The organism is Trinickia dinghuensis (assembly GCF_003367175.1).
Taxonomy (GTDB): domain Bacteria; phylum Pseudomonadota; class Gammaproteobacteria; order Burkholderiales; family Burkholderiaceae; genus Trinickia; species Trinickia dinghuensis.
Window position 1 is genome coordinate 171,060 of record NZ_QRGA01000007.1, and the last position, 57,671, is coordinate 228,730.

The 57,671-nt window shown below is 60.8% G+C and carries 52 protein-coding genes, 1 tRNA gene and 1 pseudogene (1 of these 54 only partly in view); 22 read left to right on the forward strand and 32 right to left on the reverse strand.

Translation table 11 applies throughout. The features are described from left to right. A pseudogene (locus tag DWV00_RS13230) lies at positions 1-451 on the forward strand (cell wall anchor protein); the annotation flags it as partial. Between the two features lie 78 nt (positions 452-529). After that, entirely contained in the window at positions 530-1,138 is a 609-nt protein-coding gene (locus DWV00_RS13235) for a hypothetical protein (protein ID WP_115534039.1), read from the forward strand. A gap of 605 nt (positions 1,139-1,743) precedes the next feature. On the opposite strand, the gene DWV00_RS13240 is transcribed toward DWV00_RS13235, so the two are convergent. Further along, on the reverse strand, positions 1,744-2,946 hold the full coding sequence (locus DWV00_RS13240; RefSeq protein ID WP_147297889.1) for a hypothetical protein: 1,203 nt from the start codon (positions 2,944-2,946) through the stop codon (positions 1,744-1,746). 556 nt (positions 2,947-3,502) lie between these two features. On the opposite strand from DWV00_RS13240, the gene DWV00_RS13245 reads away from it, so the two are divergent. The 4 genes from DWV00_RS13245 to DWV00_RS13260 all read left to right on the forward strand — a co-directional run bounded on the left by DWV00_RS13245 (position 3,503) and on the right by DWV00_RS13260 (position 8,320). Continuing rightward, the gene (locus DWV00_RS13245) at positions 3,503-3,907 is read left to right on the forward strand and encodes a hypothetical protein (RefSeq protein WP_115534041.1); all 405 of its coding nucleotides are present in this window, start codon (positions 3,503-3,505) and stop codon (positions 3,905-3,907) included. Then, the gene (locus tag DWV00_RS13250) at positions 3,904-6,678 is read left to right on the forward strand and encodes a phosphoribosyltransferase-like protein (protein WP_115534042.1); all 2,775 of its coding nucleotides are present in this window, start codon (positions 3,904-3,906) and stop codon (positions 6,676-6,678) included. The genes DWV00_RS13245 and DWV00_RS13250 overlap by 4 nt, the downstream gene beginning before the upstream one ends. Before the next feature lie 131 nt (positions 6,679-6,809). Continuing rightward, positions 6,810-7,487 carry a DNA adenine methylase gene (locus DWV00_RS13255; protein WP_115534043.1) on the forward strand — a complete coding sequence of 226 codons (678 nt, stop codon included), beginning with the start codon at positions 6,810-6,812 and terminating at the stop codon, positions 7,485-7,487. Further along, on the forward strand, positions 7,484-8,320 hold the full coding sequence (locus DWV00_RS13260) for an 8-oxoguanine DNA glycosylase (RefSeq protein ID WP_115534044.1): 837 nt from the start codon (positions 7,484-7,486) through the stop codon (positions 8,318-8,320). The genes DWV00_RS13255 and DWV00_RS13260 overlap by 4 nt, the downstream gene beginning before the upstream one ends. Here the strand turns inward: DWV00_RS13260 and DWV00_RS33660 are convergent. The 12 genes from DWV00_RS33660 to DWV00_RS33665 form a co-directional block, all read right to left on the reverse strand. Next, positions 8,261-8,992: a nitroreductase family protein gene (locus DWV00_RS33660; protein WP_147297890.1), complete on the reverse strand. Its 732-nt coding sequence runs from the start codon at positions 8,990-8,992 to the stop codon at positions 8,261-8,263. The genes DWV00_RS13260 and DWV00_RS33660 overlap by 60 nt on opposite strands. Next, a complete protein-coding gene (locus DWV00_RS13265; protein ID WP_115534045.1) occupies positions 8,952-9,575 on the reverse strand; it encodes a 7-cyano-7-deazaguanine synthase in 624 nt (207 codons plus the stop codon). Before DWV00_RS13265 ends, DWV00_RS33660 begins: the two co-directional genes overlap by 41 nt. Next, complete coding sequence (locus DWV00_RS13270) at positions 9,572-10,798, reverse strand: PfkB family carbohydrate kinase (RefSeq protein WP_220274692.1); 1,227 nt, start codon at positions 10,796-10,798, stop codon at positions 9,572-9,574. The genes DWV00_RS13265 and DWV00_RS13270 overlap by 4 nt, the downstream gene beginning before the upstream one ends. Beyond that, entirely contained in the window at positions 10,795-11,118 is a 324-nt protein-coding gene (locus tag DWV00_RS13275) for a hypothetical protein (protein WP_115534047.1), read from the reverse strand. The genes DWV00_RS13270 and DWV00_RS13275 overlap by 4 nt, the downstream gene beginning before the upstream one ends. 246 nt (positions 11,119-11,364) lie before the next feature. Continuing rightward, positions 11,365-11,874, reverse strand: coding sequence for a hypothetical protein (locus DWV00_RS13280; protein WP_115534048.1), 510 nt, complete (start codon positions 11,872-11,874; stop codon positions 11,365-11,367). A 321-nt stretch (positions 11,875-12,195) separates the two neighbouring features. Then, positions 12,196-12,729: a tetratricopeptide repeat protein gene (locus DWV00_RS13285; RefSeq protein ID WP_147297891.1), complete on the reverse strand. Its 534-nt coding sequence runs from the start codon at positions 12,727-12,729 to the stop codon at positions 12,196-12,198. 233 nt (positions 12,730-12,962) lie between these two features. After that, on the reverse strand, positions 12,963-14,138 hold the full coding sequence (locus DWV00_RS13290) for an inovirus-type Gp2 protein (RefSeq protein WP_115534050.1): 1,176 nt from the start codon (positions 14,136-14,138) through the stop codon (positions 12,963-12,965). 828 nt (positions 14,139-14,966) lie between these two features. Next, on the reverse strand, positions 14,967-15,938 hold the full coding sequence (locus DWV00_RS13295) for a hypothetical protein (protein WP_147297892.1): 972 nt from the start codon (positions 15,936-15,938) through the stop codon (positions 14,967-14,969). Between the two features lie 379 nt (positions 15,939-16,317). After that, a complete protein-coding gene (locus DWV00_RS13300) occupies positions 16,318-17,967 on the reverse strand; it encodes a DUF3987 domain-containing protein (RefSeq protein WP_115534052.1) in 1,650 nt (549 codons plus the stop codon). Further along, a complete protein-coding gene (locus tag DWV00_RS13305; protein ID WP_115534053.1) occupies positions 17,964-18,311 on the reverse strand; it encodes a hypothetical protein in 348 nt (115 codons plus the stop codon). Before DWV00_RS13305 ends, DWV00_RS13300 begins: the two co-directional genes overlap by 4 nt. Positions 18,312-18,320: 9 nt before the next feature. Beyond that, positions 18,321-18,740, reverse strand: a complete 420-nt coding sequence (locus DWV00_RS13310; RefSeq protein ID WP_115534054.1) for a hypothetical protein — start codon at positions 18,738-18,740, stop codon at positions 18,321-18,323. Continuing rightward, complete coding sequence (locus tag DWV00_RS33665) at positions 18,737-19,030, reverse strand: hypothetical protein (protein ID WP_147297893.1); 294 nt, start codon at positions 19,028-19,030, stop codon at positions 18,737-18,739. The genes DWV00_RS13310 and DWV00_RS33665 overlap by 4 nt, the downstream gene beginning before the upstream one ends. 185 nt (positions 19,031-19,215) lie before the next feature. Between DWV00_RS33665 and DWV00_RS13315 the strand changes: the two genes are divergently transcribed. Further along, positions 19,216-20,799 (forward strand): hypothetical protein, encoded by a 1,584-nt coding sequence (locus DWV00_RS13315; RefSeq protein WP_115534055.1) that lies wholly within the window; start codon positions 19,216-19,218, stop codon positions 20,797-20,799. A 1,258-nt stretch (positions 20,800-22,057) separates the two neighbouring features. Here the strand turns inward: DWV00_RS13315 and DWV00_RS13320 are convergent. The 5 genes from DWV00_RS13320 to DWV00_RS13340 form a co-directional block, all read right to left on the reverse strand. Next, a tRNA-Ala gene (locus tag DWV00_RS13320) sits at positions 22,058-22,133 on the reverse strand. 74 nt (positions 22,134-22,207) lie between these two features. Continuing rightward, the gene (locus DWV00_RS13325) at positions 22,208-22,573 is read right to left on the reverse strand and encodes a c-type cytochrome (RefSeq protein ID WP_181885447.1); all 366 of its coding nucleotides are present in this window, start codon (positions 22,571-22,573) and stop codon (positions 22,208-22,210) included. Continuing rightward, entirely contained in the window at positions 22,573-23,373 is an 801-nt protein-coding gene (locus DWV00_RS13330; protein WP_115534056.1) for a BON domain-containing protein, read from the reverse strand. Before DWV00_RS13330 ends, DWV00_RS13325 begins: the two co-directional genes overlap by 1 nt. A gap of 25 nt (positions 23,374-23,398) precedes the next feature. Next, on the reverse strand, positions 23,399-23,986 hold the full coding sequence (locus tag DWV00_RS13335; RefSeq protein ID WP_115534057.1) for an SIS domain-containing protein: 588 nt from the start codon (positions 23,984-23,986) through the stop codon (positions 23,399-23,401). A gap of 93 nt (positions 23,987-24,079) precedes the next feature. Next, positions 24,080-24,514: a YraN family protein gene (locus tag DWV00_RS13340; protein ID WP_245964865.1), complete on the reverse strand. Its 435-nt coding sequence runs from the start codon at positions 24,512-24,514 to the stop codon at positions 24,080-24,082. Between the two features lie 55 nt (positions 24,515-24,569). Here DWV00_RS13340 and rsmI point away from each other — a divergent pair, with 55 nt between their 5' ends. Continuing rightward, positions 24,570-25,451 (forward strand): 16S rRNA (cytidine(1402)-2'-O)-methyltransferase, encoded by an 882-nt coding sequence (gene rsmI / locus DWV00_RS13345; protein ID WP_115534059.1) that lies wholly within the window; start codon positions 24,570-24,572, stop codon positions 25,449-25,451. A 42-nt stretch (positions 25,452-25,493) separates the two neighbouring features. On the opposite strand, the gene tssF is transcribed toward rsmI, so the two are convergent. The 6 genes from tssF to DWV00_RS13375 all read right to left on the reverse strand — a co-directional run bounded on the left by tssF (position 25,494) and on the right by DWV00_RS13375 (position 35,283). Beyond that, positions 25,494-27,344 (reverse strand): type VI secretion system baseplate subunit TssF, encoded by a 1,851-nt coding sequence (tssF, locus tag DWV00_RS13350; RefSeq protein WP_115534060.1) that lies wholly within the window; start codon positions 27,342-27,344, stop codon positions 25,494-25,496. Next, a complete protein-coding gene (locus tag DWV00_RS13355) occupies positions 27,341-27,604 on the reverse strand; it encodes a PAAR domain-containing protein (protein WP_115534061.1) in 264 nt (87 codons plus the stop codon). The genes tssF and DWV00_RS13355 overlap by 4 nt, the downstream gene beginning before the upstream one ends. A 15-nt stretch (positions 27,605-27,619) precedes the next feature. Further along, positions 27,620-29,104: a virulence factor gene (locus tag DWV00_RS13360; protein ID WP_115534062.1), complete on the reverse strand. Its 1,485-nt coding sequence runs from the start codon at positions 29,102-29,104 to the stop codon at positions 27,620-27,622. Beyond that, positions 29,101-31,437, reverse strand: a complete 2,337-nt coding sequence (locus tag DWV00_RS13365) for a T6SS effector phospholipase Tle3 domain-containing protein (protein WP_245964866.1) — start codon at positions 31,435-31,437, stop codon at positions 29,101-29,103. The genes DWV00_RS13360 and DWV00_RS13365 overlap by 4 nt, the downstream gene beginning before the upstream one ends. 24 nt (positions 31,438-31,461) lie before the next feature. Further along, entirely contained in the window at positions 31,462-34,236 is a 2,775-nt protein-coding gene (locus tag DWV00_RS13370) for a type VI secretion system Vgr family protein (RefSeq protein ID WP_115534063.1), read from the reverse strand. A gap of 468 nt (positions 34,237-34,704) precedes the next feature. Beyond that, positions 34,705-35,283 carry a septal ring lytic transglycosylase RlpA family protein gene (locus tag DWV00_RS13375; protein ID WP_115534064.1) on the reverse strand — a complete coding sequence of 193 codons (579 nt, stop codon included), beginning with the start codon at positions 35,281-35,283 and terminating at the stop codon, positions 34,705-34,707. A gap of 648 nt (positions 35,284-35,931) precedes the next feature. Between DWV00_RS13375 and DWV00_RS13380 the strand changes: the two genes are divergently transcribed. From DWV00_RS13380 to DWV00_RS13390, 3 genes are all read left to right on the forward strand, one after another. Continuing rightward, the gene (locus DWV00_RS13380) at positions 35,932-36,576 is read left to right on the forward strand and encodes an MBL fold metallo-hydrolase (RefSeq protein WP_115534065.1); all 645 of its coding nucleotides are present in this window, start codon (positions 35,932-35,934) and stop codon (positions 36,574-36,576) included. Continuing rightward, positions 36,573-37,226, forward strand: coding sequence for a 3'-5' exonuclease family protein (locus DWV00_RS13385; protein ID WP_115534066.1), 654 nt, complete (start codon positions 36,573-36,575; stop codon positions 37,224-37,226). The genes DWV00_RS13380 and DWV00_RS13385 overlap by 4 nt, the downstream gene beginning before the upstream one ends. A 90-nt stretch (positions 37,227-37,316) precedes the next feature. Then, entirely contained in the window at positions 37,317-37,775 is a 459-nt protein-coding gene (locus DWV00_RS13390; RefSeq protein ID WP_115534067.1) for an Lrp/AsnC family transcriptional regulator, read from the forward strand. An 84-nt stretch (positions 37,776-37,859) separates the two neighbouring features. On the opposite strand, the gene DWV00_RS13395 is transcribed toward DWV00_RS13390, so the two are convergent. The 3 genes from DWV00_RS13395 to DWV00_RS13405 all read right to left on the reverse strand — a co-directional run bounded on the left by DWV00_RS13395 (position 37,860) and on the right by DWV00_RS13405 (position 40,740). Then, positions 37,860-39,062, reverse strand: coding sequence for a cation diffusion facilitator family transporter (locus DWV00_RS13395; protein WP_115534068.1), 1,203 nt, complete (start codon positions 39,060-39,062; stop codon positions 37,860-37,862). A 307-nt stretch (positions 39,063-39,369) separates the two neighbouring features. After that, a complete protein-coding gene (locus tag DWV00_RS13400; protein ID WP_115534069.1) occupies positions 39,370-39,669 on the reverse strand; it encodes an H-NS histone family protein in 300 nt (99 codons plus the stop codon). A gap of 405 nt (positions 39,670-40,074) precedes the next feature. Next, the gene (locus DWV00_RS13405; RefSeq protein WP_115534070.1) at positions 40,075-40,740 is read right to left on the reverse strand and encodes a HugZ family pyridoxamine 5'-phosphate oxidase; all 666 of its coding nucleotides are present in this window, start codon (positions 40,738-40,740) and stop codon (positions 40,075-40,077) included. Positions 40,741-40,985: 245 nt separating this feature from the next. Between DWV00_RS13405 and DWV00_RS13410 the strand changes: the two genes are divergently transcribed. Next, a complete protein-coding gene (locus DWV00_RS13410; protein ID WP_115534314.1) occupies positions 40,986-42,104 on the forward strand; it encodes an MFS transporter in 1,119 nt (372 codons plus the stop codon). A 188-nt stretch (positions 42,105-42,292) separates the two neighbouring features. Here the strand turns inward: DWV00_RS13410 and DWV00_RS13415 are convergent, their stop codons facing one another. Beyond that, positions 42,293-43,441: a branched-chain amino acid ABC transporter substrate-binding protein gene (locus DWV00_RS13415; RefSeq protein ID WP_115534071.1), complete on the reverse strand. Its 1,149-nt coding sequence runs from the start codon at positions 43,439-43,441 to the stop codon at positions 42,293-42,295. A gap of 454 nt (positions 43,442-43,895) precedes the next feature. Next, positions 43,896-45,011: an NAD(P)H-dependent flavin oxidoreductase gene (locus tag DWV00_RS13420; protein WP_115534072.1), complete on the reverse strand. Its 1,116-nt coding sequence runs from the start codon at positions 45,009-45,011 to the stop codon at positions 43,896-43,898. A gap of 299 nt (positions 45,012-45,310) precedes the next feature. On the opposite strand from DWV00_RS13420, the gene DWV00_RS13425 reads away from it, so the two are divergent. After that, positions 45,311-46,006: a dienelactone hydrolase family protein gene (locus tag DWV00_RS13425; protein ID WP_181885457.1), complete on the forward strand. Its 696-nt coding sequence runs from the start codon at positions 45,311-45,313 to the stop codon at positions 46,004-46,006. Positions 46,007-46,090: 84 nt separating this feature from the next. Here the strand turns inward: DWV00_RS13425 and DWV00_RS13430 are convergent, their stop codons facing one another. The 3 genes from DWV00_RS13430 to DWV00_RS13440 form a co-directional block, all read right to left on the reverse strand. Further along, positions 46,091-46,405, reverse strand: a complete 315-nt coding sequence (locus DWV00_RS13430; RefSeq protein WP_115534074.1) for a high-potential iron-sulfur protein — start codon at positions 46,403-46,405, stop codon at positions 46,091-46,093. A 221-nt stretch (positions 46,406-46,626) separates the two neighbouring features. Then, on the reverse strand, positions 46,627-47,733 hold the full coding sequence (locus tag DWV00_RS13435) for an NAD(P)/FAD-dependent oxidoreductase (RefSeq protein WP_115534075.1): 1,107 nt from the start codon (positions 47,731-47,733) through the stop codon (positions 46,627-46,629). A gap of 246 nt (positions 47,734-47,979) precedes the next feature. Further along, positions 47,980-48,957, reverse strand: coding sequence for an AAA family ATPase (locus tag DWV00_RS13440; protein ID WP_115534315.1), 978 nt, complete (start codon positions 48,955-48,957; stop codon positions 47,980-47,982). A gap of 276 nt (positions 48,958-49,233) precedes the next feature. On the opposite strand from DWV00_RS13440, the gene DWV00_RS13445 reads away from it, so the two are divergent. The 9 genes from DWV00_RS13445 to DWV00_RS13485 form a co-directional block, all read left to right on the forward strand. Then, positions 49,234-49,830 carry a hypothetical protein gene (locus tag DWV00_RS13445; protein ID WP_342766981.1) on the forward strand — a complete coding sequence of 199 codons (597 nt, stop codon included), beginning with the start codon at positions 49,234-49,236 and terminating at the stop codon, positions 49,828-49,830. 94 nt (positions 49,831-49,924) lie between these two features. After that, entirely contained in the window at positions 49,925-50,734 is an 810-nt protein-coding gene (locus DWV00_RS13450) for an endonuclease/exonuclease/phosphatase family protein (protein WP_115534076.1), read from the forward strand. Positions 50,735-50,868: 134 nt separating this feature from the next. Further along, positions 50,869-51,513: a LysE family translocator gene (locus DWV00_RS13455; protein ID WP_115534077.1), complete on the forward strand. Its 645-nt coding sequence runs from the start codon at positions 50,869-50,871 to the stop codon at positions 51,511-51,513. Between the two features lie 300 nt (positions 51,514-51,813). Then, a complete protein-coding gene (locus DWV00_RS13460) occupies positions 51,814-52,584 on the forward strand; it encodes a ferredoxin--NADP reductase (protein WP_115534078.1) in 771 nt (256 codons plus the stop codon). Between the two features lie 474 nt (positions 52,585-53,058). Beyond that, positions 53,059-54,003 carry a sensor histidine kinase gene (locus DWV00_RS13465; protein ID WP_245964868.1) on the forward strand — a complete coding sequence of 315 codons (945 nt, stop codon included), beginning with the start codon at positions 53,059-53,061 and terminating at the stop codon, positions 54,001-54,003. Between the two features lie 4 nt (positions 54,004-54,007). Beyond that, positions 54,008-54,664: a response regulator transcription factor RqpR gene (rqpR, locus tag DWV00_RS13470; RefSeq protein ID WP_115534080.1), complete on the forward strand. Its 657-nt coding sequence runs from the start codon at positions 54,008-54,010 to the stop codon at positions 54,662-54,664. Between the two features lie 163 nt (positions 54,665-54,827). Continuing rightward, positions 54,828-56,255, forward strand: a complete 1,428-nt coding sequence (gene bcaP / locus DWV00_RS13475) for a branched-chain amino acid transporter BcaP (protein ID WP_115534081.1) — start codon at positions 54,828-54,830, stop codon at positions 56,253-56,255. A gap of 287 nt (positions 56,256-56,542) precedes the next feature. Continuing rightward, positions 56,543-57,115 (forward strand): SRPBCC family protein, encoded by a 573-nt coding sequence (locus DWV00_RS13480; RefSeq protein ID WP_115534082.1) that lies wholly within the window; start codon positions 56,543-56,545, stop codon positions 57,113-57,115. Continuing rightward, positions 57,088-57,671, forward strand: the 5' portion of a protein-coding gene (locus tag DWV00_RS13485) for an XdhC family protein (protein WP_115534083.1). It continues 460 nt past the right edge of the window; the window shows 584 of its 1,044 coding nt (coding positions 1-584); its start codon is at positions 57,088-57,090; its stop codon lies beyond the right edge, outside the window. The genes DWV00_RS13480 and DWV00_RS13485 overlap by 28 nt, the downstream gene beginning before the upstream one ends.

Below are 57,671 nucleotides of genomic sequence, written 5' to 3' on the forward strand. Positions count from 1 at the left end.
CACCCAATTCGGCGCGCCGTTGACCGTACTGAACACCGCGCCGATCGCAGCCGCGGCATCCGGCACAAACGTTCCATGGCAGACGCTTGGCAGCGACATCATTGCGGATTTTCTGACGTCGGGTGGGCTGGACACTGCGGTGACGAGTCTCGTAACGGCGAAGGTTGATTGGACGGTGCCGCAAGCCGCCAGCTACCCGAATCCGTCGCTCGCACTTCGTACGTTGTCTGCGGAACAGTTCGCGAGCGGTGTCGAGAGCTATCGCGCTCAACCCAATTCGGCTGTCAGCACAGCCGCGCCGTCCGTAAGCGGGACGAACTACACGGAAACGCTGTCGGGCATTGTCGACGAAATCTCCCGTGGTACGAATCCCGATTCGACTGCTTACGTTCAGCTTGGATGGCAAACCGCTGCCGGGTATTACACCAACACCTGGCAGTTCCAGCACTAATTAGCACGCGGGGGTCGTAACTCGGCCTCCGCATACGTCTCTTCCCCACGCCTCACGGCATCAATTCAGGAAATCAACATGAACTACCTCGTGACGCGAGCCACGCGGCTTACGCTGTGCTCGTCCATCATCATTGCGTTGGCCGCTTGCGGTCACTCCACCCCGAGCGAATCCGATGCAAAGCAAGCCGTAAAGGCGAGTCTTGGAGACTGCAAGTACGTGTCAATGTCGGACTTCGAAAAGGTGAACGGCCAGCAAGGCGACGACGAAAACCACTATGAAGTGCAGATCAAATACAAACTGACGCTAGAAGCCGACAGCGATCAGCGAGACAAACTCGAGACGCATCTTGACCGCATGAAGGAGCGCAACAAGCTCATTAAGGAGGAGGAACAGATCCGCGTAAGCTTCATGAACCAGGGGCGCGGCAGCGATGCCAACAATGACGCGACGTGGAAGGATCTCGATCAGAAACAACAAACGCTGTATCGGCAGTTGACGACGACCTATGGGCCAGCAACATTCGTTCAGGAACTCGGCCATGCATGTCCGAACTTCTCTTCGTCAGTTCTGGGCGATCTCGTCAGCAAAACGGATGACGTGGCGTTCGACGGCAAGAACACCGTCGACTACAGCGGGACCATCGCCATGGTTAAGACGGACAACGGCTGGCAGGCCGATCGTTGATGAGACGTGCGGCAGAAGCATGCTCGCACGTTCAACCTCTGCGCGGAGTCGCGTTTCTCGCGACTCCTCTTTTTTTGTGTCCCAAGCTTTGTGTCCCAAGCAGCGTAATGGCGTTGCCAGTCCGAGCCTTCATCCCTTGCGCTTTGGCGCAGGCCGACAAGCCCCAGCGTAAGTCGATCGACGTGGAAATTGCTCGACGCACCAGATACTGGGCGATCGATACGCGTTGTCATAGCGGAACTCCCCCGTGGTCTGCAAACTGCGCCTATCCTTCGCGTGCACAAATTCGATCTGGAGGGCATATGGTTGCTAGAAACCGCCTTGTCGTCGGTAAGTACTATTGGGTTGTTCCCGAGCCGGCGCCTACGGCATATAACGCCTGGGAAGATGGACTCCAGCCGGCTCGATTTGTCGGCAGGGATGCCAACGGTGCACCTGTATGGAACTGCGTTGGAATCGACGGCGCCACGAACTGGCCAATGAAATGGATTGGAAACCAACTATCGGCACCCAAAGCTGGCGAACGGTCATTTTCGTTATGTCTTTCTGTAGGCGCACCGGGTGGCCAGCATAGGTCATGAGCCGACAGGCGCGTGCTCCCCACATCATCTTGTACTGAGTTCCACGGTGTCCTGCTTCACGGTAACCGTCGACTGTTTGATCACGCCAGCGGCCGCTAGAAGAGATTGGCTTTCACCATCGTCTGAACCGTCCAACCCATTGCCTGCCGCACTAAGTGCGTCGGCAGCATGCTGGCTCGCCATCACAAGGTCACCTGACTTGAGTGAGGCAAGGGCTGACTGAGCCTCCGTAATCGCGTCATCGATCGTCGAGGTGCCACCCGTGCTTCCCTGTCCCGCGACAAGGGAGACAGCGGCCACGGCCTGCAGAGCCGCCTCCCCAAAGCGCCCCATTGCTGCGCTGGCAGTTGAATCTCGCGCGAGTGTTATCGCAGCTTTAGCCGGCTCGACATACTCAGCAGCTGTGTCATCGACAATAGCCCTCACATTCCGGGCTTTGGCATCGGCGACAATTTCCTTCGCGTAGGGAGCCTGAAGCCGCAGAGCATCACCCGCCCGTGAGACTGCCGTGCCCACGTACTCCTCTCCGGGCACCGCCGAAATGAGGTTACCTGAGTGCTTCAGTCCATCTGCCATTGCGAGCGCCGCCGCCTCTAGCCGGCCGCCCCGAAAGCTCTGTACTGCGGACAGCGAATCACCCAACGCTTCACGGGCGTCCGCAATCAATTGACTGGAATCCTGAACGTCATCGGGAGATGCGACTGCACAGGCGCTGACAACGGTATTTTCTGCGTCCTTTATCGCCTGTCCAAAATTTCCGTTACGAACATCCAACAGCGTCTGAGAAGCGGAAGATCTCGCAGATTCGGCCGCCGCAGTCAGCGTTTTACCCTCAATATCGAGCCCCAACAATGATTTGCGTGCAACCGCGACCGCGACCTTTGCCACATCTTTTCCCGCGACCGAGGTCACCTTGACCCCGTCCACAACCACGTCCTTGCCGACAACCGCGACGCGTTTGCCCGTGGTCACGACTGTCTCGTCGGGAACAGTAACTACACCCTTCAGGGTTTGATCTATAGCGTGATCCTCTTTAACGATCGCATGAACGATGCTTTTCGGGTCCGGAATTCTAACCGGCGGATGAAGCGGAAGCCGAACACGTAGATGCACATGCAGGGCGAACGCGGCTTCGCTCAACGCCATTCCCAAACAAAATAGCGCAATTGCTGCCCACACGTTGCATTTCTGGAATCGGCTTCGTGACCACGTATCCACGTTCAGCATGACGCCTCCCTGCAAACCGGCTTCCCAACCTATTGTTGAAAGCGACTTGCCTATGCATCCCGACCTTGGCAGACGTCTGTTTCTGGTTGCACGGGGAATGCCAACCTGTATCGTTGAGGGTAGGATGTGTGAGCAGGAATGCAGGGGCGCAACGTGCTCTACCGAACAAATTTTCCAAGGCGACGTAGCGTTCGACGGTGAAGACGCCCCGGCCTCCGGCGGGACCATTACCATGGCAAAAATGAGCAACGTGTGGCAAGAAGATCGGGGAGGCGCGCGCACCCCAAACACATCCGCCCGTTGAACCTCTGCGGGAAGTTGCGAAGGGCGCCCCCTTCTTTTTTTGTCGTCAATAGCTTCAGGACTCCCCGGAGCGGGGCTTCCGCCTGCATTTCAGCGGGGTCGGGAAGGCGGCCCGAAACGGCAAATCCCCCCAATGATGCCTTCCTCGTTCTGGCGTCGACGCGCGTAGAAGGTATAATCGAGCAGACTTACCTTCGTTTTCAGATAGTGCTTCAGTGCTCGCCGACGGCCATATCGACAGACCGCCTCATACATGCCAAATATCCTGACTGCTGACCAGCTTCTCATCGGCATCCTGGCACTGCTGAAAGTCCATGGCGTCACAAAGGTGATGGAGGACGGCTCTCTCGATCAGCGCTTCGAGCGTATTTATGAGCTGCTGGTGGCGCGCGAAAAGGAGCTGGGTGTCAGGCCGAATTTTACGTTCTACCGCAATCCCCTCCATGGTAATTCCACGAGGCTGCGCAACGCGCTTTTGGCGGCGAGGGAAAACGGGCTGGTCACCGCGACCCCCGGCCCAGCGCCAGGTTATGAGCTCACGATGAGTGATAAACGAGCCCATGCCTACCTGGAGAACTCCCCCCTGAATCGGGCCACCCTTGATGATCTGATCCGGGACAATTTCAAACTACCCTCTGACGTTGCAACAGCTCGGTGAGCGCTGAAATCAGTCCCGATGAAATCGGAAAGATCGCGGAAGCACTTGCCTCGCGATATCTGGAGCCCTACCTGGCGGTAGTAGAGGAACGACAGTTCAGTCGCAAGGAAGTGAACGATTCGCTGTGGGGCACGATCGTCCTCACGCCCATTGAGGTAGCCGTACTCGATTCGCCGCTCCTTCAGCGACTGCGATCGATCCGGCAGCTTGGGGTGGTGCACTGGGTCTACCCGGGCGCTGTCCACACCCGTTTTGAACACGGCCTCGGGATGCTGTTTCAGGTACAGCAGCTCATTACTGCACTTAATACGGCATGGAAGCTGCAGCAGACCGAGGGGACGCAAGTATCTCCGCTCATCGACGGTCGATCAGCGCAACTACTGCGCCTCTGTGCACTTCTGCGAGACGTTGGACAGGTTGCATTCTCCCAGGCATCGGAAGGCGCGCTTGAGAATCTTGCCGGCTTTACGACGCTCTCGAGCGATTTCACAAAAGAGTTGCTCGACGATGAACACGGAGAAGACCGACAATTTTCGGAAATCTTCGCCTATCACATCGTGCGATCGTCGGCGATGCGAAGCCTTTTCGGTACACTCCTGCGCCGTTTCGCGCCTGAAGTGCGCTTTAATCGCGATGATGATGACGCGGCCAATGCCAGTGAGGTACTCAAGAGAATCGCCCGCACCTTTATTGGCCGCAAGATTGACGATCACCTACCACTTCTGCACGAGCTCGTCTCGGGGCCTTATAGCGCGGAGCGGCTCGACCAGTTGGTTCGCGACGCCCGATTCGCCGGGACACCTTCGCTGCTGGACATTCCACGACTGATTCAGAAGCTATCGGTGCGCTGCATGCGCGCGGACGAGCTGCCTCAGGATATTGCCGGGCAGATCTCTGTTTCCCCGGGGGAGGACACATGGCTTTTTGGTGTCAAACGGTCTGGCGCTTCGGTACTCGATGAGTTGCAGCTTGCCCAGGTTCTGGCCTATACGAAGATCTATCGTCACCCCAAGGTCGTTGCGATTGAACAGATGGTGCGAAGCTTCATCGAGGCTGCCTCGAAACTGGTAACCCCGCGTCAACTGCTAATGTTTCTGTATTCGGAGGCTGATGATGCGATCGTTAGTTTCAGCCGTGCTGCGCTTGCCGAGGCGCTAGGCCTCGGCGCCATCCAGCTGAGAAGTGATCAAGAGGAGCAGCTCCGGCGTGCAGAAGCCATCTTGCGTGCCATCCGTGAGCGGTCGCTCTGGGTACAAGCATTCCAGTATCCGGGCTCCTATCTCGCAAGAGACGACGAGGATCCGAGAGCGAGAAACCTTGACCAATTCCTGGAACTGCTCATGCACCCCGAGAAACGCGAGCACTTCGCGCAGCGTTTACGCGACGAAGTCCGCACCATGACCGTGCTGCTCGGAAACAAGAGTGCGTTCACGGATGCCGCGTTTGACTCGATGGTGATGATTCACGTACCCGGCCAGATCGCGGGTGAAACCCAAACAGGACGCGCCTTTCTCATTCAGAAATCGGGTGAACCTGTACCGCTTTCGCAAAGCATGGCAACCCGCGGCAATTGGGCAGAGCAGTACATGTCGGAGCAGCCACGAGCGTATATTTTCTGTCCGCCGAAGATAGCCGACATGGTCTATGTCGCAGCCGAAAAGCTCGTTCGCGTCGAACTGGATGCAAAGCTGCCGGGTCTGTTTATCGAGGCGAGCAAGCGCGAAGGGAAGGTGGTGCGTGACCTTAAACGAGCGCTACAGCCCCTGGACTACTGGAAGGGGACGCCCTACGACATCCATCCAAAGCCGGAGCGCATGGATAGGCTCGACGCGAGCAGGACAATCGTCAAATTTGACGAACTGCGTCAGAGCTTCCAGGAGCCCGAAGCCGATCCGTCGCAAGATCAGGCTTCCGGACAGATTCCGAAAAACAGAAGAACGAGCGCGTGGTTGCGGCAGTTCGAAACATCGGACCACGTCGACTGCGCGTTGACTGTGCTTCGCAGCTTCAAGCTCCTCACGCGGGACGACACCGTTGCAGCGGTGCGCAGTTTCATCAGTATTTCAACTGAGTTCGAGGGCGCTTGCGTCATCCCGTTTGGTAGCATGAAAGACAGCAGCGTAATGGATGCGTATTTCGCGCCAGACGTGGGACGACCTTTCATCGACGGCGTCCACACAATCGAGGAGTACGCCGCTCTCGACACGAGCCGGCCGCTGATATTCCTCGACAACTTCATCGCATCCGGCAATCAGGCGACGGATGTCCTTGCTGCCTGGTTTGGCCGGGAAGATCTACGCAAGCAGGAGCTCCATGAGAAGCGCGAGGCACTTGCGCCGCAAACGATCGAACTTCTTCGTCGCACCAAGATTGCGTTCGTCTTCGTTGCCGGCTGGAACAACGGGATCGACGCCGTACGCAAGATCACAAAAGAGCTCGGGGTCGACGCTCAAGTGCACTGCTATCTGACAGAGAGCGATCTACCTTTCGCGAAAGAATGTCTGCTGAAAGCAAAGCACGACCCAGCTAAGGTTGACGGATTCCTCAAGCGCTGCCGCGAGATTGGGCGAGAGCTGGTGGCCTCGCAGGTGCGAACCAAACCGCTGGATGCCAAGACGGCCAGCGACCGCGAGCTCGGTTATGGCAACCGCGCCATGCTGCTGGCAACCCTCGTCAACGTGCCGACCCAGTCACTCACCGCAGTCTGGATGCCGGGAAAGGTCGACGGATCCGATTGGTCGCCCCTCATGCGACGCCGGAAAAAGATCTGAGCGCGCAAAAGCGCGGTGTGCGAGCTACGCCCCGACATTTTCGTGTTTCGATATTCCTATCGTGGCCTTTCAGGTCGTCGCCTGTTGCGCTCGCTCATTGACATCATCGTCATTTTTGGCGATGATTGCGCATGCGATACCCGGGCGGAAAAGGAAAATGCTACCAGCGGCTGATCAATCTCATGCCGCCACACCGCGTTTATATCGAGTCACATCTCGGCGGTGGCGCGGTGATGCGGCACAAGCGTCCTGCCGATCGATCAATTGGCATTGACATCGATGCGCGGGTGATCAACGATTGGCGTAAACAAGCCGTACCACATTGCGACCTGGTGCATTCGGACGCCGTGCGTTTTCTGGCCGACTATGACTACTGCGGTGACGAACTGATCTACTCGGACCCGCCGTACGTGGCGTCAACACGACGCCGGACGAGGGTGTATCGCCATGAGTATTCGACTGAAGACCATGTGCGGTTGCTGCAAACGCTGGGTCAGGTGCCGTGCAAGGTCCTGCTTTCGGGCTACGACAGCGAGCTCTACGCGCGTCTGCTGCCAGCGTGGCGCAAGGTCAGCTTTTCTGCGAAGACACACACCGGGATGCGCGAGGAATGTGTGTGGATGAATTTTGAGCCGCCAGCATACCTTCATGATGCAACGTATCTTGGCCGTACCTTTCGCGAACGCGAGACTATCAAACGACGCCACTCCCGTCTAATGGCGCGGTTCGAACAGATGGATCCGATAGAACGGAACGATCTGTTACGCATGCTCAACGATCAATTTGGTTTTGTGCCTTGCACGTTATGACGCAACACGCCGCGGTATTTCTCGATCGGACCGTCGTGCAGTTCGAGCTGCCCGCCGCATCCGATGAAGCACTTCCGGGTGTGCCATGGGGAGCAGTCGAAGCGTTTCCGACGCCTGCTTACTGGGCCTACCAAGTGCTTGCCCGGCGCGTGAGCGGCCAGAGCGTGCGGTACCGGCTTGGCGAAACATTCGCTGAAGAGGTGGCAGCGTGCCTGCTGGGTGGCCACGGTATTCCAGCGAACGTCGGCGTCGCCGCGTTCTACAGACTCAAGTCGGCGGGCCTCCTCACCGGAACACCCAGCGAGGAATTACTCAATAGCGAACTCTCAAAGCCGATGGATATCGACGGGCGGGCATGCCGGTACCGGTTTGCCCGGCAAAAATCCCGCTATCTTGCTGGCGCGCTCGCCAGGCTTGCGAACGGGGTTGCACCGACCAGCTCGGCCCGGGAATTACGCGACTGGCTGCTCGCATTGCCAGGCATTGGCCCAAAGACGGCATCATGGATTGTGCGTAACTGGCTGGATGCAGACGATGTTGCCATCCTCGACATTCACATCCTCCGTGCCGGCGCGATCGCCGGATTCTTCGGGCATGGGCTTACGGTTGAGCATGACTATCTGGAGCTCGAAGCGCAGTTCCTGCAATTCAGTCAGGCCATTGGCGTACGTGCGTCAGAACTTGACGCAGTCATGTGGCTCGAGATGATGTCTTCGCCCGCGGCTACGCGCAAATTGATGAAGCGCGAAGAGACGCAGCGATCGGGCGTGCGGCTACACACGCGCACCAACAAACGCAGCGCCAACCCCAACCAATCCCGGCTGATCGACTAGGCGCGCAGCCCACGGGTCGCCGGTTACCCCCAGTGGAACAAAGTTCAGGGAAAGGGCCTCCGCTGCGAGGGAGAAGTAGCCCTGAAGAACGCCCGCATCGCGCCACACTAGACTGCTTCCGGCTTCGTATTTGGCCATCGTCTTTGCTGGCTCCGCAACGAACATCAGCAACACCGCACCGAGAGCGCCAACGACATCATTCATTGCTCTGCGCAGTTGCTCCGGGTCGACTGAACAGGTGAGCGCGCGCAGGCCGTGTCCGTATGGATCATAGCGGTGCAGTTGCGCGTGTCCGGGCAGATGGACCACCACGTGGACGGGATGGATAGCACCGGCCGACGGGGCGGGCCGTTGCGATAACGCGAAGCCGAGTGTCGACGGGCCACACAGCGCGACCCGGCAGGTCAGCGAAAACAGCTCATCCAGAGCACCAAGACTGACTGACTGAAATCCGTAACGCGTACGGCGCGTGCCGATGAGCGTGTCAAAGGGCGGCTTTTCGTCGACTAGCCCGGCCTGCCGATGCTCTTGATCCTGCTGTCCGTCAGGGCGCGGTACAGGCGATCCACTGCCGGTCGAGAATGCGAGAAGAGGGCCTTCCTCCCATGAGACGGGCGTGTACTGCCGAGGCTCAGCGCGTAGTCTCGGATTGCCCAGGCTCGTCCAAGTCACCTTGCAACTCCTGAAGCGTCTGAAAGTACTTGTTACAGCCTCGGCAATCGCCGCAGGCCACGTTTGCCTTGTGGCAGCTGTGCGCCCAGGCGAGCAGTTCCGATGGGACCCCCGAAACTCGCGCGAGCTCGGCTGTACTCAGATGGATAGCTGGACACTCTACATGCATACCGCCTTCTTGCATCGAGAGTAGCAGGTCCAGCGCCGCGACAAATTCAGGCGTACCGTCCCGATGGCTGCCGTCTGAGCGCACTGTTCCCAGCATTAGATGTGTGACGCCCAGGCTGATCGCTTTCATCGCAGCAAGCGTAGCTAGCAGTTGGTTTCGATAAGGCCACCAGTCGCTTGCTGGTGCATTTGTATCGGCCCGGGTGCCTGCCATATCTCCTGAACCCAGTGCCCTGCAGTCGACGCGTACGATGTGATGGTCGATCTGGAGAGCCCTGCACACGGCCATCGACGCAACAATCTCCGCCTCAGCTGGCAGCTGACCATAGTCGATCGTGATCGCCACATCGGGGCGCTTCCACCATGCAATGCACAGCGAATCCATTCCACCGGATAGCAGCAGGGCTCTCTTCATACCGAGATCGCAGCCCAAAGCGTCTTATAGATGGCTGTCACGTAGTCAGCACACATAATGCAGCCGGAGCCCTCCATCATCTTCTGATTTTCGCGCGACTCGTTTTCACAATACACGATGGCGGGAATGTCGCGCGCTCTAGCATAGCCGATCTCGTAAATAGTACCAGGGTCAAGTCCGTCGCCGATGGCAAAGAGGATATCGCAGTCTCGGATCCCCTTTAGATCCAGCTCAACCACGTCGTCCGCGCTGCCATGACCGACATCGTGATAGGGAGAAAAAACGGAAAGACCAAAGCTCAGCAGGTTCGCTCTCACCTGTTCGATGAGCCATAGCTGCGCAAGGGTGAAAAATGGTCCGGCAAGATAGACCATGGGCCGGTGGCTTGTCAGGAAGCGCGCTGTGGGCACCACAGGCGAAGCGGCCAAGCGGTTGTAATTGCCTGGGGTGGGAAAGCCGCTGCTGTCGCAGAACTGGGACGTCGCGAGGGACGCCAGCATGGCGCTTTCCTGAGGAGATCGCCCCTCGTACATCCAGCGTAAGCTGAAGTGTGCGACGAAGATGTCTCCCGAGCCGATCTTCCAGACACTGTCGGATATATAGGCGGGAATACGCGCGACTCCCGACTCATCCAGCACAAGAGCCCCAAGCGGTCCGAGCTTGATGACCACGGTTTTCGCACCATTCAGTGTGCGCACCGCTTGCGCAAGCTCCTCAGGCCCAGCACCGGTGAGCCCAGTCATTGCAGCAGCTTCCCGGTCGTTGAGCACAACGGCAAGATGCCGGGCTGTTGAGCCGTTAGCCTGAAAAACCACCGGTGCGGCTGCACTCTGCGGATCGTAAACGGCTTGGTTCGCATGAACGATGGCATCACCCTCGAGCATGCCAAAACGCACAATGCTTTCGGCATGTATGACTATGGGGGCGTGCTTCATAAGTGGCGCGTCGATGCGGGGAGTAGCCAATCCATGGTAATAGGAAAAGCTACAAAATTGCGCGACGCGTGTCGAACAAAGAGTGGAGCCCTCGAACGAGCACCGCGCCGCGAGAATTTCTTCGGTCCAGGCGTTGGTGTAGCAATGGAGCGCAACGAGCCCAGGGCCGCCAAATGCAGCGATTGCGGAGGTCGCCCGACCGGCCGATCCGAACACCTCGTGCCATTGCGGCTTCAGGCACTGCTCTTCATAAGCACCGCCGACAACGTGGATGGCAGGCTCTTTCACAGCCGGATCGCAGATACACGAACGCGCACCAGCCCATCCTTCTTCGCGGTGACCCTGGCTGTGTACTGGGTGCCGTCTTCAATACACTGACGCAGACGCTGGAGCAGCGGAACAGCAAGCCCCCCGGCGATCTGCCCGTCCTTGGTGACGACTACGGTAATCGTCGGGCCAGCGGTCTCTATCCGCACGCCAAGAAGTTCGCCTACCTCGATAGTGGCCACAACGTCCGGTTTTGGCGAGCTCAACTGGGTATCGATTACCAGTGTTTCGCAGGTTCCTGTTGGTGCACCGAATCCGCCGCCGCCACCCGCTCCCGACATATCAAGCTCCTAGATCCATTCGAAAACGCCGCGAGCCCTGATAAAAAATGAGCCATCCCCTCGCAGCAGAATTAGCACCAGTCGCTCCTTCCTGGTGCCGGAAAGAAGCGGCCAGTCACTGCCACCCTGGTATCGTACACCGGGTCCCAAGTGCATAGGGTGTCAGAGTACATGTGGCGGTGTGATATAAGCATAAGCCCAAAGTCCCGCGCGGATGAATCGAAGTCCCTTCACACTTGAGTATGCTCAGCAGGCTCGCGACAATAGCTGCTGTACGCCGGGCAAGGCAAGCACGTCTGCATGCGTTATTGACACCTGTTGGACGCCGGGCGTGAAGCGACTAGCGAGAGCAGCTTGAAGTTCATCCAATGCGTCCTCGACTTCGTCGATCGTGTTCGACGAAAGAGTTCGCAATTCCGTATCCAACTCGGTGAGTTCTTGTTTTTGAATGCTGGTGCACGTTGACCCCGGATGCATCAAGTTTCGAAGCAAGGGAAGCAATTCACGGATCTTGGCGTGGTCACCGGCGGCATTGGTCTTCAAACTCTCTTCCAAACCTGAACTGTCGACGAAACCTTGCGTCGTGCACTGAGCGATCGCACCAGCGTAAAGCACAGCAATTCGGTCTTTAAGGTACTTTTTAACTTCTTCCACTCCCACCACCGGCCGGGCAGGCAATATTTCCGCGCCCCCCTGATGCGACCCGTCTAGCCCGACTTCTATAGAAATCCCGACTCCTGAAAATCCTAGTTTCATTGCGACCAAGTAGTGACCTGCTTCATGTCGACAAGCCATCTGAATGGAATTAATCACGGGTCGCGAACTTTGCATTAAATGTTGCCGCACAAGATCCCTTTAATGTTACACGAATTGTTGTTCATGTTTGGTGAAGACTGACCATCGCTTCAAATGCGGTAATTTCGGGGTGGCTACTGCAAGTATTTTAACCGGCGCTTTTCGCATGGAGAAGTAGGGCTGGCTGCACACCCGGGCCTCCATGGAGTAACCTGCGTAATGATGGGCTATGCAAGGCGGTGATGGTCGCGCATCGGTGCATCACCGCGTAGAATAATAAGGTTAATGTTGGCGAAAGACAATGTGCAGCGTTTCTAATGCTCCCGGAGCGCCTTGGCGAGCTGCTGCGAATAGCCAATGCGCCGCTTGCTCGGTCGATTTAAGGACGCCTTTGCCTTGCGCGTAGAAGCAACCGAGCTTGAACTGCGCGCCGCTGTGTCCTTGCCGCGCAGCTAAGCGATACCACGCGGCAGCGTCCTTGTCTGAGCGTTCGACGCCAAATGCTGCTTCGTAACATGTGGCCAGGTTGTGCTGAGCCGTCGCCAATCCCTGGTCAGCCGCCGCTTGAAACCAGTGCAATGCAATCGGCCAGGACTGCGCCACACCGAGTCCGTGCGCGTAGCACATACCCAAATTGCTCTGCGCCAAAGCATAGCCTTGCACAGCGGCCTTCTGATACCACATTGCTGCCTTTCTCCAAGACTTCGGCACTCCATCTCCCGCGCTATACCTTATCGCCAAATCGAACTGGGCATGCACTTCGCCGGACGCAGCATCCTCCGGCAAAAACGTCACTTCTTCTACATTGGGCGTCACCGTAATCCTCCTCAACGTTTCGCACAGAGCCGCGGCAGCACTGTCGCGCTCATGGCATTACGGCACACAGTAGAAAATTACGTCGGTCGCAGCCTCGGTACGCCAATCAACGTCATCACCCGACGAAGCCAATGCCCTTTTCGGGCATGGGGAGATATGCTCGCCCTCCCGAATGCCTCGCAGAGCGTTCTACCCTCCGCAAGGCACCACGACAGGAGCCAAGCCATCCACTCCTATACGACGCTATAGTCCCAAGGAATGTCATCGGAACTATTCGCGTTGACGTCGCCGATCCGTTGCTCGATCTCCACATCGATTTCTGCATGCTCGCTACGATCAATGCGAGGGCGTCCGTCCTTCAACCTTTCGGGCACTCGACCCATGTCGAACGTGCGCACGCGCTCTGCACCTTTGATCATGAGGTACTGCGATGCCTTCGCCAAATAGAGCAGATTCTTCCTCAATGACTCACGCTTCGCCGTATCTTTGCGGTCAATCTGCCCCGTCCCGACACCATGCCCACGCGATGCATGAAACGACTTCCTAGCGTTACTGTTCCAGTACGCACCCTTTCCTCCCGTCACCACGTTGGCCCAGTACTCACCAATCTGCTGAGCAAGCCATACGTCACGTTGATGCCTGGCCGAGCAATACAAGACCAGGTGCAAGTGGAACCCCGTCTTCTCGCCCTGCTCGATGGTCCAGATGTAGTTTTCCATACCGCCCAACAGCTTGTTGAACCTTCGAGCGGCGAAGAACCTGGCACGATGCTCCTGTAGCTCTTCAAGCGTGATCGATCGCCAGTACTGCTGCTTGTAGTTCAACGTCAGTACCAAGATCGTCCAGCGTGACCGTGCCTCATACATCTCGTCGTTCATCGCCAGCACGTTCTGTTCGTTACGCTCCGCGTTCTTCCTGCGCCAACGCTCTCGTTCCTTAAAGTCACGCGATTTGATGCGCTCGGAGACCCGCTTGATCAGCTCGTTGAACGAGTCCGCGTAACGCACGCCCTCGAAGGAATCGTACTCATCTGGCTTGCCGAATTCGAATCGTCGACCGATGAAACCCAGGTCTCGGCAGACATCGTAGAAGGCCGTGACTCTTTCAGAGTAACGAGGAATGTCGGAATACCGCCCAAGCCATGTGTTCAGCCTGCGGTAATACTCGTTTGCCAGGTGAAGGACACGTAACCGTCTTCGCCCTCCATAAAAGCTTGTTTCGTCCACGAATCCCCCTAGCCATCCTTTCTCGATTGTGTTCACGAACTTCTCGATCTCGAACAGATGTTTGTATCCGTGATGAAGAAGGACCTTCTTCTTACCGTCGATTTCGGCTTCTTCGATGTTGATACGATCGTCCAGACGATCGAACACCTCCCGCACATGCAGGATCTCGTCATTATTTTCCATGGTGAGGAATGCTATGTCGTCGCACTGTCGGCGACGTGGTTCATGATGTTCGGTCTCTGTGACGTCGAGTGATCTGACCTAGGTCATCTCACATGTCGCTGAGACCTCTTTTTTTTGTTTCTCGACCAACCCTTGACGCATGTCGACGAGGATGTGGATCACCCTCTCCGACATGCCCGTGCCGTCGCTTTCTCTCGTGCTTTCGTACATGAAATCCATGAATAACTTTGATCAACACTTCGTATTCCATAGGAAGCAAAAGTGACGACGTATGCAAGGCATAAGAACAATCCGGAAATCGATCGAAAACCTATCGAGAAACGAGCGAGTACCCCCGCTCCTCATATACATACATACGCCCGCAGTAATTTTTCGTCGGGTGCGTTGCAAAACAGCGATCGACACTGTGGCCAAGGGCACAGAAACGCTAGACAGAACGGAACAATGGCGGCCGGCCATTCCGCGAGGCACCGGGAAAAGTAACGATCACACCTCTGCACTGACGAATACCGGTACGAAGACCGTGCTCAGATTGCAGCAGTGCTGTGACAATTGCCGCGAGAATTTTGCGAGAAATGCGCAAGATTTTTCTGCAGAAGTTGAAGGGAACGCGCTACCAGAGTGCCAAGCTCCGCAACGAAATTTCGCGCGCAAGTTCACCGGAAGCTCACGGTAGCTGCTGCACCGCCCGGCGCGTCAGCGGACCGCCAGACGGCGCTTAGGCTCCGACAAGCCTCTGAACCCTCAAAATCAGCGGCCCAATATATTCAATGGGTTAGGCGTTTCGGATACTGATTTTTGCAGGCAGTCGCCATGCATCCGGGCACCCTACCCCACCTGGGCGCCGCCATAGCCTGACGCGCCTGAGCGTCGTGGCTTACGCCGCGACATGCCGAAATACTCTCCCGGCGGCTCATTTTTCAGCCGCAACAAAGCTCGCCTCATGGCCAGATAGCTGAGCGTTTCCTTGAGCTTTTCACGTCTCTCGGTGTCGTCATCGCAAACCTCGCCATGTACCCAATGCGAGCCGTAAAGCCAAGCATCGCTGTCGCCGCGAAGGTAGCTCCCCCGGCCGCCCGTCGCCACTTGCACCCAGCACGCGCCGACCTGGTCCGCATGGTCCTTGAGGCACACGTCGGCTTGCGCGGCTTCGACCTTTCGATCGTCGAGTACCTTCTGCAAAGCGGCGGTGTCGAATAGCAGTGTGAGGTGCAAATCGTACCGGCCGTCAAGCGAGGGCAAAATCGACCATATATACCTTGGCTGATCGGTGAACAATGCCGGCTTGCGTCGCATGCGATCGAAAAAGGTGGTCCGGGCCATCCGAAGTGCTTGGAGATCGCGAAGCTGGTCTTCGATCGGCGCAGGCAACGCGTCCGCCTGCTCGCGGGTATGCGACAGGCGCAAATGAAGTATGGTCAAGCTCTCGTGTTTGGCGAACAAGTCATCGAGGTAGATATGCAGGTTCGCCACATTTTCTTGGCTGCTCCATCCCCAGTTATGCAGTTCGCGCCGCAGCAGTTTCTTGGCGAACATGGCCGCGCGGAAATCGGCCACGAAATCGTTATAAACCTGAGCGCCTATGCGCCGGCTACCATCGTCGACTTCATCATCATGCCCGTCGCAAAGGCTGACCGAATGCTCGAAATAGAGGTCCATTAGGAGCGCCAGGTGCGGCGCTAAAGCCAATTGCCCTGCTGCGGGCGTGTTAGGGCCGAACGCATCTGAGATTCGGCGGATGCGACCGTAATGATCGGCGAGCTTCCCGGCGGCTCGGAACCGGGAGTTCGGTTCAGCCACTACAACATCCCTGCGCCTAGGTACGTTACGGGGCGAGCCGTACGAATCGATTTCCTGCGCCCACCCTGCACGTTTCGCGCGAACGGTATAAAAAGGCGGCATGTGGGTCTGAACCGACTGCCAAACAAAGTCATCAAGCTGAGTCAGAAGCGGAATTTCGAGACGCTCAAGGCCGCATAGCAAGGGAGAACCAGGGCCAGCCTGGTGAATGCGGAATGTCAAATTGCGCCCGAGAGCAAAAAGCCCCGCACGGTTCTGGAAGTGCGTAGTTGGCATCATCGGGTTCTTAGAGGTGTTGTGTACTAGCGCAGCGGGTCGTTAATGCGCAGCATACAAAGGGCCCCGCCCACCTGACGGCGGACGGGGCATGACGAAGTGATCAGACGAGCTGCGGCGGGTAAGTAGGCAACTCGACCATTTCGACCACGCGACCGTTGATCGCCGTCGGCACGAGGTGAAAATGGCCGGCGTTGTACAACACTCTTAGCGCCGATTTCGTGCGCGACGGCACCCACTTCATGTTCTTCGCCAGCGTAACGATTTCCGTTTCGCGGATACCGTTCACGCCGCGCCGACGCAGTTCCGCATGTACCAGCGGCAGCAGCACACCCGCGTCCTGCTCATCTTGGGGCGGATAGCCCGGATGACCCGACATGAATCCCGAGGGAGAAACGAGCAGCTCGAATTTGAGGACTCGCCGGCCGTTTTCGATGCGCGGCACGACTTGGGCGAAGCCCCGCCCACACACCCGAGTAATCGCCTTGGCCATTTCGGCCTTGCTCCACCCAAAGTTGGGCGCCAGCGCTTTGATATCAGATTCCCGGCAGCTTGGTGCATGCATCCCTGCGTGGCATGCGTGGCTATACAGGTAATCCAAGAGGCGCAGCCCACGCTGCTCAGCTTCCGGCACCGGCTTAGGCGGAAAGACCGCCGCGAGCCAGCGTTCACCAAAAAACTCCGCGATCGTCACGGCACGCGCCATCGTATCGGGCGACACAGCACCTTTATACCCCTCGAACACGTGCATGCAGCCCGCAATCCGGCGCGCGTTCGCCGCCAGGCGCACGGCAAACACGATCGTGTCACGCGCCGACAGCATTGCACTCGCCATGAACTTGAAGCGCTCCTGAGCTTGCCGCAGGACCTCCTCGGCATCCGGCTCAACCTTAATCTCCGGAAGACGGTTCGCCGGCGTATCCCTAAGCTTGATCTGGCCGCTCGCGATGAGTTCAGCAATGCGGTCGTCATAATCAAGCAGGGCGAACTCCGGTTGCTGCTCGCCGGCCCCCTCAATGGCAAGCTCGTCGCTCTCCATCATCAGAAGGCGAAACACGTAACCCGATTCGATTGCGATTTTTCCGTATTCGTCGAGCCACTCGCGATTCTTGTCATCGTGCACGTTCACGCACGTGACGAAAATCGCGCTGTCCGGGGCGTTCTCGACAAGATCCTCATCGTCATCATCCGCGCGATCGAACGGCGGCATATTACTGTCGTTCAGCTCGTTCAATTCGTCGAATGCACGGCTGAGAGGGTCCGCGAGATGGCCACGCCCTTCCGACATACTGAGCATTGACCACACCGCACCTGCGCGAATCTTGCGCAGCAACGTCGGTGGCCGCACGTTATTGAACAACCAGGGCTTCTTCCAGCCTTTCATCGCTTTGCGAATGGGAGCGATGAACCGGTCATGCGCTTCCGTCTTTCCGCTCAGACGGGCGCCAGCGAACCGAATATGCAGGCTGAGCGACGTCGATTTTCCGTTATGGCTGCGGATGCGGAAATTGCCCGAAACCGCGAACGAAACCTTGCCGAGCAGATTGGCTAGAGCCGCGCCGTAGCCAGCGCCGTAAATGGCGCGACATTCGTGTGCTGCACGGTACATGCGGGGCGTCAGTGCGCTGATCGCTTGCTGCAACGAAGGTGCGACATAACCAGGCTGCAGGTGGTTCGCGGGCTGCGACTGCAAGCCGAAATTGGGCGAGGGCATAAAGCCCCCGCCCGGTGGGTAGGCGGGGTAATTCATCATGTGCTCACCGTATCCTTCGCGTCGGCATGCGACGTGTTCGCGGGTTTATCGGAGGCCACGTTCCTCACGGCCGGGTCTGCGGCCACGCCGCGCATGCGCTGAATCTTCAGCAGCGCATACAATTCCTCCGCTTCCTTTTTCGTCACCGACGGACCGTCGTGCTTACGGATCAGTGTCACGATCGCGGACCACGACCAGTTTTCCGCAAGAGCTATGTCAACCACATCAACAAAGGGTCCAAAGCGTTCCGCCTTGATCTGTGCGCGCGACTTCTTTCCACGAACGGCCAGCATCGCACCGGCGACGTCCGGCTTCGCGATTTCGAGATTGGAGTTTCTCGCCATATTCGCCTCCTAGGATGCCACGCCGATGCGACGCTTACGCGCAAGCCACTTGCGACGATCGCGACCGGAAACCTGGCTCATATGCATCTCGTCCGCGCTCATTCGGCGCACGGACACTTCGCGCTTAATGTCGGCCAGCAACTGAACCTGCTCGGCGTTGTGAAGCTCGGCCAACTCCTGCTGATCGAGAAGCAGTCCCACGATTTCGTCGACCATGTCTTGAACTGAGGAGGTGACGATTTTCCGCACGATGTCATCGATACTTACACGGTCGTCTTTGCCTTGTTGAGAATCGCCCGCTGCGCGCGAATCCTCCTCTGCGCGAGGGGTCCCCGGCTTATTGAAGATGTCGCCGAAGATGTCTCCAAACGCCTCAATGAAGCTATCAAATTCGGGCGCAGCGTCATTACACGTGGACGTTGTACTCATGCGATCTCCTTCACCTCGGGGCCATCGACCGGCACCGCGAAAAGTCTATCGATTTCGGCGATCGGCCAAGCCAGCTTACGGTTTGGGAGGCGAACGGGGCGGATGCCCGCATAGTGGCCATAGATGCTGCGCGACTTCAACAGAGTCGCCGGCTCGACCATTAACATAGAAGCGGCGACTTCGGTGCCGACGTGTGTGGGGCGGAAAGTCGCGTGGTGGGTGCCGAAGTGTTGCTCCACGCTGCGTTCGCTATCCGAAGTAATCGCTCGTGTCAGTGCAGTTTGTTTCATTCCTTGACTCCTAGGTCCGAAAATGGCGTGCCGCGGCCAAGCGGCACCGCTTCTTCATCCCGCCTCCTCACCGAACCTCTTGGATCCGTATAAATCAGCGGTTGGGGCGAATTTCGCCACGCGTCCCCGTCCTCTGCCACAATTTGTCCGCATTTGTCCGGCACAACCTACATTGGAAGAGGAGCATGAGAAAGAAATACGGGACGCCGGCCGAGAAGCTGCTCGACCTCAACATTCGGACCAGAGCGCGCGCCAGGGCCTACCTAGTCAAGACAACTTGGAGCCCTATGGAAGCCGCTTTGCTGCTCTCCGGCATTCTTCCATCCGCACGATGGAAGCCGCCCATGATCTCGAGACGAAATGGCTTAAAACCGATTTCCTACTCCGACGTTTTCGACGAACTCCGCGCCTCAATGAGCGCGCCGGAGGGCGGCCTCGACGACGAAATGGTTTTTCCGCAATCGCAGCGCTTTGACAATGCGCACAATGTGCTGGTGCTTTGGGATCAGATCTGTGCGGCCGGCCATACCCATCTTGTCGGTACGGCTCCGAAGGACTATGTGGCGCTCCTGCTGCACATGAGCCGTGAGAACTATGTCTGGTTGCCCGAGTCGCGATGGCTCAATGCGTTTGCGAATCAGTTCCAAGTCATTGAACCCTACGCACTTACGGACATTCCGAGAGACATCCTCAATCAACTGGAGGCACAAGCGGGCAAGAAGCCACTGCTCATGCCTAAACACAAACTCGGTAGGTTTGTCGAAGATGCGTGGAATCAAAGTACCAGCACTGGCGGGGCTTCGACAGATCCCGACGCAGTCCTTACTTTGCTTGCTGCGATGATTGAGGAAAATAAGATATCGGGAGTTTACTTCGGAAAAGGCTATAGCTACTCTCATGGTGCGGACCTACATTACATCCACGATAAAGAAGAGCGCACGATAAAGCGAGAATCATTAGCTCGTCAGCTGAGACGTGTGTGCAAGAAGATTCACCAAAACCATAACACTGGCGCACCGACAGAGCGATTCGACGAAGGACATGTACCGTTTATAAGAAAAGTTCGAGTTAATGAAAATATAATCAATAAACTTACCGACCCTTCACAGCTGAATGACATCGCTCGTGAACTCCTCATGGAGGTCGTTCAGCACCTTAGACGGGTATGTATCCGTTCTGAAGGATGGGATCGTGCGCGCGCTATCGTTGTGGGGGCAATCGTTAGACTGACGAAACTGCTGAGCACTCTCTACATGGTAGCCGCTTCACAGACGCCTGGCATGATCACATTGATTGGCAGCATGGCAATCGAGACTATTGCCGATATCAAATATCTCATCAAGGAGTTCAATGCCGATCTGATTGACAAGTATGTAAGGTACTCTGTACAGGATATGCTCTCAACTCCAGGAGATTGGGGCGACCTTAGTTCATTACAGAGGGCGATGGCGATTGAGCTTAAAGAGGAATTTCGCCTCTCACTGGCGGAGATGCCACGATTCGTGCACGGATCCCTGGGCGATTCCTACAAGTTTCATCTATGTAAAACGGAGAACGGCCGCTATCATGCCATTCTTCTAGGCATCGATGCCGAACCTCGGGTATTGTTATCCATGGGCACGCTCGCTCTTAGTATCGTCGAAGATTTTCTTCCATTTAATCATGATCATCCGGAAATCAAAGAATTGAGAATCTCCGTTGTGGACCTTTTCGATCGATTGAAAAGGGCAGACCTACTGTTTGCCGCTTCGCTAAGAACTGGCCGGTAACGAGCGCGGAACGATATCTCCTCGAAAAGTGCGGGTCGTCGCGCATCGGCTCCATCACTGCGGTCAGGCCTTCCACTACGCAGTTGCCACCCTGCACGCCGCCCGTGATGTCAACGCCGATTTATGCAGGGCGCCGGCGACCGAATTGGCGTACTCATTTCGCGTCGGTCACTGATCCCGCAAGGATCGGCGTGTCGCTCCGTGTCTTTGAAGGTTTTTCGGGCGCTTTTGTCGTGCGCACTGCACCGCGGTTGGCGCCGTTGTTATTCGTGCTGCCCCGCGCATTGAGGCTCGCAGAATGGACGAAGGTTGACCTCGGAGGGGCCAATGGCGCCATACCGTTTCCAAGACGAAGCCCGAGCATCTGATGCCGCTTGTTGCGCAGGCAGTCGAGACGTTGTGGAAATGCATGCGCTCACCAGCCAGTGGCGCTACGTTGTTCCCGGAACGTAACGGAAGAACGCCGATGAGGGGGCGCGACCAATGCAGCGTTGCAGCGGCTCGGCTACGACATCAAAACGGATATCACCGGCTATGGGGTTCGCGCAATGACGCGCACTATTCCCCATGAGCGTGTCCGCTTCCCTGCCGACGTCATCGAGCATCAACTGGCCCGCCGGATACCGATGTGCTTGGTAGCGCGTACAACCGCACCCGCTTTGTCGGCGACCGGGTCGCAATGATGCAGTCTTGGGCAGACTACCCGGACCCTACATGGATCAGCTTAAAGCGGTTGGATACAAGGCCCAAGCGGTCGAGAAAGGTTCCAGGCGGGCGAATTTTCGCGCGACCTGCGACGGCGATCAATGAAGACGATGCCATAAACACGTCGACTGTCCTGGGGGCAGGGGTGTTTTACGAAAGGGGGATTGGCAGTACTTGGGCGTCGAGACTGGCGGCAACATGGAGCTGCAGCCGCTGGCGAATGGCCGCACCGAGAAGTTGAGGGCCGCAAGCATGGAGACCTCTGTCCTCGATCTACATGCATCATCGTGAAGGCCAGCACAAACGGTACTCGATTGAGCATTCGGCAAATCAACGACGCAATAGCAGAAGCCGGCCTTGCATCGCCGGACAACGACAGCAATCGTGACAAGAACGCACCTGATCCGTGCGAACCGTAAGCGGTCCCGCAGCTTTGCACGGCAGAAGGATCTATATGGATTCGGGTGGACCAAATCCGGTTACATGGCGGTTACACGGACCGCAGAAACTGAAAAGGGTTACAGGAAAATCACCTGTAACCCTTTGATTTTCTTGGTGGAGCGGATGAGGATCGAACTCACGACCTTCGCATTGCGAACGCGACGCTCTCCCAGCTGAGCTACCGCCCCAACGAAGCTGTAATTCTGGCACGGGGCTATGGGGTTTGACAAGCCCCGTCCCATAAAAACCCCTTCGAGGGCAACTACTTAGCGGTGGTGGGCGCTCCGGCCAGAACCCAGGCGACGACGGTATGAATATCGGCGTCGCTCATGCGGGGGTGGGAGGGCATGGGGATCACGCCCCAGACGCCGGAGCCGCCATCCCGCACCTTCTTCTCGAGCGTCGCCTGCGCCCCGCCATCGCCCTTGTACTTCGCGGAAATCTCCCGAAACCCAGGCCCGACGAGCTTCCGATCGAGGGTATGGCATCCCAAGCAGGCGTTCTGCTTGGCGATTTCATACCCGGCGGGCGCGGAGGCAGCCAAAACCGCCCCCGACCAGCCCGCCACGAGCACAGCAACCGAGCCCGCCACCACGGCAACCCGCAACCTAAAACCCAGCAGCCCCATCACTGCACCGTCCCGTTGCTTCCAGGATGAACCTGCGTCGAATTACTGACCGGCGCCGGCGTCGACGAATCCAGCGGCTGCTCCGTCACCCCGCCGCCCATCGGCACCGCCCCCACCGTCGGCTGGGGTTCCGTAGTCTGAGCCGAGCTAGGCGCTTGCGCCGCCTGCGACGCCGTAGCGGCCACAGCCTGCGCTTGCTCCGGCTGCACGTACTGGAACACCTTCACGACGCTCATCACCCCAGGAACATTCGCCGCCACCGCAGCCCCGAGGTTCCCCTCTTGCTCCGTGACCAGCCCCATCAAATAGATATTCCCGTTCTCGCCCACAACCTTGAAGTCGTTCGCCGAAATCCCCTTCTCCGCAACGAGCATCGTCTTCACGCGCGTCACGAGGTAAGAATCATTCGCCCGCCCAGAAAAATCGTTAATCGGCCCAACCTTGAGCTCATTAACGATCGCCTCGACGTCCCCGACGCCGCGCGCAATCTGCTCCGCCTGCTGCTTAGCGGCATCCGACGGCACTTCCCCCGTCAGCAGCACTCGACGATTAAAAACCGTCACATCCACATGCGACGTATCCCCAAGCTGATTAGCAATCTGGGAATACGCCTTGACCTGAATCTCCCGATCCGCCGTCTGCGTCCCGAGCGTGCGTCGATCGGTCGCCATCAGCGCCCCGCCGCCCGCCGCGGCGCCCAGCGCCAGCACACACCCTTGCAACGAAGTAATCAAAGCCGCCGCCGTAGCCGCCGCCAGCGTTCCCCGAACAAGCGTCTTCACGACGCGATTTGCTCTCATCAACGAACTCCCCTTCGAATCGAAGTCAATCTTCCCCGAGCAACATGGCATCGATGCCGTCGCACAAGCAGTGGATCGCCAGCAGGTGTACTTCGTGAACACGCGCCGCCCGCTGCGACGGCACGCAAATCTGAATATCGGTATCGGCCAGCGATTCGCCCACCTTGCCGCCGCCGTAGCCCGTCAACGCGATCACGAACATCTCGCGCTCGTGCGCCTCGACGATCACCTCGAGCAAGTTGGCCGCATCCCCCTGCGCGGCCACCACGAGCAGCACATCCCCCGCATGCCCCAGCGCACGAAGCTGCTTGGCGTACACGGAATCGAACGCCCCACCCGCGCCCAGCGCGGTCAGCACCGTGGAATCGGCCGTCAACGCGATCGCCGGCAAGCTCGGACGCTCGCGCTCGAAGCCCGCGGTGAGCTGCGCGGCGAAGCGCTGCGCGTCGGCCGCGCCCGCGCCGTTGCCGCACGCGAAAATCCGGTTGCCGTTCGCCAGCGCGCCGAACATCGTGTCGATGGCGGCGGCGATCGGCATCGAAAGCGCGTCGAGCGCCTCGAGTTTCAATGCCGCGCTTTCGCGAAAATGCTGTTGAATTCGTTCGACTGACATCGTTTCTCTGCTCTGACGGCCCCGCCGATGCGCAGCCGTATCATCAGCGCGCAAGTTTAGCGCAATCGCCTTGCACGCCCGCACGTTTTACTTTCAGTTGCAGTCTTCCCGAAAGGCGTCGCGCAGCCACACGAGCCGCTTCCCCTCGAACACGACGGCGTCGAACCGGCACGGGCTCGCGTCCCCGCCCCGAGTCGCCAAAAAGTACCGCGCCGCCAACAGCAATCGCCGCTGCTTATGGGCGCCGATGCTCGCCGCCGCCCCGCCGTAACGGCCACCGGCCCGCGCGCGCACTTCGACGAAAACCAGCGCGCCGTCCCGGTCGCGCATGACGAGATCGATCTCCCCGCCGCGGCATGTCGCGTTGCGCGCCACCAAGTGCATGCGCTGCCGCTGCAGGAATTCGAGCGCCTGCGCCTCGAACGCGGTTCCTATGCGTTTCGACTCTCCCCGCCCGGAAAAGTTGTCACACCAATCGAAACCGCTCCCTCCCGGCGGCCGCGACGCCCTGCCCTGCGCCGTTGTCATCCGTGGCACGTGGCACAATGACGGCCTTCCCTCGCTCGTTCGCGTCTCTCGCTTCATGTCCGACCTCCTCGATCTCGCGCAGCGGCAGCAATATCCGTCCGCCACGCTGTACGTCATTGCGACGCCGATCGGCAATGCCGCCGACATCACCCTGCGCGCGCTGCACGTGCTCGGTCTCGTCGATCGCGTCGCAGCCGAGGACACGCGCAATACGGGGCAGCTGCTCGGCCTCTACGGCATCTCGAAGCCGCTGCTGGCCGTGCACGAGCACAACGAACGAGAGGCCGCCGGGCGCATCGTCGATTGCCTGCGCGCCGGCGAACGCGTCGCCTATGTCTCCGATGCCGGCACGCCCGGCGTGTCGGACCCGGGCGCCAAGCTCGTCGACGCCGTTCGCGAAGCGGGCTTCGCCGTCGTGCCGCTGCCCGGCGCGAGCGCGGTGACCACTGCCGTTTCCGCCGCCGGCGATTTTGTCGGCTCGTTCTCGTTCCTCGGCTTCCTGCCGACGAAGGCCAAGCAGCGCGCCTCCCATTTGCAAACGCTCGTTGCGCATCCTCATGCGATGGCCTTCTATGAAGCGCCCCATCGCATCGTCGAAACCGTGCAAGCGCTGGCCGATACGCTCGGCGGCGACCGGCAACTGCTGATTGCACGCGAATTGACGAAACTACATGAGGCCATTCACCGCTGCACCTTGGCCGAAGGGCCAACGTGGCTCGCCGCCGATCCGAATCGGCAGCGCGGGGAGTTCGTGCTGGTTGTGGAAGGGGCGCCGGTGCGGGAGGAACAGGATGAGACGGCGCATGATGCGCTGTTGTCGTTGCTGCTCGAAGAGGTCTCGGTCAGCACCGCGGCTCGGCTCGCGGCTTCAATTACGGGTGCGTCTCGGAATTCGCTTTATTCGCGGGCGTTGGAACTGTCGAAACGCGATAGCTGAGCGTTAGCCCGATTACAGATGGCTTGCGTCGTCATCTAGAAGTTAGAGAAGCTCGATGGCGCCGGGCATCGGTTGCCCTTGGAATAGTTCGGCTCCGTTCTGGGCCGATATCAGCTGCAGCTGGATGAAGCTGTTAGCCGGTGCGTAATGCACGAAGACGGTCTCCAGCACTCGCGCGAATACGCTTACCGCACAGTCGGCAAGCCGCGTCTCGTCGACAGCCATTCGCACTCGAATCCCGCGCACCAATGCCGGTTGCGGCTCCATGATGACCCAATCGATGGCCGCTTCGCGTGCGAGATGCACCAGGCTTTCGATATGCCGGGACGCGTTCGCATTCGTCGAGTGCGAAGGCAGATGAGCTGTCAGCAGGCGCTTGAAAGCCGGCAAACCCGCTTGGCACAGGTTCAGCGCACCTGCGGAAAGCATGGCCACGAGGTCCCAAAGGTGGTCATGGTCCTTCGATCGCTCGGCGCTTTGCGTCGCCGGGCGCAGCATCGATACGCGCCCGGTCAATGGTTCGTTCGCGTGGACGAAATCGCCCTGCGGATCACCGGCTTGCAAGGTCGCGGGTAGATTGCCGCTCGTACAGGTGAGGTCGATATCGATCTGTTCGCCCGCTACGTTCGTCATCTCGCCGTCCCAATCGACGAGCGACAGCAGCATATCTTGGCCCGGCACGAACTCGGCAAGCCGGCCGTCGCACTCGGCTTGCCAGAAGATTTCTGAATCCAGCTGCGACATGTGACGGAGGGATTGATACGGCTCGATTTGCTTACTCACTGTCCCTTGGGGCGTTTCCTCGGTCAAGCGAACTGTGTCGACCCGGTAAACCGACGTATCCGAGACTTTCGTCGTGCTCGGGACGATCGGATAAATGGGGAACGCCATGCGTTCCAGCGAGAGCGGCTCCGAGGACGCGGAAAACAAATTGATGACGGGCGTGCAGAACTGCTTGAAGTTCGATGTCGAAACACCTCGCAGGAGTTGCGCCGGCGTGGAGTCGCGGTGCAGACCCTTGATCGGTAGATGCACGGTCACGTTCGTGCACGGAGCAGCGATCCGCAGTAGCTCGGTTAAGTCGATATCGATGAAATCGAACTTCTCTGGAAACGAGAAGTATTCGAGGAGGAATCGAAACTGCGACTGGCCTTTGTCGTGACGTTGGATTGAGGATTCGCTGTCGTCGAAGCCGGCGATGGTGAGGGGTACCGCGTCCAGGGAGATCCACGTCTCGCTGTTGTCGACTTCGAGAAATGCTGTCGACGTGCGCAGCAGCAAAGTATCCATCGTTGCCGCAACGGTGCGGCGGTCGCCGTCCACGAATAAACGCATGCGCTTCGGCATGCCCTTGCGGGGTAACGTCCTTTCCGGAAGTGATGAGAGTGTGATCGAAAAGATGCCGCTCGTTTCCTCATGCAGACGGACTTTAGGTGGGGCGGATGTGGTCGGGGCATAACGTGCGGCTGTTATCCGCAACGGAGCGACGACGACATCGTAGAGCGTGCGAAATGGGTACCCGCCCTTGCGCGTCTTGAGTTCGGCACCCCGTGCGACGGTGAACGGCTCCGTCAGCTTTTCGATCACGGCGTCGCCATCGAAATGCGCAATGGAACAGGAGGGAAACGGTCGTAGATATTCGGGATAGAGAATCTCTAGTAGCGAGGTCGGTAGTTCTGGGTAGTTGTCGTTGATGCGTACGCTCGCCCTCGCATTGAGCAGCGCGATGGACTGGATGATTCGCTCGACGTGCGGGTCGTCCGAGTGTTCGCCGGAGATGGACAGCCGCGCCGCTGCTTCCGGATGGCGTTTAGCGAATTCGCCGAGCGAGCGACGCAAGATGGCGAGTTCGCGTTCGTACTCGCGCAGTAGGTCATCGTCCGCAGCGGTCATACTCGCCCTGATGTGGACACGCTCGAAATCAACGTCGCGCCGCAGGAGGTTTTGTGGCCGTCGAACGCTGCGGGTTTGCCGTCGACGATGAAGTTCGGGTCGCCTTCAGCGATGACGCAGTTTTGATGTCCCTGCATGGGACAGATGCATGGGTCGCCCTGGCGGGCGACGTTGCGGTTCATGACTTTGCTCATCGCACTGCCTGCTACGACTTTGCCGCCGTGAGTCGTCGCATCGCCTACTCGAATGATGCCTCTCATTGCGTCACTCCTTCGTTACCAAGACCAGCCTTGCTGACGACCATAGTCCGTGTCATAGCGACGGCCCCACCACGGCAGATAGGCGTTGTTTTCACCTCTCGCTCTAAACCAGTCCGTATCCGGATCGATCGGCACGACCTTCTCCGGCGGCGTCACTACGACAGCGACCGGGTGCTCAGCGTCGCTCGTTCCAGCCACCAGCACCTTTTCTCCGAGATGATTCGCTCGGCCAATCGCGAGCACGACGTCGGTTAGTGCAGTGCCTGCGCCCATCTCGCCCAGCAGACTCGGCGTATTGAAGGTTTGCTTCTGGTAGTCGAACTCCGGTAGGGTCTCGGTCAATGTGCGGCCGAGTGTCCCCATCCGCAAAGACGCAGCGTCGCTACCCTTGCCTGCGTCGTGGATCACAAAATGAATGTCGGTCGGCGACACGTTCGCGTTGTGCGCTGCCGCCGCGATCGTTGACTTCCACGCTTCGACTGCTCGCGTCGTTCCAACTTTCGTTTCGAATTCTTGGGCGTTGCCAGTTGCGGCCTTGCCGATCCATGCGAGCGGGGCTCGCTCCGTCTTAAAGCTCGGGCCGACAAGGAACAGGAGAACCATGTTCTCGTTGATCTGGGCGTCCTTCGGCGGAAAGCTCGGGGCGTCCCAGTTCATTACCCAAACGCTCTTGTCCGGGTTCGCCTGCAGATAGTCGAGCGCTGCGTTGAGAGATTTGAAGCCTGCGTTTGCTCCACCGGGGGTCACGGCTACCTCCGGCGGCGTATTGCGGCTCCATAGCCGAGGGAATGATCGGTTTCCAATGTAGAACGATGCGATGATCTCCTGCTTGAGATAAGTTTGCGCTTCAACCGGATCCAGTCGCTCGGGAATCGCAAACTCCACGTGGATTCCGGCCAGCTCTCGCCAATCGTTCTTGTTATCGGACTTGACCGTGTAGAAGTACTTCGGATTCATCACGTAACGGTCGGCGAACAGCCCTGTCAGCTCATCCACATACTTGTGGTAGAAGCCTTTGAAGGTCTCGGTGCCTTGATTGCCATAGGCAATTCCAGCCACAGCCTGGATCGTGGTGAACGACTTAGGATCTGTTCGCACCATGTCATCGTTTTTGTTGGGTTTGACCAACCCCATCGTCCACAGCGTCTGCCATTCAGTTGGGTAGTCACGCCGCTGTACGGGGTTCAACCACTCAAGACCGACAACCTGCGCCATAAATGCCTTGTTCGACTCCCCCGCAGCAACAAGCGCGTCGGTCGTCGCCTGATGCGTTGCGGCTTGTGCAGGCGTCTGCGTCGCGACTGTTGCAATCAAAAATGTCAAAAAGGCCAGCAATCCAGGCAAAAGAACTAATCGCTTCATCCAGCCTCCCAAATCCCAATTGTCGATGGGCGTGTCACCGCCCCAGGTACTAAAAACGAACGTTAAGAATGCAGTTATCGCCATGGCGAGAGCGGCGGCAGCGGTTCTGCGCGGCCGCGTCGAAATCAGAGTCCTCATACAACGGCTCCAAGCTTCAGGTAGAGCTGCCCCTCGCGCTCGTCAACGATCCTTTCGGGTCGACGAGCCTCGCTGTCGTTTCTCACCCACTCATGTAACCAATCACCGCCAAGAGTTCCCTTCTGGAAGTAATTCCAGTACTTCTTGTTCGGGTTATCGTCAGTCATTCCTTTCCCAAACCGCCAATCCGCCTCGATTCGCAACTCGGCCAATTGCTTGGGCGTCAGGTAGCACAATCCAATCGCCACGTCGTAAGCAAGCGCCTTCTCTGCATGCATAGGATTGGTCATGATGGTCGAGTGGTTCGTGGGGTTGTTCGTCTTACCGTCGTCCAAGATTTCCTTGATCTGACTGTTACGCCACTCCGTGTACCCTTTCGGCGCTTCGCTCTTACCGTCCTCACCGATCACGTTGCCGTTGCTGTCGACCCATGCCGACTCGTTGGCTCTTCGCGCACGCATACGCAGGATCGCGCGATCCTCATACCGCTGGGCCGCTTCGCTATCGGTCGTCCCGGCCGCCTTCTGATCGGCTTGCTTGATCTCGTAGTTGTCGTACGGATCGCCGTCACGCTTGTCCGCCTTGTCTTCTGCTCGTGCGGCGGCAGGCGGGTCGTTCCCTTCGTTGAAATTGCTGTGAGCCTTATCGCCGTCGCTGACGCTTACGGGACAGCCATAACGCAACGCCTCCGGCACAAAGGGCTCATCGAGCTGCGGCGCATCGGCCTTCACGGTCCAGCCTTTAGGCGGATCTGCGTTGACCGGAAACAGGTTGAACGGTGAAGTCGCCAACCTCACGATCCCGAGCACGGGTGCCAACGCTGTTGTGGCAAGCTGAGCGACAACGTTTTCGTTGCCACTCAGCGCGCGAATGAAGCCATACTTCGCGGGCGGCGAACGCGGGTACCAAAATCCCGGCGTCTTTCCCTTGCCGTAGCGCCAGTCGTCTTCCCAGTAGCGATAGTCGGCGAACTCGCCGACGGGGAATCCCGTCGCGAACACGCGTTGGGTCAATACCCCCTGCGCATCGAGGTCCGCGAGTTCACTCTGCGTCCTTTGAGCCTCCGGGCTTAGCCATGCATATTTCTCGTCAACGACATGCCCTAGCCCCCGCCAGCCAATGCCCTGAACCGTCGCTGCGGAGATGACCTGATCGTGCGGGCAGCAATACATCGTGACTCGGCCGTACGTATGGCCGTCGAGTCCATGGTTGGTGCGATCATCTGCGGCGCGATAGGGTTTGCCGCCCATCGCCGAGGATCGTGTGCTTGCCATTTCCGCATCGACCTCGTCCTCCGGCATTTCGAGTGCCGCACGCTCTCGGACGATGTTGAGAAAGTTGCGCAACGTTTCGGTACGCGCCTTATAGGTTTCCCGACCGCACTGCTTCTCGCGGTTGCACGTTTCACGCTGCGACCAGTTCTCGAGTCCGGTGTCCGTATTCGCCACGCTGTAGGGAGAATTCGCCAGAACGTAGGCATCGGCAACGCAGCGTCCACTGTTGCCCCATGGGTCCGAGACCGGTGGCAATGCATCGCCGAAGAATGCAGCAGCGAGGCCCACGATGTTGCCCTGGCTATGGCAAACGATCGTGATCGGCACGTTTGCCTGCTTCATCCTGATCGATTGAACCAGCTTGGCGAGCCGCAACGCAGCGAGTACGCCATAGCTCCGCGGCGGCGTACGGTACAAGGGGCGTTGTGTCGGATTCAACGCCTGCACCGAAATGAAGCCGAAGATGCGGTCGTCGACGCCTTCGTGCCATAGATCGGGCAAGCTCGAGCAGCCATTGGCAAACGGCCCGCCGCCCCAGTAGTTCTGCTCGTTCAAGAAGATCTTGTCGCCGTACTCCTTCAACTCGTCGCCGTTGGCCTTGTAACCCCAGCGGAAATGAATGACGGGAGAAAACGACGGATCGGGTTTGATGTACGTGCCGGCCCACAACTGTGCGTTAAGAAACCCCTCCGGCGTCAAACTGCCCGTGTACAGCGCAGGCGTAAGCTGCCCTCCGACAACGCCCTTGTATGTCATCTGATCATCAAGCCGACCAAGCCGTCTGTTGAGCCCCTTGCACAACCCCTGCTCCGCGGCTTCGAACCACTCCCCTTCGGAGTTCACCCCGTGCACGAAGATAACGATGCCCGGCAGCGGCTGCTGCTTGATACATATCAGTTCGCTCTGAGCGTCGAATAGTGTGACGCCCCGGCCTTCGCCGATGACGATGCGCGGCGGCAACCCCTGGTCGCTCACAGTGGAAATTACGTCGGCATCGGAATCAGCCGGCTCCACCTGATCAGCATCGAATGCCGTTGGATTCGGAGTCGAGTCACTCATGCTCGAATAGCTCCCTCGGAAGATTTAGATTTTTTTCTTGAAGAACTGCACGACCAGCCGCTCGAATTGATCGCTGTTGACCAGCGGAAGCCTGCCGGCGCCGTCGGTCTTTTGATTGAGGAGGTCTCCCGCAGCTGTTTTGATTTCGGCGTCGAAGCCTGCCGCAGCTTGTCCGTCCGTTGCTCGCACGAGCTTCGGCACGCGCCCGAGCGGCGCGTGATCAAACTTCGGCATATCGACGCGCATACTCGCGGCCCCACCCCACGTATGGCTGGCCGCTTTGACGGTGAAGCTTCCAGGACACCCGAGTTCGATATCCCCACCGCGCAACTTCAAATACGCCCCACCGGACGTAACAAGAACGACTTCCTCACTCGCCGCCCCCGCGAGCTTCCCGCCTGCCGCGATCATCTGAATGTTCTTCGCCGAATCGATCTGCGTATCGTCGGCTTGGCTTTGCAGCGTCAGCTTGCCGTGATTCGCGATCGCCGAAACGCCATCCCTATGCGCAAACATGGCCACGCCATGCCCCGCCTGCAGATTGATCCGCTGCCCGCTCGCGACCTGAACCGATTGCTGTGCGATTTGATCGATGTTCTCGCCTGCGTACGTCACATGCGTCTTCGGCGTTACATGCACCGCCCCGGCCTCCGCGCCGAATGCCATGACACCCTTCGCGTTGCCGGCCCCCGATGCCTGCCAATTCTCGAGCGCGTCGGCAACCGCCTTCTGTCCTGCCGCATCGGGCACTGACCCGCGATGCTTCCCCGCATAGTCTCCAAGCGACTTAAACAACGCCAAGCACTCAGTCAGCAATTGACTCAGCTCGTCGCGATCGAGTTGGTGCCCTTGCGCTTTATTCCGCGCATAGGTCGTCAACAGAATGCCTTTCGCCGCACGCAGCGCCGCAGCCGCATCCGTCCGCAACTCGGCGCCTTCGCCCCGATCGTCCCCGATACCGTTAGTCCTCGGATGCGTCAGATACCCAAGGTTGATCTCACTCGCGCGATGCTCACTGGCCAACTGAACGCTGATCTGCGACGGCGTATCGTCGAACCGCAGTTGGTTGTACCGCCGCCCCTTCACCTCTCGTGTCTTGGTCCCCGACACATACCGATTACCCGGCAGCGAGCCCGTATTGCTAAACGTCGCCGGCATATTCGGGCCGTTGTGGAACACTCCAGCCACATACATCTTGTCGGGATCGCCCCCAAGAAAATCCAACAGCACTTCCATCCCCTTACGCGGCAGCCAGTTCTCCCCGAAGTTGTCCCCTGCCAGTCCTGTCGCAACCCTCACCCATGCGCTGTCGCACGACGTCCCACTCGTGCCCATGCCATGCGCATGTTCGTGATCCGCTGGATCGAGCCCTTGCAGTTGGACGTTGATCCGTCCGTACTGATCGCAAAAGACCTCTTCCCCCTCAGGCGTAACGACGACGCCAACGATCGGATAAACCCGAGGACGATCGACATGCGGATCGAATGCCGGCGTTAGCGGCGTCCCGCGAGGCACACCGCTGAATGTGTTCTCGTACCGGCTCTGACTCGAATCGCCGTAGACGGTCGGCCTGGCCGGCGTATCCACTGAAACAGACGGCGAATCGAACGACCATCGGCTTGCCGTGAACAGCGCCTGCGCGCGCTCGTTCAGATCTTTCGGCAAGTTGTTTTCCGCCCGATGATGCAGGCTCGTGATCGCGATGCGCCGATTGTTCTTCGACGAACCATCGAACTCGCCATACCCTGTCACCTCGACCCATTCACCGATGGCGAGATCGCGAATCCCGCTAGCCCCGTCGACGCGTACCGCACGCGCGCCATGCGACAGCACTCGGGCCAAACCCAGCCTGTCGTAGTCGCCCCATGAATCAGCGATATGCGGCGCATCGATCCGCGAGTCCATCAGTAACCGAGCGAGATCGTTACCAGCCTTGCCTTGATCGACGCGTGTCGGCCCTTGGACTCGGTCCATCCGTCCAGGCTTATAGTCCCAACTGAAACGCCGTATCGCTCCCGGCACGAGTTGCCGGGCAGCACACAACAACGTCACGGCATCCCGCTTGCCGATCGTGGCCTCGAACCGGTAGGCGACAGAGCCGATCGCCGATTGCTTCAGCTTGATTGCGTTGTCGTACAGCACCAGCGTGTGTGCCGTATCGCCGGAAACACCGGCGTCCTTATTGCCGGGCTTCCCCGCGCGAACGAACCAGCCGATACCTTCCCGCCGACACAACCTTCGAATGAATGCAGCGTCGGATTCATCGAACTGGATCGTCTGTTCTCTCTCCGGAAGCTTGGCCCGGTCAACGTTGGAAGCATCGAGGTAGAACGCCCCGGCAAGCACTGCGCTCTTGCTTCGCCACTCGCCGACGAGCGTCTGAATGACGTCCAACGCGCTCTGTCGGCGAAAGATCCGCGTGTTGACTCGGCGCTCCAATATCGACAGCGCATCTCGTACGTATAGCTGATAGACGGCGAGCGCCCCATCCGACTCCCCCTCTCGTGCGTCGACGATGATTCCGCATATCGGATGCAGCCCACCTAAATCAGTGACGAACTGAACCTGCACCGGCAAACCGATAAACGTGTTGAGCGGAATACGCGAGCTCGTCGAAACGCATGAAACACAGCCATCGATGCCGCCGAAAAGACTCTCCCGGATCTCGATACGCTGCGGCAACAAGAGGTCCTCAAGTTCGCTCTCGCTCTCGCGATCGCCCCATTTGAGGCGGATGGCGCGATTCTTTTGTGACGGGAGCGGCCCGAACGACGCACGGGACGAGGCTGAATAGCTCATGACGTGTTCTCTCGCTGATAGACCATAGATCCGCCCAACGCGCATTCCACTCGATGTGGATACGCGTTTTGACTACCGGATGCGGGCGTTCGAACCTTACGAATGGAAGGCCAAAAGTATCAGCGCGGCCCACGCGGGAGCAATGAAATGCGTCGCCTTGACCTGCATTTCGGAACAGTCTGATCGGTGACGATTTTATGAAGCATCTCCCCTATCTAGTTAGGACTCCTGATAAAGCTCACCTTAGATCAGCATCGAACGGCTACCGCGACGTGGGAAGCCCAGCCGCACAAGCCCCCGACACCTACATTAATTAGTATTCCTGAATATCCTCACCTAAACAAAAACAGCGCCCCAAGAGGCGCTGTTCATGTTCAATCGTAGGACCCGAGAAGCCAACCCTAAGCCATCGGCTTAGCGACTCCATCCATCGACGCAAGACCTAAGGCGTAAGACCTAAACCCAACGTCACTGGCTACTACCATTGCTAGCCAGCATTTCATCCCGCTCGACCTTCGCTTCCGCTTGCGTCAGCCCTTCGATCTGCACCCGAGCCGTGCCCGAGTGAGCCAACCCAAGCAGCTTCGCCGCCGCATACGACAGATCGATCACGCGCCCACGCACATAAGGACCGCGATCGTTGATCTTCACGACCACCACCTTGTGGTTCGTCATATTCGTCACACGAACGTACGAAGCCAGCGGCAGCGTCTTATGCGCGGCCGTCATCGCGTTCATGTTGTACCGCTCGCCGCTGGCCGTCTTACGCCCGGCGAAGTGACGGCCGTACCACGAGGCGCGGCCCACTTGCTTGAAATCGGCGATGTCCGGACCGTCGTCCAGCGGCTTGGCATCGGCCAGCGACTTGCCGGCGGTTGCCGGCTGCGCCGACGGGCTACCGAATGCGACAGGCGCGTTCGCACCCTGTGCCACGGCGGGCACGGTGCCTGCGTTCCCAGTTTGGGTTGTCGTGGGCTGCATGGCGCAGCCCGTGAAGGCGCCGAAGAGACAAAGAATCCCCAGCGATCGACCAAATCGTTGATTCATATGACGTTTTGCCAATCTGTCGAGCCGCGGCAAGCAGCGTTTCGCTGCGGAAGCGGCTCGGGCGATCGAGCACGACACGCCACCCACGCCTCTTTCGAGCGTGTGTTGCGGTACGGCACTCGGCTGCGGCCCATCTCGGCCGCGTTCAGCCCGGTTGGTGTTCACGTCTGGTGCGACTGTCCCCGCAGCTTGACCAGACCCCACACGCCGCCAACGAACATGGCATCCACATTCTTGCGCGCCCGAAGGCACAAGGAATGGCGGCGTAGGCCTGCCCAGCAGTACGGCCGATGGCCGCGTCAGGCGCGTGGCGCCTGGCTGAGCAAGACGTGTGCATCGAACTTCGTCGACACGGAACAGAAGCCGCGGAACCCGCGACTTCCTACTTCAATTGACAGCAATCAGCGTGCGCAAGTTCGCGCAAGGGCCAGATCACCGGTAGAGCTACGCGGGTGCTCCCCGCGCAAAAGCTGTCGCATTATAGCAGAAAGATGAAGCAATCTGGCGACGGCGGTTCGCCCCCCTATTGATTCTCCCTATGGCTGTAATAATCCGCATTGCGTAGCACCCTTTCGGCCCCGCAGCACGGGCCTGACGCGGCTGGTACCATCTTTCTTTTTGCCGTTCGCACGCATCCAGAGCATCCAGATGAAGGTCTTCGTCATTCCCGTCACGCCGTTTCAGCAGAACTGTTCCCTCGCCATCTGCGAGGCCACGCAGCGCGCGGCCATCGTCGATCCGGGCGGCGATCTCGAACTGATTCAGCGGGCCGTCGCCGAGAACGGCGCCACGGTCGAAAAGATTCTGCTCACGCACGGTCACGTCGATCACTGCGCAGGCGCAAAGACGCTCGCCACACATTACGGCGTGCCGATCGAAGGCCCGCATCGCGACGAAAAATTCTGGATCGATCAGCTTCCCGATCAAAGCGTGCGCTTCGGCTTCCCCGCGGCGCAGGCGTTCGAGCCCGATCGCTGGCTCGACGGCGGCGAATCGGTTCAGTTCGGCGAGGAAACGCTCGACGTCTATCACTGTCCAGGGCATACGCCCGGCCACGTGGTGTTCGTCAGCGCGCGGCATCGCGTGGCGTTCGTCGGCGATGTCCTCTTCGCGGGCTCGATCGGCCGCACCGATTTCCCGCGCGGCAATCATGCCGATCTGATCCGCGCGATCCGCACGCAGCTTTGGCCGCTCGGCGACGACATCACGTTCGTCCCCGGTCACGGTCCGACGTCGACGTTCGGCGAGGAGCGGCGCACGAATCCTTATGTCGCCGACGGGGTGAGCGCGTGAGTTCCGAAATCTACGTCAGCACCGATATCGAGGCCGACGGCCCGATCCCGGGGCCGCATTCGATGCTGAGCTTCGCCTCCGCAGCCTTCACCGAGGACAAGCAGATGATCGGCACGTTCTCGGCCAATCTCGAAACACTGCCCGGCGCGCAAGCGCATCCGGTGCAGGAAGCCTGGTGGAAAACGCAGCCCGACGCGTGGGCCGCGTGCCGCGCCGATCTGCGCAAGCCCGAGGAAGCGCTCGTGGCTTATGTCGAGTGGGTCGAAGGGCTGCCGGGCAAGCCGGTGTTCGTCGGCATGCCCGCCGGCTTCGATTTCACGTTCATGTTTTGGTACATGATGCGCTTCGCGGGGCGCTGTCCGTTTTCTTGGTCGGCGCTCGATATCAAGACGCTCGCCTTCGCGATGACGGGCCTGCCCTATCGCAAAAGCATCAAACCGCGCATGCCGAAGCACTGGTTCGACGAGCATCCGCATACGCACGTCGCGCTCGACGACGCCATCGAACAAGGCGCCCTTTTCTGCAACATGCTCAAGGACTTGCGCGTTTGGCAGAAGACTTCGCCGGTGACGGCCGAGGCAAGAGCGCGGGCCGCCGAGGCCGCGGCAAACGGCACAGGTCAAAACGACGCCGAGAGCCCGTCAAATTAGGGAAAATCCCTCGCTCTTAGGCCATCCGATTGCCTTTTGTTTCTCCCGCCACTAATATCGGTTTCAGTGGCTGTCGTAATGGAGGCGCGGATGGCGCTCGACACGTTTTCTCAAAAGATCCTGCGCCTGTTGCAGCTCGATGCTCGACGTTCGGTGCAGGAAATTTCCGATCAAGTCGGACTGTCGAGCACGCCTTGCTGGCGGCGCATCAAGGACATGGAGCAATCGGGCATCATCCAGCGCTACACGGCGCTGCTCGATCGCGAAAAACTCGGCCTGCATGTCTGCGCCCTCGCCCACATCCATTTGACGCGGCACACGGAAGGCGGCGTCGAGCAGTTCGAGCGCGAGATCTCCACCTGCCCCGAAGTGACCGAGTGCTACAGCACGACGGGCGAAGCGGACTACATCCTCAAGATCGTCGCGCCCGACATCAAAGCCTACGACGCGTTCCTGCACGATCGCATCTTCAAAATCCCGGCTGTCGCACAAGTGCGCACGAGCGTCGTGCTGCGCGAAATCAAGTTCGATACGCAACTGCCGCTTTGATGTCGATGTCGATGTCGATGCCAACTCCGGCACCGACGCTGACTCTGGCCTTCTGATCTTCCGACCCGCGGTGACCGTCCGCCCTCAAGCGTGCCCCGGCGCGCCTACCTTGGCCGCCACGATCTGACGCTGCAGCGTCACGCTGCGCGCGCCCAATTTCGCTTTCAACGCGGTGAGGTCGATGCGGTCGACGAGTTCGGCGTCGTGTTCGCGGTCGGCCAGCCCATCGGCCGCAAGCGTGATGTCGAGGTCCAGCCCCGTGCTCAAATAATGCACATTCAACGCCGCCGCACGCACGCCGTACTGCGCCAGTTCCGCATCGACGATCGCGGCCACCGACGCTCGCGTCGGCAAACGGGCCGGCGGATGCGCGATGGCGTCGTTCTCCGGATCGACGTGAATCAGTGCGTCGAGCACCCGCTTGTCGGTCATCACCCGCAACCGGGCCGACTCCGCAATGTAGTGCCCCTCCGAGACGGAGATGAATGGATCGACGAGGATGTGGGCATCGACGAGCGCAAGGTCGCCCGTCTTGCGCGTGCGCAGTTCATGCACGTCGCGCACGCCGGGCTGAGCCAGCAATAGCTTGCGGATGTCTGCCGTGGCCGTTTCGTCGAGCGCACGGTCGGACAGGTCTTGCAGCGCATCCCAGCCGAATACCCAGCCCATGCGCGCGACGAGAAAGCCGACGATCGCGGCGGCGATCGGGTCCAGCAAGCGCACACCGAACAAGCTGCCGACGATACCCACCGCAACGACGAGCGACGAGGCCGCATCCGAACGCGCATGCCACGCGTTCGCGATCAGCATCGCCGAACGAACGCGCTCGGCTTGCCGCAGCATGAAGCAGAACAGCGCTTCTTTCGAGACGAGGACCAGCACCGCCACCACGAGCGCGCTGACATGAACAGCCGGGATGTTTCCCATATCCGCGAGACGCGTGCCGGCACGCCACAGCATGCCGACGCCGACGGCCACGAGCAGCGCGCCGAGAAAAAGAGACGCCACCGTCTCATATCTGGCGTGCCCGTAGTTGTGGTCCGCGTCGGGTTTCTCGGCGCTCGCGCGATTGGCGATCAGCACGATGAAATCGGAAATCAGGTCGGCCAGCGAATGGACGCCGTCCGCGATCAATGCCTGAGAATGCGCGAAGAACCCGATCGTGACCTGCAAGCTCATCAGGACGATGTTGACCCCGACGCTCGCAAAGGTGCTTTTGCGCGCGACAGCTTGCTTTTCGCCGGAGTGGAGTTCGACGGCGGGGTGGGCGTGTGAATGAGAATGCATCGAAAACGGTAGACCGCGGATTGGGTACCGTTCGATTGTATCAAGCGAAACGCGGCGGCGCTGTGACAGCGATGCCATTTTTTCTTTTCGAATCAGCGGGTTATGAGAACGCAACGTATTCTTATTACGCGTCTCGTCCGCACTCGCATGCCCATGGCGCAAGCCACTGCAATCCCCACCGGGGCAGCGGTTTAAAGCTTTGATGAGACGAACAAAAACCGCGCACCCCAATGGGTTACGCGGCTCTCATTTAGGCTGCTGACCGAAATAGCGCCGGTGGTGTGCCGACGGCTATCCGTTCCGCCTATTACTTCTGAATCAGGAACTGATCGCGATCCTGACCGGCGATCCACCGCGGCGGCTTGCCACGGCCCGACCACGTATTGCCGCTCATCGGATCACGGTATTTCGGCGCAACGCCGGCGCGCGGACGGCCCGCTTTCGCACCCTTGCCACGGCCACCGCCGAGTTCGGCGAGCGTAATGCCGTAGTCAGCCATTTTCTGTTTGATCTCGTTCAGCACTTCAGCGTATTCCTTCGCCTTCGCCTCTTCGATCTGCTTCTCCAGCTTCTCTCGTTGGGCGAGAAGTTCCTTGTAAGAAGACATATGTTCCCTTGTGGTTTCGGTAAATGGCGCCGATCTCCAGCCGGTTTTGCCACAACAATGCGTTTGCCTCGGATATTTCGGAAGCGAGATTAGCACAAAAGGTTGGCGAACGAAAAGCCCAGAAAGCTCGCGAAAGGAAAATAACTTTGATTGTTTTGTTTCACTCATTCGTCATCGGTCCGCCCATCTCAATTTACCCAATGCAACTGGCGTCTCATATTTCCAACGTTCCGAGAATTGAAAGGTTCGACAACTTTCAGTTTGTGAAACTAATTCGTCATATTCGGACAAAAGCTTTCATTTCATGAGAGGATGCCGCACCAGCGCGGGTTTCGCGACGGTGCGCGCGGATTTTTCGTCATTCGAGCATCGGCAATTTCCCTTATCTCGCTATATACGAAGGTACTAATCGCTGTGATCTGAGATGCACTGCGCGAGCGCCTGCTCGAGCGCGGGCATATCGGTTTTCGCCGAATCGAACGCGCAGCGCCGGCGCTGCCCATCCACTTTCAAATCCGCGCCGTATCGATCGACGCCCGCCAATCGCACGAGCGCCGGCCGGCTCACGTGCCGGTCGAAGTATTCGATCAGTGCGGTTTCATCTTCGTCCGTCAAAGGTTCGAGCGGATCGAGTTCGTCGGCATCGAGCCAGCCCATTGCGCCGAATCCGCCGATGTATCGCATCCGTTCGATTTCAAGCACGCGAAAAGAAAAATCGCCGAGTGCCAGATAACGCTCGGCATCGGGGTGATAGCGCAAATAACGCCGCACAAGCGACGGTTCGAGCCCGCCCGAAACGAATCGGCCCAGCAGCGTCAGCCTCTCGCCGCTGAGCACGTCGTCGTTCGTCGGCGAATCGACGATAAGGAAGCCCGCGCGCTGATCGGCCTCGAGATTGCGAGCGTGTTCGGCCAGGCGGCTGATCAGGACGACGGGACGATGGCGCGCGTCCGTCGCGAACGGCAGTGCCGTCGGATACGGGTAGCCCAGCGGCTCGCGCGCGTGCGTCGCCAGCGCACCTGTAGGCTTGCGATGCAGTAAATGCAGCGGTGCGTGTGCTGAAATGTTCATGTGTCGTGTCCCCGGTATTGAGCCGCCCGGTTCTCCCTGCGCGAGGGAAAGCTGTCCGTTAGAATCGGCGGATCCCATTCATCGTAGCGTTTGCGCGCTCATCCGCTGCTCGGATTTTGCGCGTCGCACCCTTTTTACGCTTCGTTCAAGGCTTCGTCCAAGTGTCGCAAACCACTTCATCGCACGTTCCCGCCGCCCATCGCAATCTCGCTCCGGCCGCCCGTGAGCGCGCGCGGTACGCCACGATGGCCTTGTTCTTCATCGCGGGGATGGCCTACGCCACATGGGGCGTGCACGTTCCGACCGTTCGCGACAAATTCCACCTCGATCCCGCCGCGCTCTCGGTCGCGCTGTTCGTGCTGACCGGAGGCTCGATCGCCGCCACCGTCACCAATGCGAAATGGATCACACGCGTCGGCACGCGCCGGGCCTGCCTCGTCGGCGGGCTCGTATTGGCCGGCAGCATGGCGCTGATTCTGGTGGCGCCCACGTATTGGGTGCTGTTGCCGGTGCTCGCCGCCTTCGGCGCGGGCATGGCCACGATGGACGTCGCCATGAACGCCGAGGCCAGCGCGGTCGAACAAGCGCTCGGGCGGCCCATTATGTCTTCGCTGCACGGCATGTTCAGTATCGGCGGCATGATCGGTGCGGGAGCGGGCGGCATCGCGCTCGCCCACGGCATGTCCAGCCTGATCCATATGCTGCTGGCCGCGCTCGTGTGCGCCGGCGTGCTCGTGCTGGCCTGCCCGTCCGTGCTGCCGCACGTGCCGCACACAGAGAGTCACCATGAGAGTTCGAAGGCGAGCCGCTGGCGCTCGCCCGTGCTCTGGGCATTGGGCGCCGTGGCGCTCATCGCGCTGATCGCGGAAGGGGCGATGTACGACTGGGCAGCCGTCTATATGCGCGACGTCGTGCGCTCGACGCCGGCCTTCGCCAGTGCCGGCTATGCGGCGTTCACGGGCGCGATGGCGGCCGGCCGCTTCGCCGGCGACGCCGTGCGTGCTCGCTTCGGCGCCGTGCAGCTCGTGTTCGTCAGTGCGTCGCTGGCGTGCGTCGGGATGATCGGGGCGCTCGTGCTGCCGTTCTCCGTCACTGCGCTGGTCGGCTTCGCCATGATGGGCCTCGGGCTCGCGAACATGATGCCGGTGATCTTCGCCGCCGCCATGCGCGTGAAAGGCATCCATGCCGCGGAAGGGCTCGCCCACGTGGCGAGCATCGCGTATGTCGGGCTGCTGTTCGGGCCCGTGCTGATCGGCGGCGTGGCGCAGGCGACGAATCTTTCGGTCGGATTGTCGGTCGTGGCGCTGTGCGCGGCGCTGGTCGCGTTCATCGGGCCGCGCGTGCTCAAACGGCTCGGCGTTTGAACCGGCCCGGCGCGGGCCAGCCTTAGCGCCCGCACTAGGCGCCCGGATCCAGCGCCAAGCCAAGAGCGCAAATAACGCGCGCCCATAAAAAAAGCGCGCACGCCGTAGCGTACGCGCTCTCGAATCCTTTCTTCGCGGCAGCCGCCCAGTAGGCGGCCCCCTCTCCGATCGGTCCGGCTTGCGCCGTTTTACATGTTCACTTCGCTCAGCAGCGTCTTCTTGCCGCCCTTGTAGTCGTACAGCGAGATCACGCCGTGCTTCAGGTCGCCGTGCTCGTCGAACTGAACGTTGCCGATCACGCCGTTGTAGTTCGTCGACGGCATGGCCGCGAGGATCTTCGCCGGATCGGTCGAGTTCGCGCGCTTCATCGCGTCGACGATGATGTACACGGCGTCATACGTGAACGGAGCGTAGATCTGGATCGGCACGCCGAAACGCTTCTGGTACTTGGCTTCGAACTCCGAACCCTTCGCACCCATCTTCTCGAGCGAGCGGCCGGCTTCCGAGCAAACTACGTTGTCCGTCGCGTCGCCTGCCAGCGTCGAGAGCTGGTCGGTACACACGCCGTCACCCGCGAGGATCTTCGCGCTGATGCCGAGCTGCTTCGCTTGCTTCGCGAACGGGCCGCCCGTGGCGTCCATGCCGCCGTACATGATCGCGTCAGGGTGTTCGCCCTTGATCTTCGTCAGAATCGCACGGAAGTCGACAGCCTTGTCGTTCGTCGCGTCATGCGACAGAACCGTCATGCCGAGGGACTTCGCCGTCTTTTCGAATTCGTTCGCCAAGCCTTGGCCGTAAGCCGTGGCGTCGTCGACGATCGCGACCTTCTTCAGCTTCAATTCCTTAGCTGCGTAGTTTGCGAGAGCCGGGCCTTGCTGCGCGTCCGTCGCCACGACGCGGAACGTCGTCTTGAAGCCTTGCAGCGTGTATTGCGGGTTCGTGGCCGACGGCGAGATCTGCACGATGCCTGCATCGCTGTAGATCTTCGATGCCGGGATCGTCGTACCGGAGTTCAAGTGGCCCACCACGGCGACGACCTTGTCGTCCACCAGCTTCTGGGCAACCTGCGTAGCCGTACGCGGGTCAGCCGCGTCGTCTTGCGCATCCAGTTGCAGCGTGACCTTTTGGCCACCGATCACGAGACCCTTCTTATTGATTTCCTCGACGGCAAGTCGCGCGCCGTTTTCGTTGTCCTTACCGAGGTGAGCGATTTGCCCCGTAAGCGGTGCGACGTGACCAATCTTGACGACTTCGTCCGCCACAGCGCCCGTTGCCATCGTCGCGAACAACATTGCAGCCGCGGTGATCGGCAACAGCTTTTGCATCTTGATATTCATGTAAGTCTCCGGTTTCGGTCCCAAAAACGACGTGATCGCCCGAATCCCCGCCTTCCTCTTGTCTGTGTCGAAGGGGCAATACCGTCGGATGCATCGTCATGCACTTGGTGGTGCACGTGAGCCGGCGAGTTCGTGACAGGCCGCGCCTTCGTGCTGCGCGCAAGTGTAGGACAACAAATTAAAGTTGTGGTTTTTTTTCAGAAAGTGGGAAGACTACTAATAGCGCCGGCCGCGAAAATAGCCTGAGGAAAACGCGACTACCGCCCGGAAACCCACTATGCATGCGGGTTTTCGAGCGGCAGGGGGTGGCGGCGGCGGCGCAACAGGATGGGTTTCAATTGCGAAGGCGGTAGGCTAAGGCATTGAGCGGATTCAAAAAAACACTAAACCGGACATACAAATTCCATTCAATGGCTCGGCAGTCGGCCCGCTTATACGATGTTCCGTAGAAGGTTTATTCGACTGTCACAAAGCCTGAAACGGCTTTCGATGCGGCCCGCCATTCGGCGTCGAGCGCGTCGATCAACTCGGCCGTGCCGCAGCCGGCCCGGCGGCCACGCAACAGCGGCGCGCCCTGCCCGGACCACAGCGAGAGGTAATCGCCGCGATCGGCGCGCGCGGCCGCTTGCCGCAACTCCTGCGTCAGCGCGTTTTGCACGGGATACGGCGCGATGCGCTCAGGCTCACCCTCGAGCCGGTTCATCAGCGTGTTGCGGATACCACGCGCGTAGCGGCCCGTGATCGCGCGCGTGACCGAAGTCGACGTGTCGCTGCTGGCCGCGAGCCGCTTGCGCCAATCCTGCGCGATCGAGCTTTCCATACACGGCAGGAATGCCGTGCCGAGTTGCGCGGCCTGAGCGCCCAGTGCGAGGGCCGCCGCGATTCCACGGCCGTCCATGATGCCGCCGGCCGCCAGCACTGGGATGCCGAGTGCGTCGACGAGCTGCGGCACGAGTGCCATCGTGCCGACGAGCGGGTTTTTCTCGGCATCGATGAAGGTGCCGCGGTGTCCGCCCGCCTCCGCCCCTTGCGCGCAGACGGCATCCGCGCCCGCATCGCGCCAGGCGATGCCCTCCGCCACGTGCGTGGCCGTGCCGATCACATACGCGCCCGCCGCCTTGAGCCGGGCGACGTCGGCCGCGCCGAGCACGCCGAACGTGAAGCTGACGACCGGCACTTTCAGTTCGATGATCCGGTCGAGCTGCGCGTGAAACGCCGGAGCATAGCGGTCGAGCGCGCGCCCCGGCGGCAAGCCGAGTTCAGCGCGCAGCGGATCGATCGCCTCGAGCGCGCGGCGCACCGTCGCGTCGTCGGGCGCGGCGGGGTCCTGCACGAACAGGTTGACGCCGAACGCACGCGACGTCCCCGCCCGAATCTCGGCGACTTGCTCCGTGAGCTTCTCGGGCGTCAACCCGCCCGCCCCGAGGGAGCCGAGCGCACCGGCGTTGCTCGCCGCGATCACGAGCCCCGTCGTCGTCGCCCCCAGCATCGGCGCCTGCACGAGCGGCAAACGCAAATCGAATCGTTCGGCGAACGGGGTGGGGTAGCGGCGCGTGGTTCCGGTGTTCATCTCGATTCTCCTGGCTCGATTCGGGCGTGCGCGAGGGTGCGTGGCGATGGGCTCACTCTACGCTGGGGCTACCAACGCGAAAAATGAATTATCGAGATCGTTTCGTTCGCGTTTGATGAACTAAGACTCAGCGAGCTAAGCGAGCGCAATGACCGGCCTGAACGGTCTAGGCCCATTCAAGCACCGCCAGATAGACGAAAAACGCACCGCGGCTGCACCGCCAGCGCGCGCCACGATTCGATGCCAAACTGGCAGCCCTTGTCCCCTGTGACTCATGAAATCGGAGGTGGTAAATGAGCCTGACGACTCGATGGATCGAAATCGACGCCGGCGGCGGCGAGCACTACGACGGCTACCTGGCCCTGCCGCGTGCCGGCAAGGGCCCGGGCGTCGTCATCGTGCAGGAAATCTTCGGCGTGAACGCGCACATTCGGTCGGTGGCCGAGCAATATGCGCTGGCAGGCTATGTGGCCTTCGCACCGGACATCTTCTGGCGCGGCGAGCGGCGCGTGGAACTCGGCTATGAAGGCGCTGACCGCGACAAGGCGCTCGCGCTGCTCAAGGGGCTAGACGTCGAGAAGACGGTGGCCGATCTCGGCGCAGCCGCGAAGACGCTGCGCGCGCAACCCGAAACGACGGGCAAGATCGGGGCGGTCGGATTTTGCTTCGGCGGACAGCTCGCTTACTTGATGGCGGCGCGCGGCACCGCCGATGCGGCCGTTGCCTACTATGGCGGCGGAATTCAGAACAAGCTCGACGAAGCGGACAAGATCCGCGCGCCGATCATGTTCCATTACGCGGAGCACGATTCGTCGATTCCGCAGACGGCCGTCAGCGAAGTGAAGAAGCGCTTCGCGGCCCACCCGAATGCGCTGTTCTTCGACTATCCGGGCGTCCAGCACGGTTTCAACTGCTCGGACCGTTCCGCCTACGATCAGCATGCCTCGGCGCTCGCGCACGGGCGCACGCTCGAGTTTCTGTCGTCGAATCTGTAAACGCGAAAACGAATCGGCCCGGCGGGTACGAGCCGGGCCGATTCTTTCGCTTTTCTCTTATCTCGAGACCCGCTCGGGTTTCGGTCAGGCCTTCTTCGAGTAGGCGCTGCACCAGCCGCCATTGGCCACTTGCTTGCCGCCGAACATCGGGCATGGGCCGAACGGGTCGGCCGCCTTGCCTTGGAAGAATTGGCAATTACCGCATTTCTGGCCGGCGGCGTACTTCGGATACTTGGCCTTGTCGACCTTGGTCGCATCCATCTTGTAGCCGAGCGCAACGGCGGTCGGATCGCTTTCCGTAACTTTCGGCGCGTCGGCCAGCGCTTCGCGCGAAGCCAGTGCAAGCGCGGAAACAGCGCCGATACTCGTGATCAAAAACGTGCGACGGGACGATTTCATGGGGGAATCTCCTTTGTATGTCCTACTACCGCTGCTCTACGGCAGCAGTGGGCAAGCATAGCAACGAAGTGGGCCGCGCGCAGCCACGCGGCCAAATGTCGCGGATAAGTCGTAGCACTGAATGAAGGCGCCCCACGGAATCGGCGCCGCATCGGTATGACGGGTACGACGAAAGCGTCGTTGCTCCGTCACGGCTCGGTCACTGCGTCGTCATTGCCCCGTCACGCGCGGCCCGTGATCTCGCAAACGCGTTGAGCGATCGCCAGCGAAGCGGTCAAGCCCGGCGATTCGATGCCGAACAAATTGACGAGCCCGCGCACGCCATGCGCGGCCGGCCCCTGGATGACGAAATCGGCCGCCGGCTCGCCGGGGCCCGACAGCTTCGGCCGGATTCCGGCGTAGGCGGGCTGCAGCGCCGCGTCGGGCAACTCGGGCCAATACTCGCGAATCGCCGAGTAGAACGCATCCGCGCGGCGCGGATCGACGTCGTAATTGATCGTATCGACCCACTCGACATCGGGACCGAAGCGCGTCTGGCCGCCGAGATCGATCGTCAAATGCACGCCGAGGCCGGCTTCGTTCGGCATCGGGTAGATGAGCCGCGAAAACGGCGCGCGGCCCGACACGCTGAAGTAGTTGCCGCGCGCGAGATAAAGCGGCGGGACGTGCCGTGCGTCGAGGCCGCGAATCTTGCGCGCCAGCGCGTTCGCATACAGTCCGGCGCTGTTGACCACGCAAGCGGCCGAAAGCGTGGTGGGCGACTGCCCGCCGACCTTGACGATGAAGCGTCCGGCTCTTGCCTCGATCCCTTCCACCGGCGAATGAAACGCGCAGACGGCGCCGCCGTGCTCGGCATCGCCTTGCAAGGCGAGCAGCAACTGGTGACTGTCGACGATACCGGTGTGCGGCGAGAACACCGCCGCCTCACAATGCAGCGCCGGTTCGAGTTCGCGTGCGTCGGCGCCCGACAGACGAATCAGGTCGAGCACGCCGTTTTCCTTGCCGCGCGCTTCGATGGCGGTGAGCTGCGGCAGCTGATTGCGCGCCGTCGCGACGAGCAGCTTGCCGCAACGCTGATGCGGCACGCCGCGCGCGGCGCAATATTCATAGAGCATTTCGCGGCCGCGCACGCACAGCGTCGCCTTCAGCGAGCCGCGCGGATAGTACAAGCCGGCATGTATGACCTCGCTGTTACGCGAACTCGTGCCGGTGCCGATCGCCTCGCTTGCCTCGAGCACGATCACTTCGCGGCCGCGCTCGGCGAGCGAGCGCGCGATCGCCAGACCGACCGCGCCCGCGCCGATCACCACACATTCGATCTCATCCATGTTTTGTCGTCGCGGCCCGCTTGGCCGCGCTTCTCCGTCCGCTTGCAACTTCGGTGGGACCTCTTCGCGAGCGCGCTGCATGCGCCTGGAACGTCCTTTACGTCCTTTTTCGCATCGGCGCGGCGCGTGGCGGCGGCGATGCGTAAGCCCATTGTACGACGCGATCCGCCACGGCCCCCCCGAGGCGCGAGCGAAACACCGTCCTTAAGGCCGAAAGGAACGGGTTTCACGGGCGTTAAGGGGGTGTTAAAAGCCGATCGGCCGTCGGCGCGCGCCGCGTTCGGGGCGAATGTCGCCGGCGCGCACGGCATCGCGGCCGTCGATGCGGGCCTCGCCGAACGCATGCAGGATCGCGCGGCGCATGTCGCGCGGAGAGGCCCGCGAAAGCGCTTCCAGCGCATCGTCTCCGAGCCGCTCGGGAAAGCGCCGGCCCCACGTGTGCGCCGTGCGCACTTCGTCGTAGATCGTCTGCGCGATGCGGCGCGCGCCGTCGCGGTCGGGCGGTGCTATCTCGTAAATGCTCATGCGGCTCAGGATCGGCGCGGGAATCGATCGTTCGTCGTTGGCCGTCGCGATCCAGATGACCTGGCCGGCATTGATCGGGACTTCGGCGAATTCGTCGATGAACGTCTGCGCGGTCTCATATTCGAGCAGGGCATAGAGCGCGCCGAGCGGATCGTATTGCGCATCGCCGCCCGCTTTGTCGATTTCGTCGACGACCATCACCGGATTCGCATAGCTGCCGTTCACGAGCGTCTCGAAAACCTTGCCGGGCTTAGCGTTCTTCCACTGCGAAGACGCGCCGGAAAGAATCCAGCCGGCCGTCAGCGAACTCATCGCGACATATTGATGCGTGGTGCCGAGCAGGCGCGCGAGCGCTTTGGCAAAGTGGGTCTTGCCGATGCCCGGATCGCCGAGCAAAAGGATCGGCATCAGCTCGAGCCGGTCTTCCGTTTCGACGCAGAGGGCGACTTGCCGGCGGACGTCTTCGAGCGGATCGGCGAAGTTCGGCAGCGCGTCGATGAGCGCGTCGATCGCCGGCATGCGGTTCGGCTTCACGCAGAACCGCAGGTTGCCGACCTTCAGCATTTTTTCGTAGGTCGTGCGCAGCGCCTCGTTCGCTCCCTCGCCGAGTTCGTTCAGCGCCGTCTCGACCCGCTCGAGGTCGTACACCTTGCTGAGCGACGCCACTGCGATTTCCTGTTTCACCACGGCTGTCGTCATCGCTCCACCTCTCATGCCGTTGCCAAGCGCATGCATCGCTGAGCGCCCCCGTCCATCCTTGGTCTTGCCATGCGTCCGGCCACGGGGCGGCGCATCGTTCGCTACTTTGCGTTTTCAGTGTAATCAAGCAAGTTCCATGCGAAAAGCCAGCAGCGCCGCGCGCGTGCTGCTAATAACACACCACCCCCGCTTCTGCGCCGGCCGCGGCGTTAGGCGTAAGATGGACGCTTGTTGTCTCGCGCGGCGGTATTCGTCTGCGTGAAGGAGAAGGGTTCGATGAGGCGTGTTACCCGCTCCGCCGCCGGATTCGGCGGCGCCGTCGCCGGCGTGATCGGCGCTTTTGCCGTGCTCGCGCTGGCCAGCGCGCTGGCCGCGAACAACGCGGTCGCCGCAGGCGATGCAAGCGCAAGCGCTCCGGCGCCCAACGCCCCCCAAGCCTCCCCTCCCGACGACGCCCCCACGGCCGTGGCGTGGCAGCTCGACGTCGTGCGCGACGGGAAAACGATCGACACGTTCGAAGCCACGACGATGGTCGGTCAAGCGTTCAGCGCCACCCACCATCACCAGACCACCCACCGCGTCGGCTGCAAGGACAACCCCGCGGGCGGCATCGATCTTGCGCGTACGGTATCGGTCTCGCCGGTCGCGGCCGATGTCGGCGGCGTCACGCTCGCCATCGATGCCGACGAGACGATCGAGGACGACGCGGCCCCGACCACGCCCGAAGGCTGCTCGCTGCCGCCGCAGCCCCGGCGCTTGAATGCGAGCCATCCGGGCCTGTTCGTGCCCATCGGAGAAGCGGCCGACTGGACGCTGATCGACAAGAATCCGACGCTCGTCTATCGCGTGCACGCAAGCGTTACGGCGCATTGATCGATTCGTCGACAAACCGAATGACTCATCGGCCCATCGATCCATCGACCCATCCACTCTTTAACGGCTGAAACGGAAGCGGAAGCGACGCGGCATGCGAAACCCCGAAGAACTCACCCAACCGCCTGCAGTCAGCCCGCAGAAAAAGGAATTCGTCGCGGTCAGCTGGAACCTGCACAAGGGCCGCACGCCGCTCGGCTTCACCGCGTGGAAGGCGATGCAGCGCTGGGTCGAATCGACGCATGCCGACGTCTACTTTCTGCAGGAGGCGATGGCGCGGCGCATGCCCGGGCCGGTGCTGGCCACGAGCTTCGGCGCGCCCGTGCACGAGCCGCTTGCGGACGTCTGGGAATGCCAGGCCACCGAGATCGCGCATGCGCTCGATCTCGACATCGCGCTCGGGCCGAACGTCTTCAAGCCTTCGTGGCGCCACGGCAACGCGATTCTCTCGCCGCATCCGCTCGATCTCGGCGGGCGTTGGGATATTTCGGCGCACCGGTTCGAGCGGCGCGGGCTGCTCGTCGCGCGCGCGGCATTCGCGGGGCACTCCGTGACGCTGCTGTGCGCGCATCTCGCGCTCACGCGCGCGGCCCGCGTGCGGCAAATGAATTGGATCGCGCATTGGATTGCCCGCGAGGCGCCGGAGGGCCCGCTCGTGCTCGCAGGCGACTTCAACGACTGGCGCAACGATTCGGTCGGGATTTTCGGCGAGTATGGGCTCGTCGAAGTGGCGACGCTGCTCGGGCAGCCGGTGCGCACGTTCCCCGCGTTTTCGCCGGCGCTCGCGCTCGACAAGATGTTCGTGCGCGGCATGCGGCCGGTCGCCTGCGTGCAGCCCACGCAGGAAACGGCGTGGCTCTCCGACCACCTTCCTTACATCGCGCGTCTCGAGTTGACAGACTGAACGGGACCGATCGGCCTGGTTGGGTTAGATTAGACGGACTTTTGCTTTCGTTCGGCTTCGTCGGTGACAAACCCGAGCCCGATAGCAGCCGAAACACCGTTGTCTTCGTCTTTCGAACCCGAGCACCCACCGCGATGCATTACCTGCCGATTCTTCTTCAAATTGCCGTCATCTATCTGATCGCGGCGGCCAGCCCGGGGCCGAACTTCTTCATGATCACGCAGCTTTCGCTAGCCGGCAGGCGCAGCCTCGGCGCGGCTTCCGCGCTCGGCGTCTGCACGGCGTCGATGCTCTGGGTCACGCTCGCCATGCTCGGCATGGCGGCCGTGCTGCAAAAGCTCGAATGGCTCTACGCGGGCATACGCATTGCCGGCGCGGTCTATCTCGTCTACTTCGGCCTGAAGCTGCTGCGCTCGAGCACGCGCCGCGACTCGGCACCGCAAGCCCCCGCGGCCGCCGTAGAGCCGATCGCGCACGACGCGGCCGCCTGGCGGCGCGCCTATCGGTCGGGCTTCATCACCTGCGCGACGAACCCGAAATCGCTGGCGTTCTGGACGAGCGTGTTCGCGACGATGTTCCCCGCGCATGCGCCGCTTTGGTTCTACGGCGCCGTGTTCGCGACGGTCGGTTCGCTGTCGGCGGGGTGGTACACCAGCATGGCGTTCATGTTCGCCGCCGAGCGCACTCAGCGCGGCTACCGCAAGCTGCGCCGGCCGATCGACGCGTTTTGCGGCGCGGCGCTCGTCGGGCTCGGCGCGAAACTCGTCGCCGAACGGTAGAACGCGGCGGAACGGCAGGCGCGGCACCGCTTCAAATACGCGGCGAGGGGGCGTCCCGAGCGCTTCGCCGGAAGCCGCCGCACCGGCCCAGATCAATGCCCGTTCGAAGCTCGATTGCAGCTTATGCGCGTCGTAAAGACCCCACGGAAGGCGGTGATGTTCCAAGCGCGCTAAAATAGCGGGTTTGCAGCGTCGTGAGATGCTGCCCTGCGACAGCCCTTCGCCCCAGCCCCGCCGGCCGGAGCGTTCGTGTGCCGAGCGCTTTGGTGCCCATCCCTTCGCACTTTCTAGTTAGTAGCCATGAGCAATCTGAACCCGCAAACCGTCCTCTCCGTCCATCACTGGACCGACACCCTGTTCAGCTTCACCTGCACCCGCGATGCGTCGTTTCGCTTCGAAAACGGGCAATTCACGATGGTCGGACTCGAAGTCGACGGCAAGCCGCTCATCCGCGCCTACAGCATGGCCAGCGCGAACTACGAGGAAAACCTCGAATTCCTGAGCATCAAGGTGCAAGACGGCCCGCTCACGTCGCGCCTGCAGCACTTGAAGGTCGGCGACCAAGTTCTCATCGGCAAGAAGCCGACGGGCACGCTCATGGCCGACAACCTCCTGCCGGGCAAGACGCTCTGGCTGCTTTCGACGGGCACGGGCCTCGCGCCGTTCATGTCGATCATCAAGGATCCGACCGTCTACGACCGCTATGAGAAGGTCGTGCTGACGCATACGTGCCGCTTCGTCGACGAACTGGCCTACAAGGATTACATCACCGAGCACTTGCCGGCTCACGAGGATATCGGCGAAATCGTCCGCGAGAAGCTCGTCTACTATCCGACCGTCACGCGCGAGACGTTCCACAATCGCGGCCGGATCACCGAACTCATCGACACGCAGAAGCTGTTCGAAGACTTGAACGTGCCCCCGTTCTCGCTCGAGAACGACCGCGTCATGCTCTGCGGCAGCCCGCACATGCTGCGCGACACGCGTGAGCTGCTCGACGGGCTCGGCTTCAAGGAAGGCAGCAACAACGAGCCGGGCCACTACGTCGTGGAAAAAGCGTTCGTCGGCTAAAGCCCTGGCCGGATCGAACGAGAAAAACCGAAGCCCTCGCGCTTCGGTTTTTTTTTGCCCCGACTTTTGCCGCACCGATGCGGCACCGATGCGGCACCGATGCGGCATATCGCCACAGCGGACCTGCTTTATCCGCCACCTACCGGGTACACTTCCAAGTTACATTTACCGACGCGCTTCCACCCTTTCCTCGTAGGAATTTTTCCTACATTCTTAGGAAATTCGAGCTGTCAATCAGGGCTTGTCAAGGCGTTTTAATGCTTGCCATGGCAGCATTTCGGCCAATTTTGAGATATTATCCGCCCCGAAGAAGGGTCGAATGGAAACGATTTGATCTGTAGGACTTGTTGTTACCAGATGTAAATAGCGTTACGCAGAGGCGTCAGCTTTTCCGGCGTCGAGACGTAAAAATTCGAGATAGTGGTCTTCCCGATGAGTGAACGTCTGGCTAATTCCGCTCGGCAACAAGAGAACTTGGATTTCTCAACGGTCGTCCCACTGGTTGCGGGCGCGATTCCCGCTGCCGACCGCCCGCGCCGCCGCGGCGGCGTGCGTTTTCCCGGCTCCCCCGCGGCGCCGGCAGGGTTCTCGGAGGAGCATAAGGGCGAGCGGCAGTTGCGCGAGCACGCCGCCGAATTGGACGAAGCACGCGAGGAAATCAAGCGGCACGTCGCCCGCGAACTGCATGACGGCCTCGGCGCCGAGTTGACGGCGACACGGTTCGCGCTCGCCAACGTCGAGCATGCGCTGAGCGCGGGCGGCGACGTGGCGGCTGCCGCGACGGCCGCGCTCGCGCTGGCCCAGCAGTCGCTCGAGGCGGCTTGCGAAGCGGGACGCCGCCTGATTCAGGATCTGCATGAGCCCAATGTCGAAGGCGGCATCGTCTCCGCGCTCGCCGAGTGGACGCGTGCGTTCTCCGAGCGCACGGGCCTGGCCACGAGCTTCGTCTGCGCGGCCGACGTGCGCCTCACACAGCTGCCGCCCGAAGCGGCGCTCGCCGTGATGCGCGTGGCCCAGGAAGCGCTGAACAATGTGGCCAAGCATGCCGACGCCTCCCGCGCCGACATCCGCATCCAAACCGACGCGAAGCGCCTGATGCTCGTCATCGAGGACGACGGCCGCGGTATGCCGCCCCGTGCGCGGCACGCCGGCGCGCCGGAGTCGATCAATGCGCGCGGCTTCGGTCTGCCCGGCATGCGCGCCCGCTGCGAAGGGTTCGGCGGCGCCGTGCGCATCGCCTCGCGGCTGCGCGACGACGCCTCCGGCCCGTACGGAGCCTGGCCGGCCGACACCACCGCGCCGGCCGGCCGCTCGGGCACGACCGTGCGCGCGCACTTCCTCTGGGCCGCGATGGCGCACGAGCGCGGCGCCACGGCCGGGCTTCGGTCGGCCTCCACTCGCGTCACGCGCGCGAGGTAAGGCAATGACGCTCAGAATCCTGCTCGTCGACGACCACGCCATCGTGCGCCAAGGCGTTCGCCAGCTATTGCTGAACCATGGCGTCGCGCGGGATGTCGTCGAAGCCGATACCGGCGCCCAGGCGCTCGCCAGCCTCGACGGCGAGCCGTTCGACATCGTCTTGCTCGACATCTCGCTGCCGGACATGAACGGCGTCGAAGTGCTCAAGCGCGTGAAGCGCCGCGCCCCGCGCGCGCCCGTCATGATGTTCTCGATGTACCGGGAGGATCAGTACGCCGTGCGCTCGCTCAAGGCCGGCGCGGCCGGCTATCTGTCGAAGACGGTGACGGCGTCGCAGATGATCGACGCGATCCGCCAGGTCGCGGCGGGCCGCAAATACGTGAGCCCCGCGCTGGCGGAAGCGCTCGCCGACTACGTCTCGTTCGACAGCGATCAACTGCCGCACGAGAAGCTCTCCGACCGCGAGTACCAGACGCTATGCATGCTCGCCTCGGGCAAGCGGCTCACCGACATCGCCCACGCACTCTCGCTTTCGGTCAAGACGGTCAGCGTCTACCGCGCCCGGCTGCTGGAAAAGATGAAGCTGCGCAACAACGCCGAGCTGACCTTCTACGTGATGAGCAACCGGCTCGTCGACCTCAACCCGGCGATGACGGGCTGAAAACGGGCATCGCCCGGTTGTCTTTGAAACCGCTCGGGCCACGCTAAGACTTTTCCGACTTACTCGGTTGCAACCCATTTTTGCCGACGGGTTGAGCTAGAATCCAGGGTTTTTCCGTATTGAGTTGCACCCGCCGGTGCAACCATTAAGAGACCCTCGTTCCATGTCCCTTTTCCGCAAGAAAGACGTCGAGCAGATGATCGCCGGCGCAGAACGCTCGAGCCTGAAGAAAGCGCTCGGCGCGCTCGATCTCACCTTCCTCGGTATCGGCGCGATCATCGGCACCGGCATTTTCGTGCTGACGGGCACGGGCGCCGTCCAAGCCGGCCCCGCGCTGATGGTCGCCTTCTTGATCGCCGCGTTCGCTTGCGCGCTGTCCGGTCTCGCGTACGCGGAATTCGCCTCGACGATTCCCGTCGCCGGCTCCATCTACACCTACTCGTACGCCACGCTCGGCGAAATCGTGGCCTGGATCATCGGCTGGGATCTGATGCTCGAGTACGGATTGGCCACCTCGGCCGTCTCGGTCGGCTGGTCCGGCTATCTGCAATCGCTCATCGCGGGCTTCGGCCTGAAGCTGCCGGTGGCGCTGTCGGCCGCGCCGGGGGCCGTGCCCGGCGCGACGACACTGTTCAACCTGCCCGCGTTCCTCGTCATGATGGCCATCACGACGCTGCTGTCCGTCGGCGTGCGCGAATCGACGCGGATCAACAACCTCATGGTCGCGATCAAGGTGACGGTCGTGCTTGCCGTTATCGCGGTCGGCGCGTTCCACGTGCAGCCGGCGAACTGGCATCCGTTCATGCCGAACGGCTGGCACGGCGTGTTCGGCGCGGCGGCCGTCATGTTCTTCGCGTTCATCGGCTTCGATTCCGTGTCGTCCGCGGCCGAGGAAGTCAAAAATCCGAAGCGCGATCTGCCGATCGGCATCATTGCTTCGCTCGCCGTCTGCGCCGTGCTCTACGTGGCGGTGGCCGCCGTCGTCACGGGCATCGTCCCGTCGCCGCGCTTCGCCGGTGTCTCGCATCCGGTCTCGTACGCGCTGCAAGTGGCGGGGCAGAACTGGGTGGCCGGCTTCATCGATCTGGGCGCCGTGCTCGGCATGCTCACCGTCATTCTCGTGATGAGCTACGGCCAAACGCGGATCATCTTCGCGATGTCGCGCGACGGCCTGCTGCCGAAAGCCCTCTCGCGCGTGCATCCGCGCTTCGCCACGCCGTTCCTGACGACCTGGCTCGTCGGCCTGTTCTTCGGGCTCATCGGCGCGCTCGTGCCACTGAACGTGCTGGCCGAACTGATCAACATCGGCACGCTGGCCGCGTTTTCGATGGTCTCGATCGCCGTGCTCATCTTGCGCCGCACGCACCCGCACCTGCCGCGCTCGTTCCGCTGCCCCGGCGTGCCGGTCCTGCCGCTGCTCGCCGTCGCCGCCTGCGTGTTTCTGATGGTCAACCTGCAATGGATCACGTGGGTCGCCTTCCTCGTCTGGCTGGCGATCGGTCTGACCGTCTACTTCGGCTATTCGCGCAGGAATTCCCTGCTGGCTCGCGGCGAGGAGTACAGCGCGGCAAGCCACAGCAAGCAGCAGTGAAGGGCAGTCAGTTCAGTAAGTGCGGCAAGTAAGCGGCAGTAAGCACTCGCTACTGCACATCGCGGAGCCTGGGCATTCGAATGTCCGCGGCGCCTGCTTTCGACGGCATCGCCGGCTTTCGCCACGATGCCGTTTTTCGTTGCACACGGTTTGCTCCCCGTTCCCGCGCGTGCACTCGGGTGAACTCGCTCGCGCTGCGCGGTCCATAATGATTAAGCCTTGATGACAACGTCCGACGTTCGAACTGACGGGCGCCGGCCTTTCTCTCTCGAAGGAGGAGCAACGCAATGGAATTGACGGAAAGCTATACGCTGCCTGTGCCGCCGCAACGGACATGGGAAGCACTGACCGATGCCGCTATCCTGCGCGCGTCGATTCCCGGCTGCGAAGACATCCAGGCCGACGGGGAAAACGGCTTCGCGGTGGCCGTGAATCCAGGCGCTGACGGGGTCGGTTCCCGGTTCAGAGGGCGCGTACGGCTGACGGAAGCGGATACCCCCGGCGCGCGCACGTTGCTGTTCCAACTCGATCCACCGGCGTCCGGCGCGGTCAACGGCAACGGGCCCCATGGCGCACGGCTGCGGCTCGAAGCCGATGGCGATGCATCGAGCACCCTGCTCTACACGGCTTACGCGCAGACGTTGCATGCCGATGGGACAAGCCCGGCCGATGATGTCGTACGCAAGGTTGCCGATGAATTCTTCAAGCGCTTCGCCGCGCATTTGAGCGCCTACGACAAGCCGCTGCCGAGCGACGCGCCGCAGGCGGCCGGGCCGTCGGGCCAACACGCGGCCGTGCTCGAATCGGCGCCGGCGGGCAAGGGAGGGAAATCGTGGAAAGCATGGACCTCGAGGTCCTGAATTCCAGCGCACGCTGGCTCGCCGACGGCAGGCAGGTGCTGCTCGCCACCGTCGTGCGGACTTGGGGCTCGTCGCCGCGGCCCGAGGGCGCAATGCTCGCGATTCGCGGGGACGGCCTCGTCGTCGGTTCGGTATCCGGGGGATGTATCGAGGACGACTTGATCGAGCGCCTGCGGCGCGGAGACATCGACCTCGCGCGGCCGAGCGTCGCCCACTACGGCGTCGAGGCCGAGGAGGCGCACCGGTTCGGGCTGCCCTGCGGGGGCACGCTCGAACTCGTGCTCGAGCCGCTGACGAAAGAAAGCGGTATCGATACGCTGTGCACCGCGCTCGAAAACGGCGCCTTGGTGGCGCGCACGCTCGAGATGACGACCGGCGGCACCCGCCTCGCGCCGGCCGCGGCCAACGACGGCATCCGGTTCGACGGCGAGCGGCTCGTGACCGTTCACGGGCCGCGCTACCGGATGCTCGTCATCGGCGCCGGGCAGTTGTCGAGCTACTTGGCGTCGATGGCGGTGGGGCTCGACTATCGCGTGACCGTCTGCGATCCGCGCGA

Excerpts from the sequence above, each read along its gene's own strand:
- DWV00_RS13235 (WP_115534039.1), top strand. The coding sequence starts at position 530 with ATGAACTACCTCGTGACGCGAGCCACGCGGCTTACGCTGTGCTCGTCC.
- DWV00_RS13240 (WP_147297889.1), bottom strand. The coding sequence starts at position 2,946 with ATGCTGAACGTGGATACGTGGTCACGAAGCCGATTCCAGAAATGCAAC.
- DWV00_RS13245 (WP_115534041.1), top strand. The coding sequence starts at position 3,503 with ATGCCAAATATCCTGACTGCTGACCAGCTTCTCATCGGCATCCTGGCA.
- DWV00_RS13255 (WP_115534043.1), top strand. The coding sequence starts at position 6,810 with ATGCGATACCCGGGCGGAAAAGGAAAATGCTACCAGCGGCTGATCAAT.
- DWV00_RS13260 (WP_115534044.1), top strand. The coding sequence starts at position 7,484 with ATGACGCAACACGCCGCGGTATTTCTCGATCGGACCGTCGTGCAGTTC.
- DWV00_RS13265 (WP_115534045.1), bottom strand. The coding sequence starts at position 9,575 with ATGAAGAGAGCCCTGCTGCTATCCGGTGGAATGGATTCGCTGTGCATT.
- DWV00_RS13275 (WP_115534047.1), bottom strand. The coding sequence starts at position 11,118 with ATGTCGGGAGCGGGTGGCGGCGGCGGATTCGGTGCACCAACAGGAACC.
- DWV00_RS13280 (WP_115534048.1), bottom strand. The coding sequence starts at position 11,874 with ATGAAACTAGGATTTTCAGGAGTCGGGATTTCTATAGAAGTCGGGCTA.
- DWV00_RS13290 (WP_115534050.1), bottom strand. The coding sequence starts at position 14,138 with ATGGAAAATAATGACGAGATCCTGCATGTGCGGGAGGTGTTCGATCGT.
- DWV00_RS13300 (WP_115534052.1), bottom strand. The coding sequence starts at position 17,967 with ATGATGAATTACCCCGCCTACCCACCGGGCGGGGGCTTTATGCCCTCG.
- DWV00_RS13305 (WP_115534053.1), bottom strand. The coding sequence starts at position 18,311 with ATGGCGAGAAACTCCAATCTCGAAATCGCGAAGCCGGACGTCGCCGGT.
- DWV00_RS13310 (WP_115534054.1), bottom strand. The coding sequence starts at position 18,740 with ATGAGTACAACGTCCACGTGTAATGACGCTGCGCCCGAATTTGATAGC.
- DWV00_RS33665 (WP_147297893.1), bottom strand. The coding sequence starts at position 19,030 with ATGAAACAAACTGCACTGACACGAGCGATTACTTCGGATAGCGAACGC.
- DWV00_RS13315 (WP_115534055.1), top strand. The coding sequence starts at position 19,216 with ATGAGAAAGAAATACGGGACGCCGGCCGAGAAGCTGCTCGACCTCAAC.
- DWV00_RS13325 (WP_181885447.1), bottom strand. The coding sequence starts at position 22,573 with ATGGGGCTGCTGGGTTTTAGGTTGCGGGTTGCCGTGGTGGCGGGCTCG.
- DWV00_RS13330 (WP_115534056.1), bottom strand. The coding sequence starts at position 23,373 with ATGAGAGCAAATCGCGTCGTGAAGACGCTTGTTCGGGGAACGCTGGCG.
- DWV00_RS13335 (WP_115534057.1), bottom strand. The coding sequence starts at position 23,986 with ATGTCAGTCGAACGAATTCAACAGCATTTTCGCGAAAGCGCGGCATTG.
- DWV00_RS13340 (WP_245964865.1), bottom strand. The coding sequence starts at position 24,514 with ATGACAACGGCGCAGGGCAGGGCGTCGCGGCCGCCGGGAGGGAGCGGT.
- rsmI (WP_115534059.1), top strand. The coding sequence starts at position 24,570 with ATGTCCGACCTCCTCGATCTCGCGCAGCGGCAGCAATATCCGTCCGCC.
- tssF (WP_115534060.1), bottom strand. The coding sequence starts at position 27,344 with ATGACCGCTGCGGACGATGACCTACTGCGCGAGTACGAACGCGAACTC.
- DWV00_RS13355 (WP_115534061.1), bottom strand. The coding sequence starts at position 27,604 with ATGAGAGGCATCATTCGAGTAGGCGATGCGACGACTCACGGCGGCAAA.
- DWV00_RS13360 (WP_115534062.1), bottom strand. The coding sequence starts at position 29,104 with ATGAGGACTCTGATTTCGACGCGGCCGCGCAGAACCGCTGCCGCCGCT.
- DWV00_RS13365 (WP_245964866.1), bottom strand. The coding sequence starts at position 31,437 with ATGAGTGACTCGACTCCGAATCCAACGGCATTCGATGCTGATCAGGTG.
- DWV00_RS13370 (WP_115534063.1), bottom strand. The coding sequence starts at position 34,236 with ATGAGCTATTCAGCCTCGTCCCGTGCGTCGTTCGGGCCGCTCCCGTCA.
- DWV00_RS13375 (WP_115534064.1), bottom strand. The coding sequence starts at position 35,283 with ATGAATCAACGATTTGGTCGATCGCTGGGGATTCTTTGTCTCTTCGGC.
- DWV00_RS13380 (WP_115534065.1), top strand. The coding sequence starts at position 35,932 with ATGAAGGTCTTCGTCATTCCCGTCACGCCGTTTCAGCAGAACTGTTCC.
- DWV00_RS13390 (WP_115534067.1), top strand. The coding sequence starts at position 37,317 with ATGGCGCTCGACACGTTTTCTCAAAAGATCCTGCGCCTGTTGCAGCTC.
- DWV00_RS13395 (WP_115534068.1), bottom strand. The coding sequence starts at position 39,062 with ATGCATTCTCATTCACACGCCCACCCCGCCGTCGAACTCCACTCCGGC.
- DWV00_RS13400 (WP_115534069.1), bottom strand. The coding sequence starts at position 39,669 with ATGTCTTCTTACAAGGAACTTCTCGCCCAACGAGAGAAGCTGGAGAAG.
- DWV00_RS13405 (WP_115534070.1), bottom strand. The coding sequence starts at position 40,740 with ATGAACATTTCAGCACACGCACCGCTGCATTTACTGCATCGCAAGCCT.
- DWV00_RS13410 (WP_115534314.1), top strand. The coding sequence starts at position 40,986 with ATGGCCTTGTTCTTCATCGCGGGGATGGCCTACGCCACATGGGGCGTG.
- DWV00_RS13415 (WP_115534071.1), bottom strand. The coding sequence starts at position 43,441 with ATGAATATCAAGATGCAAAAGCTGTTGCCGATCACCGCGGCTGCAATG.
- DWV00_RS13420 (WP_115534072.1), bottom strand. The coding sequence starts at position 45,011 with ATGAACACCGGAACCACGCGCCGCTACCCCACCCCGTTCGCCGAACGA.
- DWV00_RS13430 (WP_115534074.1), bottom strand. The coding sequence starts at position 46,405 with ATGAAATCGTCCCGTCGCACGTTTTTGATCACGAGTATCGGCGCTGTT.
- DWV00_RS13435 (WP_115534075.1), bottom strand. The coding sequence starts at position 47,733 with ATGGATGAGATCGAATGTGTGGTGATCGGCGCGGGCGCGGTCGGTCTG.
- DWV00_RS13440 (WP_115534315.1), bottom strand. The coding sequence starts at position 48,957 with ATGACGACAGCCGTGGTGAAACAGGAAATCGCAGTGGCGTCGCTCAGC.
- DWV00_RS13445 (WP_342766981.1), top strand. The coding sequence starts at position 49,234 with ATGAGGCGTGTTACCCGCTCCGCCGCCGGATTCGGCGGCGCCGTCGCC.
- DWV00_RS13450 (WP_115534076.1), top strand. The coding sequence starts at position 49,925 with ATGCGAAACCCCGAAGAACTCACCCAACCGCCTGCAGTCAGCCCGCAG.
- DWV00_RS13455 (WP_115534077.1), top strand. The coding sequence starts at position 50,869 with ATGCATTACCTGCCGATTCTTCTTCAAATTGCCGTCATCTATCTGATC.
- DWV00_RS13460 (WP_115534078.1), top strand. The coding sequence starts at position 51,814 with ATGAGCAATCTGAACCCGCAAACCGTCCTCTCCGTCCATCACTGGACC.
- rqpR (WP_115534080.1), top strand. The coding sequence starts at position 54,008 with ATGACGCTCAGAATCCTGCTCGTCGACGACCACGCCATCGTGCGCCAA.
- bcaP (WP_115534081.1), top strand. The coding sequence starts at position 54,828 with ATGTCCCTTTTCCGCAAGAAAGACGTCGAGCAGATGATCGCCGGCGCA.
- DWV00_RS13480 (WP_115534082.1), top strand. The coding sequence starts at position 56,543 with ATGGAATTGACGGAAAGCTATACGCTGCCTGTGCCGCCGCAACGGACA.